Below are 57465 nucleotides of genomic sequence, written 5' to 3' on the forward strand. Positions count from 1 at the left end.
CCGCGACGCCGACGACCTCACCGAGCACCGGGTTGTACGCGTAACCGATCATGACCAGCTCGTCCACGAACCGGTCGCCGGCCACCTGGACCGCGATGAACAGCGCCAGGTTGACCGCGATGATGATCTTCGTGACGAGGCGCCCGTCCGTCGCGACCCGGCCGCCCGCGAGGGTCCGCGGCTGGTTGGCGTCCGGGGCGTGACCGGTGCCGGAGCCGTTCCGCACGCAGTCGGGGCACTGGAAGCCGACGGACGCGGAGACCATGCACTCCGGACAGATCGGCTTCTCGCAGCGCGTGCAGCGGATGCCGGTCTCGACGTCCGGGTGGCGATAGCAGTGCGGCAGACCGGACTGCGGGTCCATGGGGTCCTCCCGTGAGCGGGGCGCTGGGGCGTGGCGGCGATCGGCGGACGGGGCGTATCAGCGCGTCGCCCCGCCCTCCTGACGGACGGGCGGGGCGCGAAGGTTCCCGAGGGGTGCGACGGCACCCGGGGGGCGGGTGGGCACCCGGGGGGGGCGGGTGGATGCCCGGGGGCGGGTGGGTGCCCGGGGTCAGCGGCTCTCGATCACGACGGTCTCGATGACGACGTCCTCGACCGGGCGCTCGGTCCGCGGATTGGTCGGGGTGGCGGCGATCGCGTCCACGACCTTCTTGCTCGCCGCGCCCACGACCTCGCCGAAGATCGTGTGCTTGCGGTTCAGCCAGGTCGCCGGACCGACCGTGACGAAGAACTGCGAGCCGTTCGTGCCCGGGCCGGCGTTGGCCATCGCGAGCAGGTACGGCTTGTCGAAGAAGAGCTCGGGGTGGAACTCGTCGGCGAACTCGTAGCCCGGCCCGCCCGTGCCGTTCCCCAGCGGGTCGCCGCCCTGGATCATGAAGCCCTCGATCACCCGGTGGAAGACCGTGCCGTCGTAGAGCGGGGCGGTGGAGACCACGCCGGTCTCCGGGTGGGTCCACTCGCGCTCGCCGCGGGCGAGTTCGACGAAGTTCCGGACCGTCTTGGGGGCGTGGAACGGCAGCAGCCGAATCTCGATGTCACCCTGGCTGGTCTTCAGAGTCGCGTACAGCTGCTCGGCCACGATCCGCCTTCCTCCACACCTCGGCACAGGGGCGTCCGTGCCCGCGCGTGCTCCACGCCCGCATCCTCGCATGCCCCGGATGCCCGCCCCGCATGCCGGAGCGCGGTCCGGCAGGCATGATTCCGAAAAGGATGGAAAGGTGAAAAACCGACATCGCCACCGAGGAGGAGGATCCCGTGACCCGCATGGAAAGCGTGCGCGCCGCGACAGATTCGGCGAAGGAGAGCGTCCTGCACGCCGCGGAAGTGGTGGCGCCGTACGCCGGGACGGCCAGGGACCAGGCCGTTCACTACGCGCACGAAGCGCGCGTCAGGATCGCCCCGACAGTCTCGAAGGCCGCGTCCGCGGCCCGTGTTCAGGCCCGTCAGCAATACGACTGCTATGTCGCACCGCACGTGCCGCCGCGGGTCGACGAGGCCGCGCAACGCGCTGCGGCCGTGACCCGCAAGGCCGCCCGTCAGGCGACCGACTACACCGTTCCGCGTGTCGAGCACGCGGTCGCCGCGACCGGTCCCGTCCTGGAGGAGGCCGGGTCGCGTTCGACTGCCGCCTGGGCCGCGCTGCGCGGTCAGGTGACGCCGAGGGACATCGAGAAGATCATGAAGAGGCACCAGCGTCGGCACCGGGCCGGACACGTCGCCAAGGTTCTGGTGATCCTCGGCGTGGTGGCGTGCGGTGCGTTCTGGGCCTGGAAGTGGTGGGACAAGCAGGCCAACCCCGACTGGCTGGTCGAGCCGCCCGCTCCCACCGAGGTGGACGAGGAGACCGAGCTGTCGTCCGTCGACGACGGCGGTTCGTCCCTCGATCCCGAGGTGGCGGCCAAGGAGGCCGAGACGGAGGCTTCGGACCGCGGCGAGGAACGCCGCTGATCATCTGCCGGTCGCAGTACGGCATCGGAGCAGATCGGAACAGATCGAAGAGACACGGAACAGCGCGGGCGAGGGGCGCGGCGGAGAATCCCGCCGCGCCCTACGCCGCGTACGCGGCCTGCGCGGTGGCGGGGATCCGCTCGTCCTGCGCCGCCTGCTCGTCCTGCGCCGCCTGCGCGGCGGACCCCGTCTGCGTGGCGGACGCCGCGGACCCCGTCTGCGTGGCGGACGCGGCGGACGCGGACTGCGCGGTGGCCACGGACCGCGCGGCGCCGTTCGGCGCGGCCGGGGTGCCGGTCGGACCGGCCAGGCCGGACCAGTCGAAGGTGTCCAGGTCACCCGCGTCGGCGCGCAGGTGCCGGACCGACGGGGACGAGCCGTGCGCCTCGGCGCGGATCCGCTGCTTGATGGTGGGCGGCAGGGCACGGCCCTGCGCGGTGTGCCAGTCAGAGGCTGTCCGCTGTGCCGGGACGGGGACGGCGGGACGGGCCGCACCGGCCGCGGTGCCACCGGCGAGGGACGGCTCCTCACCCTGCTGGAGAGCGGGCTGCCGGGCGGCGGTGGCGGGGCTCGCGAGGCCGAGGGAGGCGAGCAGGGCGAAGAGGACGGAGACGAAGGCGGTCCAGAACTGCTTGACCGTGGCGGTGGCCATGACCCCTCACTTTCGTGGTGACGAGATGGGCGTTCTCGGATGGTTCATTTCGGATTGCACGTTTTTAGTACGTTCCTCATGATGAGGAAGCGCACGCCGAATCCACGGAACGACGCCGTCGCCGTGCAGTTCTTCCGATGAACACCACCCGTCCGGCTCAGTTCGCCTTGACGAGCTCCCCCGCCGCCGGGGCCGCCGCCCGGCTCCGGACGTGCTCCGCCCAGCGCACCGCCGGCCCCGTGACCAGGCCCGCGACCAGGAAGACCGCACCCAGGACGAGCCAGCCCGGCACGCCCCAGCCGATCAGCAGCGTGGTGACGAGCAGCGGCCCCAGAGTCCTGGCGAGGGGCACGCCGGTGCCGTAGAAGCCCTGGTACTGGCCGATCCGGTCGGCGGGGGCGAGCGCAAAGCCGATCTGCCACGAGCCCGCGGAGTGCCGCATCTCGGCGACCACCTGGAGGACGGCGCCGAGGACGAGGACCGCCACCGTGGGCCAGGGCCCGAGCCCGACCGCCGTGAGCGCGAAGACCGCGCACGAGGCGAGCATCACCAGACCGGAGCGGCCGACCGCCCGGGTGGCCTCGGGCAGTCCGGTCACCGAGCGCGCGGCCCGCACCTGAAAGAGCATCACCGCACCGGTGTTGAGGACGAACAGCGCCGAGACGGTCCAGCCGGGTGCCGAGGTGCGCTGCACGATCCACAGCGGCAGGGCCAGGCTGAGCAGTGGCAGCCGGAGCAGCAGCAGCGCGTTGAGCAGGGTGAGCACGGCGTACGGGCGGTCCCGGAGGACCACGAGCCGCGGCTCGTCGCCGGACGCGGCGGGGGCGCCGGGCAGCGGCGGGAGGCCGCGCAGCAGCAGGGCGCAGACGAGGAAGCCCAGGGCGTCGAGGGCGAACACGGCGAGGTAGGCGCGGCGGGTGCCGAGGCTCAGGGCGAGGCCGCCGAGCGCGGCTCCGACGGCGAGGCCCGCGTTGAGCGTGGCCTGGAGCCTGGCCAGCATCCCGACCCGGGCGCCGGGCTCGACGAGGCCGGCGAGCAGGGCCTGGCGGGCCGCGGCCAGCCCGCTCTGGGCGGTGGCGTACAGGGCGGCGGCGAGCAGGAAGGGGACGAACGAGCGGATGAGGAGGAAGGAGGCGACGGCCGCGGAGGTCGCCAGGGCCAGCAGAACGGCGCTGCCGCGCGGCCCGCGCCGGTCGGCGAGGTGCCCGAGCGGCACCCCGGCGAGCGATCCGATCCCCCAGGCGACGGCGAGGCCGGCGCCGATCTGGGGGGCGGAGAGACCGACGATCCGGGAGAAGTAGAGCGCCGAGGTCACGTAGAAGGCCCCGTCGCCGACGGAGTTGCTGAGCTGGGCCGCGAGCAGGGCCCGGTGAGTCCTCGTACGCGTGTGCGGCGCGGGCGTCGCCGTCTGCGTCTTCGTCTTCGCCATGGACACGACGGTACGAGCCTTTGGCCCACCACACCCGGTCCATTTCGACACCGTTCCACTGGGCCACTTCACGGGGCCACGAAAAAGCTCCCTGCCTGCGTTTCCGCAGGTCAGGGAGCTTCATCCGGAGTGGAGCCTAGGGGAGTCGAACCCCTGACATCTGCCATGCAAAGACAGCGCTCTACCAACTGAGCTAAGGCCCCGGAACGACAACAGAGTACCGGGTCACCCCCCGTATCCCGCAAAAGGATTGGGACTCCCCGTGGGCGACCACGCTCCGTAAGATGCTGATCGGGGTTCGCAGTGGCGAACCCAAGGGATGGGGAGAAGTAGTAATGGATACAGCGCAGCAGGAAGCCACGGCCAGAGCCCGCGAGCTTCAGCGCAGTTGGTACGGGGAGCCGTTGGGGGCGCTCTTCCGTCGACTGATCGACGATCTCGGGCTGAACCAGGCCAGGCTGGCGGCGGTGCTCGGGCTCTCGGCACCCATGCTCTCCCAGCTGATGAGCGGCCAGCGGGCCAAGATCGGCAATCCCGCCGTCGTCCAGCGTGTCCAGGCCCTTCAGGAGCTCGCCGGCCAGGTCGCCGACGGCAGCGTCAGCGCCGTCGAGGCCACCGACCGGATGGACGAGATCAAGAAGTCGCAGGGCGGCTCCGTCCTGACCGCGAGCAGCCAGTCCACCACCAGCGGCGCGCCCACCGTGCGCCGGGTGGTCCGCGAGATCCAGTCCCTGCTGCGCTCCGTGGCGGCGGCCGGCGACATCATCGACGCGGCGGACTCCCTCGCGCCCGCCCACCCCGAACTGGCAGAGTTCCTCCGGGTATACGGCGCGGGGCGCACGGCGGACGCCGTCGCCCACTACGAGGCGCATCAGAACTGACGCCGGGACGGCGGCATCCGAGACGGCACGGGGAGCGGGCGCAGCACGATGGGTGAGGTCTTCGCTGGTCGGTACGAGCTGATCGATCCGATCGGCCGTGGTGGGGTCGGCGCGGTGTGGCGCGCCTGGGACCACCGGCGCCGCCGCTACGTGGCGGCCAAGGTGCTCCAGCAGAGCGACGCCCACACCCTGCTGCGCTTCGTCCGCGAGCAGGCGCTCAGGATCGACCACCCGCACGTCCTCGCCCCGGCCAGCTGGGCCGCGGACGACGACAAGGTCCTCTTCACGATGGACCTCGTGGCGGGTGGTTCCCTGGCCCACGTCATCGGGGACTACGGCGCACTGCCGCCCCGCTTCGTGTGCGCCCTGCTCGACCAGCTGCTGTCCGGGCTCGCCGCGGTGCACGCGGAGGGGGTCGTGCACCGCGACATCAAGCCGGCGAACATCCTGATGGAGGTCACCGGCACCGGACGGCCGCACCTGCGGCTGTCCGACTTCGGCATCTCGATGCGCAAGGGCGAGCCGCGGCTCACCGAGACCAACTACGTGGTGGGAACGCCCGGCTACTTCGCGCCCGAGCAACTCATGGGCGCCGAGCCGGACTTCACCGCCGACCTGTTCGCGGTCGGCCTGGTCGCGCTCTACCTGCTCCAGGGCCGCAGGCCGGACTCCCAGGCCCTGGTGGAGTATTTCCGGACGCACGGCACCCCGGGCGCCCCGCAGGGCATCGCCGAGCCGCTGTGGCAGGTCCTCGCCGGCCTGCTGCAGCCGGACCCGCAGGCCCGCTTCAAGACCGCCACGGGTGCCCGGAAGGCGCTGAACGCCGCGGCCGAGCTGCTGCCGGAGCCCGCGGCCGGCGAGGAGCCGGTCGAGATCTTCGACCAGATCGGCCCGCTGCCGGCCGGCTTCGGCCCGAACGGCCCCGAGGGTCCCGCCGCCGGCCCCGAGGGCGCTCACGCCCCCGCGGCGGCCGCCGTGCCCGTACCGCGCGAGGACCAGCGGCCACAGCCGCAGCCCGCGCAGCAGCCGGGCGCGTCCGAGACGGGCAGCTTCCACCTGCCGCCTCCGCCGCAGACTCCCGCGCAGGCCCCCGTGCAGACGCCCGTGCAGACGCCCACGCAGCCAGTGGCCGTCCCGCCGTCCCCGGCATACGTACCGGCTCCGGCCCCTGTGCAGGCTCCGACGCACTCCCCCGCCTCCTTCGCCCAGGCCGCCACGGCCGCGGTGCCGCACGAGCAGGCTTCCACTCGTCCATACACCGCTCAGGCCGGATGGGTTCCCGCGCGCCGGCCGGGACCGCCCGCGAAGGTGGCGATCCCGGTGCTGTTCACCGCGTTCGTGTGCTTCGCCGTGGGGATCTGGGCGCTCATCCAGGCGTAGGGCCCGAGCCCGCCGCCCGGCGGGCCAGCAGCCACCAGGCGCCCAGGCCCAGGACCAGCACGGTCCCGACGCCGATCCCGGCCACGCCGACGACCCTCAGGGTGCCGCTCTCGGCCGCCTGCGGGCCGCTCTGCCCGCTGGCGGCCGCGTCCCGGTCGTCATCGGTCACCACGAAGGGCTCGGCGCCCCCGTCGTACCCCGGCCCGGCCTTGGGCTGCCCGGTGAGGTTCACCCGCAGGGTCAGTGGCAGCGCCTTGTCCCCGTACGTCCTGGCGATCTCGGGGCTGAGCGTGGCCGACAGGTAGTACCAGCCGGCGAACCGCAGCCCGCTGGTGGCCTCGTCCGACGAGAAGCGGTTCTCGTAGGCGACCGGCCGCTGCGGGTCCAGCGCCATCGTCACCTGGTCGCCGTGGTACGTGAGGGATTCCCGCTCGACGTGACCGCCGGCGGGGTTCGCCAGGGAGAGCACGAGCGCGTTGGTGACGTAGGTGTCCGCGGCGGGGCTGCTGCCCAGCTCGGCGCTGGCGAAGAGCTGTTGGCCCCAGTCCACCGGCACCCGGTAGAAGAGGGTCTGCCCCGGTTTGATGTCGGTCCGCCACTCGCCCTGCCGCAGCGAGGTCGCGTCGTGGACGCCGGCGCCGCCGTCGCGCCGCTGCGGGCCGCCCGCGGGCGGCTGGGGCGTGGCCGAGGCCCAGTTCTCCGGGAGGGCGGTCGGGCCGGCCTTCCGGACGCCCGGCTCGGTCAGGAAGCGGATCTCCAACTGCCAGTCGGCGGGGTCGGACTCCGGCTTCGAGTTCCGCTCGACGAGCACGTAGTACGCCCCGGCCTGGGCGCAGGACGTCGACTGCGGGGTGAGCGTGCGGTGGGCGTACGCGGCGACGGGCCGGGGGAACTCCGAGGAGCCGAAGTTCGTGTCCTGATAGCTGCACTGGGTGCTGGAGCCGTCCTGCAGGCTCACCTTGATGCCGTCGCCGTACGCGACCTTCCCGCCCGCCTTGGGGACGGCCACGACCGAGACGTAGGCGTTCTGCTTCGCGTCGAGGTCGACGCGGTAGTAGAGCTTGCCGTCCTTCTTGATCGTGTCCCGGTACGTCTGCCCGGCCTTCAACTGCTCGGCGTCCAGGTTGGACACGGCACCCTTCACCTGCCGGGCGCCGCTGTCGAAGGCGTACCCGGCGCCGTCACCGGCGGCCCACGCCGCGCCCGGCAGCAGAGCGGCCCCGCACACCGTCGCGGCCAGCAAGCCCGCCGCACGCCCTCCCGCCGTACGGCCGGCAGCCCGTTGCCTCTTCACGCTCATCCCCTCGTCGAGTCCGTGCCGGCCCATCCTGCCCGCCCGTCCGACCGAGACCCTACAAATTTGCTAGAGCAAGCAATTTGTTCGCGAACGAGAATGCCGCACGGACGGGCGTGCGGATGTCCGGGCAGCCGGGCGCCCGTGCCCCGCGTCCGGGCGGAAAGAGAACGAGGCCCCGGCCGCTCACAGCGGCCGGGGCCTCGCCCTCAGACGGTTTCGTCTCACACACCCGAACCTGCGGGCACGGAGTCGGTCGCCTCCGTCCACAGATCCTGCTCGGCGCGATCCGCCTGGATCTGGCGGTACACGAGGAGCCCGCCGATGGCGGCCAGTGCGACCAGGAGAAGCTTCTTCACCGCGCGACCTCGTCTTTCGTTGACGTAGGAGACTTCTGACGCCCACTCTACACACCGGCCGATACCGATCGGTGACCTAGGCCGCCAACGCGTCCCACAAAGCAATCGGCCCGGACGGGTGAACCGTCCGGGCCGATCTCTTCTGTGGGGCTAACAGGATTTGAACCTGTGGCCTCATCCTTATCAGGGATGCGCTCTAACCAACTGAGCTATAGCCCCGCCGCGCTTTGCGGTGTGTGTCCCGCGCGCTGACTCCTGAAGATTAGCGCACGTGGGGGCCAGTCCCAAAATCCGATCCCGGGACCGGCCCCTCGCGGGTCATCCGCAGGTCATCCGCAGGTCACTCGTCCTCGGCCAGCGTGAGCTCGACACCGCCCACGAAACCGGCGGACAGGTTGTAGATGAACGCGCCCAGCGTCGCCAGGGCGGTCATCAGGACGACGTCGATCACCGCGATCACCGAGGTGAACATCAGCACGCGCGGCAGCGACAGGAAGGACTGCAGGTCGAAGCCGTTCGACTCGTTGGAGCCGGTCGCCTCGCTGATCGTGCCGCCGACGGTCGAGAAGACGCCCATGGCGTCCATGACCATCCACAGCACCGCCGCGGCCACGACCGTGCAGATGCCGAGCGCGATGGAGAGCAGGAAGCTCACCTTCATCACCGACCACGGATCGGCCTTGGCGACCCGCAGCCGCGCCTTGCGCGTCCGCGGCGTCGTGCGCGCCCCCGTACGGGCCTTGCGCTGCGCGGCGGCGGTCTGGCCGCCGGACGTGTGGCCGCCCGTCGGCACGCCCTGGGCGGGCGTGCCCTGCGCCGGGGCGCCGTAGGCCTGCGGCGGGTGGTACGGGCCCTGCGGCTGCGTCCCCCCGCGCTCGCCGGGCAGCGGCCCGTTGTACGTGTCGTACGAGGGCCCCTGCCCCCGAGTGTCCGTCACCGTAACCCCCTGGGAGTCCGTGGCGGAGCCACGGGCACCGCTCGATCCTGCGGACCGGCCGTCGGCCGAACCGGCGCCCGTGGCTCCACTCACGCTCTACTCCTCGTGCTCCCCGGTCGCGGGCTCCGTGCCCGCGACCGCCTCGGCCGTCTCCACGCCCTCGGCAGCTTCCCCCGCCTCGGCGGCTTCCACCACCTCGTCGGCCTCATCGTCCTCGCCGCCGGCCTCGGCGTTGCGAGCGATGCCGACGACGGCGTCACGCTTGCCCAGGTTGATCAGCTGGACGCCCATGGTGTCACGGCCGGTCTCCCTGACTTCGTTGACTCGCGTACGAATCACACCACCGGACAGCGTGATGGCGAGGATCTCGTCGGTCTCCTCGACCACCAGCGCGCCCACGAGCGAACCGCGGTCCTCCACGATCTTGGCGGCCTTGATACCGAGGCCGCCGCGGCCCTGGACGCGGTACTCGTCGACCGCGGTGCGCTTGGCGTAGCCACCGTCGGTCGCGGTGAAGACGAACGTACCCGGCCGGACGACATTCATCGAGAGCAGCTCGTCGTCCTCGCGGAAACTCATGCCCTTGACGCCGGACGTGGCGCGCCCCATCGGGCGCAGGGCCTCGTCCGTGGCGGTGAAGCGGATCGACTGCGCCTTCTTGGAGATGAGCAGCAGATCGTCCTCGGCGGACACCAGCTCGGCGCCGATCAGCTCGTCGTCGCCGCCGTTCTCCCGCTCGCGCAGGTTGATCGCGATGACGCCGCCGGAGCGCGGGGAGTCGTAGTCCTTCAGGGCGGTCTTCTTCACCAGACCGGCCTTGGTCGCGAGCACCAGGTACGGCGCGGCCTCGTAGTCGCGGATCGCCAGGATCTGGGCGATCTGCTCGTCCGGCTGGAAGGCCAGCAGGTTGGCCACGTGCTGGCCGCGGGCGTCCCGGCCGGCGTCCGGCAGCTCGTACGCCTTGGCCCGGTAGACCCGGCCCTTGTTCGTGAAGAACAGCAGCCAGTGGTGCGTGGTGGAGACGAAGAAGTGGTCGACGATGTCGTCCTGCTTCAGCTTCGTGCCGCGCACGCCCTTGCCGCCGCGCTTCTGCGAGCGGTAGTCCTCGGTCTTCGTCCGCTTCACGTAGCCGCCACGCGTGATGGTGACGACGATGTCCTCCTCGGCGATCAGGTCCTCGATGGACATGTCGCCGTCGAAGGGCACGAGCTGGCTGCGGCGGTCGTCGCCGTACTTCTCGACCAGCGCCGCGAGCTCCTCGCTGACGATCGCCCGCTGCTTCTCGGGCGAGGCCAGGATCGCGTTGTACTCGTTGATCTTCGCCTGGAGCTCGTCGTGCTCCGCGACGATCTTCTGGCGCTCCAGGGCGGCGAGCCGGCGCAGCTGCATCTCGAGGATGGCGTTGGCCTGGATCTCGTCGATCTGCAGCAGGTCCATCAGGCCCGCGCGGGCGATCTCGACGGTCTCGCTGCGCCGGATGAGCGCGATGACCTCGTCGATCGCGTCGAGGGCCTTCAGCAGACCGCGCAGGATGTGGGCGCGCTCCTCGGCCTTGCGCAGCCGGAACTTCGTCCGGCGGACGATGACCTCGATCTGGTGCGTCACCCAGTGGCGGATGAACGCGTCCAGGGAGAGGGTGCGCGGCACGCCGTCGACGAGCGCCAGCATGTTCGCGCCGAAGTTCGTCTGCAGGTCGGTGTGCTTGTAGAGGTTGTTGAGGACGACCTTGGCGACGGCGTCCCGCTTGAGCACGATGACCAGGCGCTGGCCGGTGCGCGAGGAGGTCTCGTCGCGGACGTCGGCGATGCCGCCGATCTTCCCGTCCTTGACCAGGTCGGCGATCTTCTGCGCGAGGTTGTCCGGGTTGACCTGGTAGGGCAGCTCGGTGACCACCAGGCACTGGCGGTTCTGGATCTCCTCGACCTCGACGACCGCGCGCATGGTGATGGAGCCGCGCCCGGTGCGGTACGCCTCCTCGATGCCCTTGCGGCCGACGACGAGCGCGCCGGTGGGGAAGTCGGGGCCCTTGATGCGCTCGATGAGCGCGTCGAGCAGCTCCTCGTGGCTGGCCTCGGGGTGCTCCAGGTACCACTGGGCGCCGGCGGCGACCTCGCGCAGGTTGTGCGGCGGGATGTTGGTCGCCATGCCGACCGCGATACCGGCGGAGCCGTTGATCAGCAGGTTCGGGAAGCGGGCCGGAAGGACGGTCGGCTCCTGGGAGCGGCCGTCGTAGTTGTCCGTGAAGTCGACGGTCTCCTCGTCGATGTCGCGGACCATCTCCATCGACAGCGGCGCCATCTTGCACTCGGTGTAGCGCATGGCGGCGGCCGGGTCGTTGCCCGGTGAGCCGAAGTTGCCGTTGGAGTCGACGAGCGGCATCCGCATGGCCCAGGGCTGGGCGAGGCGGACGAGGGCGTCGTAGATCGAGGAGTCGCCGTGCGGGTGGTAGTTGCCCATCACGTCGCCGACGACGCGGGCGCACTTGTAGAAGCCCTTCTCGGGCCGGTATCCGCCGTCGTACATGGCGTACAGGACGCGGCGGTGCACCGGCTTGAGGCCGTCGCGGACGTCGGGCAGCGCACGCGACACGATGACGGACATCGCGTAGTCGAGGTACGAGCGCTGCATCTCGGTCTCGAGCCCGACGGGCTCGATCCGCAGCTCCGGACCCTCTTCTTCGTCGGTGGTCACAGGAGTGTTTTCGTCGGCCATTGCTGGTCGTCAGTCCTTTCGTACGGTCAGCTGAGACCGACTCAGATGTCGAGGAAGCGAACGTCCTTGGCGTTGCGCTGGATGAACGAGCGCCGCGCCTCGACGTCCTCGCCCATCAGCACCGAGAACAGGTCGTCGGCCTGGGCGGCGTCGTCCAGGGTGACCTGGCCGAGCACGCGGTGCTCGACGTCCATGGTGGTGACGCGCAGCTCCTCGGCGTTCATCTCGCCGAGACCCTTGAAGCGCTGGATCGAGTCTTCCTTGATCCGCTTGCCGTTCTGCTTGCCCAGCTCGACGAGGGCGTCGCGCTCACGGTCCGAGTACGCGTACTCGAAGTCGTCGCGGCCCCACTTGATCTTGTAGAGCGGCGGGCGGGACAGGTAGACGTGACCGGCCTCGACCAGCGGGCGCATGAAGCGGAAGAGGAAGGTCAGCAGCAGGGTGTTGATGTGCTGGCCGTCGACGTCGGCGTCCGCCATCAGGATGATCTTGTGATAGCGGAGCTTCTCGATGTCGAAGTCCTCGTGCACACCGGTGCCGAAGGCGGAGATCAGCGCCTGGACCTCGGTGTTCTGCAGGATCTTGTCGATCCGGGCCTTCTCGACGTTCAGGATCTTGCCGCGGATCGGCAGGATGGCCTGGTACATCGGGTTGCGGCCGGACTTGGCCGAGCCGCCGGCGGAGTCACCCTCGACGATGAAGATCTCGCACTTGGTGGGGTCGTTCGACTGGCAGTCGGAGAGCTTGCCCGGCAGGGACGCCGACTCCAGGAGACCCTTGCGGCGGGTCAGGTCGCGGGCCTTGCGGGCGGCCACGCGCGCGGTGGCGGCGGTGATGCCCTTGCGGATGATGTCCGCGGCCTCGTTGGGGTTGCGGTCGAACCAGTCCGTCAGGTGCTCGTGGACGACCTTCTGGACGAAGGTCTTCGCCTCGGTGTTGCCCAGCTTGGTCTTGGTCTGGCCCTCGAACTGCGGCTCGCCGAGCTTGACCGAGATGATCGCGGTCAGGCCCTCGCGGATGTCGTCACCGGTGAGGTTGTCGTCCTTCTCCCGGAGCAGCTTCTTGTCGCGCGCGTACTTGTTGACGAGGGTCGTCAGCGCGGCGCGGAAGCCCTCCTCGTGCGTACCGCCCTCATGGGTGTGGATCGTGTTCGCGAACGAGTACACGCCCTCGCTGTACGAGGAGTTCCACTGCATCGCGATCTCGACCGAGAGCGTGCGCTCCTTGTCCTCGGCCTCGACGTCGATGACGGTGGGGTGGATCAGCTCGCCCTTGCGCGAGTTGAGGTACTTCACGAAGTCGACGATGCCGCCCTCGTAGTGGTACTTCACCGTGCGGGCGGCGGCCTCGGGGGTCGCCTCGGCGTCCGGGTCGTCGGCGCCGACCGTGGCCTTGGCGGACTCGCGCTCGTCCGTGAGCGTGATCGTCAGGCCCTTGTTGAGGAAGGCCATCTCCTGGAAGCGGCGCGAGAGCGTCTCGAAGGAGTACTCGGTCGTCTCGAAGATGTCCGGGTCGGACCAGAACGTCACCGAGGTGCCGTGCTCGTCGGTCGCCTCGTGCTTCGCGAGGGGCGCCGTCGGGGCGCCCATCTTGTAGTCCTGCGTCCAGCGATGGCCGTCGGTCTTGACCTCGACGGCGACCTTGGTGGACAGGGCGTTCACGACGGAGACGCCGACACCGTGCAGACCGCCGGAGACCGCGTAGCCGCCGCCGCCGAACTTGCCGCCCGCGTGCAGCACGGTCAGCACGACCTCGAGGGCCGGCTTGCCCTCGGACTCGACGATGCCCACCGGGATGCCACGGCCGTTGTCGACGACACGGACACCGCCGTCGGCGAGGATCGTCACGTCGATGGTGTCCGCGTGCCCGGCCAGGGCCTCGTCGACGGAGTTGTCGACGACCTCCTGCACCATGTGGTGCAGGCCGCGCTCTCCGGTCGAGCCGATGTACATGCCGGGGCGCTTGCGCACCGCATCCAGACCCTCGAGGACCTGGATGTTGCTGGCGGTGTACTGCTTGTTCTCGTTGGGGTTGCCGGAATCGGCCACGAAGCGCCCTTTCTGGCACAGCACAGGCCGTTCTCCGGGCATACGGGAGCGGCTGCGTCGTTCGACTTGTTCCGCAGGGTGGCGGGATTGTCTTCCAGTCTACCGGTACCACTGACACTCATGGGGGTTTGCCGGTACCTGAATGCTCATGTGCCGCCCTCAACGGCATCGAGACGACTCCCCATATCCGGGAAGGGGCTCCAGAGGCCTCTGACGGCCACCTAGCGCTTCGGGTCGTAGCGCGCAGTGGCGACCGGAAGGGGGGAGCGTGATTCATGGGCATTCGTCCCGCCGAGAGCAGGACGGACGGACCCAAACCACCCACAGCGGGAACCGCGCTTCCGCGCTGCGCCACGGCCGTGCGCGCGCCCGGCTCAGCCGTAGGTCTTCCCGGGCCGGCTCGGCCCAGCCGTGGGTGTCCCCGGGCCGGCTCGGGGACAGCTAGCCGTGCTTCCCGAGCCCGGTCGACCCGGGTGTGGGTGTCCCCGGGCGTCTCGGCTCGGCTACGGGCCTCCGGTCGACCCGGGCGTGGGGGTCCCCGGGCGTCTCGGCTCGGCTACAGGCGCCCGCTCGACCCGGGCGTGGGGGTCCCCGGGCGCCTCGGCTCGGCTACAGGCGCCCGCCCGAGCCGGTCGACCCGTGCGTAGGTGTCCCGGGCCGGCTCGGCTCAGCCGTAGGTGTCCCCGGGCCCGGTCGACCCGGGCGCCCGCAGCGGCCCGTAACCGCGGCGGGGACCGCCGGGCCCGAGCACCTTGATCATCCGCACGGTCCCGTGCCCGAGGTCCTCGTTCAGCCGCGCGACGAGCCGCGGCGCCAGCAGGCGCAGCTGCGTGGCCCAGGCCGTCGAGTCGCACTGCACGGTGAGCACCCGCTCCTCGGGGTCCTCGTCGTACTTCAGCGGCACGCAGTGCTTCGCCAGGTCCTCGCCCACGATCTGCGGCCACCGGCCCATGACCCCGCCGACCGCCGCCGGCGTCTCCCAGCCCCGCTCGGTGATGAGCCGGTTGATCGCGGCGCCGAGCGCCATCGGGTCGCGCCCGTCGGCGCGCGCGCCGGAGCGCAGGCCGCCACCGCGCCGGGCCTGCTTCTTCTGCTGCGCCGCCGCGCCCCGTGCCCGCGCCTGCTCCTTGGCGGCGCGCAGCGCGACCCGGGCGAGATCCACACCCGAGGGCTCGGGGGCCGCGGCGGCCGCCGGTTTGTCCACAGGCTGTGGGGAAGTTTCGCCGTTCATCGCCGTCCCGCCTTTCAGACCCGTTCCACCGCGCCGCCGGACACCTCGTACCGGGTGCCCGTGAGCACGCCCGGCACGTCGTCGTCGACCGCCGCCGTGACCAGCACCTGCTCGCCGGGCGCCACCAGTTCCGCGAGCCGCTCGCGCCGGCGCGCGTCGAGCTCGGCGAAGACGTCGTCGAGGACGAGCACCGGCTCGTTGCCCTCGGCACGCAGCAGGTCGTACGAGGCCAGGCGGAGCGCCAGCGCGTACGACCAGGACTCGCCGTGGCTCGCGTACCCCTTGGCCGGCAGGTCGCCGAGCTTGAGCAGCAGGTCGTCGCGGTGCGGCCCGACGAGCGTGACGCCCCGCTCGATCTCCTGCTTGCGTACGTCGGCGAGCGCGGCGATCAGCTGCCCGTACAGCTCCTCGCGGGTGTGCCCGGAGCCCGGCGCGGAGGGCTTGTACTCCAGCTGGACCGGCCCACCGCCGGGCGCCAGCTGCTCGTACGCCTTGTCGGCGAGCGGCTGGAGCATGCCGATGAGGTCGAGCCGCTGGGCGAGCAGCTCGGCGCCGGCCCGGGCCAGGTGCTGGTCCCAGACGTCCAGGGTGGACATGTCCATGGAGCGGCCGCCGTGCCGCCGGGCCATGGCGGCGGACTTCAGGAGCGTGTTGCGCTGCTTGAGCACCCGCTCGTAGTCGGACCGCACGCCCGCCATGCGCGGCGCGCGCGCCGTGATGAGCTCGTCGAGGAAGCGCCGGCGCTCACCGGGGTCGCCCTTGATCAGCGCCAGATCCTCCGGCGCGAACAGCACCGTGCGGATGATGCCGAGTACGTCACGGGGCCTGACCTGAGAGGACCTGTTGATACGGGCGCGGTTGGCGCGGCCCGGGTTGAGCTCGAGCTCGACCAGCTGGGAGCGCTCGCCCTGGGTGACGGCGGCGCGGATGATCGCCCGCTCCGCGCCCATGCGCACCAGCGGGGCGTCGGAGGCGACGCGGTGACTGCCGAGGGTGGCGAGATAGCCGACGGCCTCGACGAGATTGGTCTTGCCCTGTCCGTTCGCGCCCACGAACGCGGTGACGCCCGGGTCGAGCGGGACCTCGACCCGGGCGTACGAGCGGAAGTCGGCCAGCGACAGATGCGTGACGTGCATGGTGGGCGCCGACCTTCTTCCCCCGGCGGCTGTGCACCGCGGGGTGCACAGCCTGTGGATTACTTCTTCGTCTCGACCGCGTGGCCGCCGAACTGGTTGCGCAGCGCGGCGATCATCTTCATCTGCGGCGAGTCGTCCTGACGCGAGGCGAACCGCGCGAACAGCGACGCGGTGATCGCGGGCAGCGGTACGGCGTTGTCGATGGCGGCCTCGACGGTCCACCGGCCCTCGCCGGAGTCCGACGCGTAGCCGCGCAGCTGGTCCAGGTGCTCGTCCTCGTCGAGGGCGTTGACCGCGAGGTCGAGCAGCCACGAGCGGATGACGGTGCCCTCCTGCCAGGAGCGGAAGACCTCGCGCACGTCGGTGACGGAGTCGACCTTCTCCAGGAGCTCCCAGCCCTCGGCGTAGGCCTGCATCATCGCGTACTCGATGCCGTTGTGGACCATCTTCGCGAAGTGGCCGGCGCCGACCTTGCCCGCGTGGACCGAACCGAACTCGCCCTCGGGCTTCAGCGCGTCGAAGATCGGCTGGACGCGGGCCACGTGCTCGGCGTCGCCGCCGTACATCAGCGCGTAGCCGTTCTCCAGGCCCCAGACACCGCCGGAGACGCCGCAGTCGACGAACCCGATGCCCTTGGCGGCGAGCTCCTCGGCGTGCTTCTCGTCGTCGGTCCAGCGGGAGTTCCCGCCGTCCACGACGATGTCGCCGGGGGAGAGCAGGCCGGCCAGCTCGTCGATGGTCGACTGGGTGGCCGCACCGGCGGGGACCATGACCCACACGACGCGCGGACCCTTGAGCTTGCCCACAAGCTCTTCGAGGCTGTGGACATCGGCGAGGTCCGGGTTGCGGTCGTATCCGATGACGGTGTGGCCGGCGCGGCGAATGCGCTCGCGCATGTTGCCGCCCATCTTGCCGAGACCGACGAGACCGAGCTCCATCAGAGATTCCTTAAGCGTCGTGTGCGGTTCGTACCCGGGTCCGAGCCTACGCCCGGACCCCGGTGCACACCTGTGGGGTCAGCCGCTCAGTCGACGGCCCTCGTCCCCGATGTCAGCCGCTCAGCCGGACCGGCATGATCAGGTACTTGTAGGCCTCGTCCGCCTCCGCGTCGACCGCCGGCTTGCCGCTCAGGAGCGCGGGCTTCGTGGAGGTCGTGAAGGAGAGCTGGGCGACCGGCGAGTCGATCGCGCTCAGGCCGTCCAGGAGGAAGGTCGGGTTGAAGGCGATCGAGATGTCGTCGCCCTCCAGCTGCGCGTCCACACGCTCCACAGCCTGTGCGTCGTCGCTGGAGCCGGCCTCCAGGATGAGCACGCCCTGCTCGAAGCTGAGCCGGACCGGGGTGTTGCGCTCGGCCACCAGGGCCACACGCTTGACGGCCTCGACGAAGGGGGCGGTCTCGATCACCGCGACCGAGTTGAACTCGGTGGGGAACAGCGTCCGGTACTTCGGCAGGTCGCCTTCGAGCAGACGGGTGGTGGTGCGGCGGCCCGCGCCCTCGAAACCGATCAGCCCCTCGCCCTTGCCGGAGCCGGAGAGCGCGAGGGTGACCGTGTCACCGCTGGTCAGCGCCTTCGCGGTGTCCAGGAGGGTCTTCGCCGGCACCAGGGCGACGGCGGAGGCGTCCGGGGACTCCGGCTTCCACAGGAACTCGCGGACGGCGAAGCGGTAGCGGTCGGTGGAGGCCAGGGTGACCGTGTCGCCCTCGATCTCGATGCGCACACCGGTGAGGACGGGCAGCGTGTCGTCACGGCCGGCGGCGATGGCCACCTGGGCGGCGGCGGAGGCGAAGACCTCGCCGGGGACGGTGCCGGTCGCGGTGGGCATCTCCGGCAGCGCCGGGTACTCCTCCACAGGCAGGGTGTGGAGGGTGAAGCGGGAGGAGCCGCAGACCACCGTCGCCCGTACACCGTCTGTGGAGATCTCCACCGGGCGGTTGGGGAGGGCGCGGCAGATGTCGGCGAGCAGGCGGCCGGAGACGAGGACGGTGCCGTCCTCCTCGACCTCCGCCTCGACGGAGACCCGCGCCGAGACCTCGTAGTCGAAGCTGGAGAAGCTCAGCGCACCGTCCTCGGCCTTCAGCAGAAGGCCCGCGAGTACGGGCGCCGGCGGACGGGCCGGAAGGCTGCGGGCCACCCACGCCACCGCCTCCGCGAGTACATCGCGCTCCACCCGGATCTTCACCGGAACCGCCTCCTGCTTGTTGCTGGCTCTTCGTCGACTGCGGGATCCAGTCTGACGTACGCCACCGACACTCGGTGCGGCTCGGGGTCAAGTCGCGACAAGAGGTCGCCGAGGCTCCGGGCTCAAGTTGTGCACAGGCCCCACTTCGAAGCGGATTCCGGGCTAACTATGAGTGGGAGTAGTAGTAGGGCCTGTGGAAACCGTGGATAACGCCATTGGCGCAGGTCAGGCCCAGTTTTTTGTCCACTGCCCCTGTGGGTGGCACCAGTGGACAACCGGGGTGTTCTGTGGACACACGAAAGTTCTGCACACCCGATTCACAGGGCATGGGGAGTTCTCCCCAGTGCTGTCCCCAGCTTTCCCCAGGTTCCCCACAGCCCAAACGTCTCCCTTGGTGTGACCGCTTTCACTCGCCCCAGTGAGCCCGGGTGTTTCGTTGCCGAACAGTGGACAGCGGTGTGGAGAAGCTGTGGGCAACCGCTCGCCCCCTGTGGGCGGGCAGTGGACAACCGCTCGCGGCCCCTGTGGACGGATCTTTCATCCACAGCCTGTGGAGATCGTTTGCCAACAATTCCACAGCCCTCTGACCTGGAGTGATGGGTTGTCACCAGGGCTGCCTGTGGACGCAATCCGGATAACTCGACGGTCCCCACCCTGTGGACGGGAGATCATCCCGCAATCTGTGGAGAACCCGCCACCGGAACGGCGTAATCGAACACCAGGGTCCGCGTCCCCGGCCGTCCACCGCTCTCCCCGGCCCGCCCGGGAACGCCGAAGGGCGCCCCGGGAGGTGTCCCGGAGCGCCCTTCAGAGCCCTGCGAGGGGCCGTGACGGCCCGCTCAGCCGTTCTTGATGCGGTTGGTCAGCTCGGTGACCTGGTTGTAGATGGAGCGCCGCTCGGCCATCAGCGCGCGGATCTTGCGGTCCGCGTGCATGACCGTCGTGTGGTCGCGGCCGCCGAACTGCGCGCCGATCTTCGGCAGCGACAGGTCCGTGAGCTCACGGCACAGGTACATGGCGATCTGCCGGGCCGTCACCAGGACGCGGCTGCGCGAGGAGCCGCACAGGTCCTCCACCGTGAGACCGAAGTAGTCGGCCGTCGCCGCCATGATGGCGCCGGCCGTGATCTCCGGAGCGGAGTCCTCGCCGCCCGGGATCAGGTCCTTGAGGACGATCTCGGTGAGCCCGAGGTCCACCGGCTGCCGGTTGAGGCTCGCGAACGCGGTCACACGGATCAGCGCGCCCTCCAGCTCACGGATGTTCCGCGAGATCCGGGAGGCGATGAACTCCAGCACCTCCGGCGGGGCGTTCAGCTGCTCCTGCACCGCCTTCTTGCGCAGGATCGCGATGCGCGTCTCCAGCTCCGGCGGCTGCACATCGGTGGTGAGACCCCACTCGAAGCGGTTGCGCAGCCGGTCCTCCAGGGTCACCAGCTGCTTGGGCGGCCGGTCCGAGGAGAGCACGATCTGCTTGTTCGCGTTGTGGAGCGTGTTGAAGGTGTGGAAGAACTCCTCCTGCGTCGACTCCTTGCTCGCGAGGAACTGGATGTCGTCGACCAGCAGGATGTCCACGTCCCGGTAGCGCTTGCGGAACGCGTCGCCCTTGCCGTCGCGGATCGAGTTGATGAACTCGTTGGTGAACTCCTCCGAGCTCACGTACCGCACCCGGGTGCCCGGGTAGAGGCTGCGCGCGTAGTGCCCGATCGCGTGGAGCAGATGGGTCTTGCCGAGCCCCGACTCCCCGTAGATGAAGAGGGGGTTGTACGCCTTCGCCGGGGCCTCGGCCACGGCGACCGCCGCCGCGTGCGCGAAGCGGTTCGAGGACCCGATGACGAACGTGTCGAAGAGGTACTTGGGATTCAGCCGCGCGTGCTGCTCGCCGGGCGCTCCGGCCCCGGCGCCCTGACCGGACGAGGAGCCGCCCATGCCCGGGCCGCCGCCCGCGGTGCCCGCGCCCATCCCGCCGGGGCCCGGACCGCCGGGCCGGGGGCCCTGCGGCTCGGGCACCTCTCCGCGCTCGGGGCGCTGCGGCTGCTCGTACGGGGGGCGCTCGTCGTAGCGCGGCTGCGGGGACTGCGGCCGCGCCGTCGCGTAAGGATCGCGCTCCTGGAAGCCCCCGAGCCGCTGCTGCTGCCAGGACAGGTCCTCCTGGGCGCGCGGCCAGGAGCCGGGCTCGTGGCGTTGCTGCTGGTACTCGCCGGGGTAGGCGGGCCGGGCGGTCGGCAGACCGTCGTCCGGCATCGGCCGCCCGTAGTCGTCGTACTTCTCGTACTTCTCGTACGAGCCGTAGGGCTCCGTCGGCGGGCGCTCGTCGTAGCGCGGCTGCTGCGGCTGGGGCTGCTGCCGGGCCGGCGGCGCGGACGGCGCCGGCTCGCCGACGGAGTCGTCGACGGTGATCGCGATCCGGATCGGCCGGCCGCAGGCGCGGCTGAGCGCCTCGCTGATCAGCGGGGCGAGGCGGCCCTCGAGGACCTGCTTGCCGTATTCGTTGGGGACGGCGAGCAGCGCCGTGTCGGCCACCAGTGCGAGCGGCTGGCAGCGCTCGATCCACTGCTTGTCCTTGGGCTCGATGCCCTGGCCTTCGCCGAGGAGCTGTTCCAGCACGCGCGGCCACACTGCGGCAAGATCGGCAGGTACGTCAGCCACGGGGCACGCTTCCTCGCAGGTCCCACGAATGTGTGGTTCTCGGGACGGTGGGTCGAAGTCCGTAAGGACAGGTAAGGACAGAACGGAAAAGATTGCGGAGTCCAGCCACGGTAGTCGGGGCGGCTGACGTGGTTCAAGTTGTTGTCCACAGCCTGTGCACAGAGGGGCCCCACGACCGGTCGGTTTGACCGGATGGCGTAGCCGCGCGTACCGTAACCAGGTCGAGTTGTCGATGGCTGCTGCCGCCTGCCTCCGATGGGCGAAGATCACCATATGTGATCGCGAAGCGGTGCACTCGGGCGTATGCGAGCTACTCGTGGGCGCACGGTGACAGCCAGGCGATGTCCCGCCACCAACGAATCATTTCTGGAGCCCCCGAGTGAGCAAGCGCACCTTCCAGCCGAACAACCGTCGTCGCGCCAAGACCCACGGCTTCCGCCTGCGCATGCGTACCCGTGCCGGCCGCGCCATCCTGGCGAACCGCCGTGCCAAGGGTCGCGCGAGCCTGTCCGCCTGATCTGTCTAAACAGGTCATGACGTGCTGCCTACCGAGAATCGGCTGAGGCGGCGCGAGGACTTCGCGACCGCGGTACGCAGAGGACGCCGGGCCGGACGCCCGCTCCTCGTCGTCCATCTACGAAGCGGTGCCACGGACCCGCACGCGCCTGGGGAGAGCGCTCCCCCGACGCGTGCGGGTTTCGTCGTGAGCAAGGCCGTAGGCGGCGCGGTCGTCCGCAACCAGGTGAAGCGTCGTCTGCGCCATCTCATGCGCGATCGGCTCACCGAGCTGCCCCCCGGTAGCCTGGTGGTCGTACGGGCGTTGCCCGGAGCCGGTGACGCCGACCACGCACACCTGGCCCGAGACCTGGATGCCGCTCTCCAGCGGTTGCTGGGAGGGGGCGCGCGATGAAGTACCCGCTGCTGGCTCTCATCAAGCTGTACCAGTGGACGATCAGCCCGCTCCTGGGTCCCGTCTGCCGGTACTACCCGTCGTGTTCCCACTACGGATTCACGGCCATCGACCGGCATGGCGCGATCAAGGGCACTGCCCTGACCGCCTGGCGCATCCTGCGGTGCAACCCCTGGTCGCCCGGCGGCGTGGACCATGTTCCCCCGCGCAAGCGACCGCGCTGGCACGAGATGCTGCGCAACGCCCTGCGCGGAGACAAGGGCGGGTCCCCCGCCGAGACGAGCCCGGCCGCAGAGACCTCGCCCAATGCTCAAGGAGCCTGATTAGTGGACACGATTGCCAATTTTTTCAGCTTCATCACCACACCTGTCTCATGGGTGATCGTCCAGTTCCACAAGTTGTACGGGGCGATCTTCGGTCCTGACACGGGCTGGGCCTGGGGCCTGTCGATCGTGTCCCTCGTGGTGCTGATCCGCATCTGTCTGATTCCGCTCTTCGTCAAGCAGATCAAGTCGACGCGGAACATGCAGGCGCTCCAGCCGAAGATGAAGGCGATCCAGGAGCGCTACAAGAGCGACAAGCAGCGTCAGTCCGAAGAGATGATGAAGCTGTACAAGGAGACGGGCACCAACCCGCTCTCCTCGTGCCTTCCCATCCTGGCGCAGTCGCCGTTCTTCTTCGCCCTGTACTCGGTGCTCTCGCACATCGCCGAGGGCAAGACGATCGGCGTCATCAACCAGTCGCTGCTCGACAGCGCCCGTCAGGCCCACATCTTCGGCGCGCCGCTGGCCGCCAAGTTCACGGACAGCGCGGAGAAGGTCGAGGCCCTCGGTGCCTCCATCACCGACGTGCGCATCGTCACCGCGGTCATGATCGTCCTGATGTCGGCCTCGCAGTTCTTCACCCAGCGCCAGCTGATGATGAAGAACGTCGACCTCTCGGTGAAGACCCCGTACATGCAGCAGCAGAAGATGCTGATGTACATCTTCCCGCTGATCTTCGCCGGCATGGGCATCAACTTCCCCGTCGGTGTTCTCGTCTACTGGCTGACCACCAACGTGTGGACCATGGGCCAGCAGATGTACGTGATCAACCAGAACCCGACCCCGGGCAGCAAGGCCCAGGACGCCTACCTGCAGCGCCTGCTCAAGAACGTCAGCCACCACGGTGAGGTTCGCGGCCGCCGCCGGAAGAACATCGTCAAGGCCATCGTCGCCAAGGGCGCCGACCGCAACGAGAACGAGCGCCGCTTCTTCGTGGGCCTGTCCAAGGCGGGCTTCACGGCCCAGGCCGACGGCACCGTGATCAAGGGCGCCGCCGTGGCCGCCGAGGCGGAGGGCGGCGCCACCACCCGCCGCCAGCAGCCCAAGCGACAGACCAAGGCCCAGCGCCAGGCGGCGGGCGGCCAGCAGGCCGCTGACGCCCAGGCCTCGGACGAGAAGTCCGAGGACAAGGCCGACACGGCCGAGGCGAAGGCGGCTCCCTCGCTGGAGAAGAAGCCGCAGTCTCCGGCGAAGGGCGCCAAGGCCGGTGCCCAGGGCACGGACGAGCAGCCGGCGCGGCCGAGCCGAGCGAACTCCGGCGGCTCTCGCCAGGGCAAGTCCGGCCAGCGCAAGGGCCAGCAGCGGCCCAAGCACCCCTCCTCCAAGAAGTAAGCCTCCACGAAGCAAGAAGGAGTCCATCCGTGACGGAAGGCACCACCTCCGCCGCCGAGGGTGGCGACACCCTGACCCGCCTGGAGCAGGAGGGTGAGATCGCGGCCGACTACCTCGAGGGCCTGCTCGACATCGCCGACCTCGACGGTGACATCGACATGGACGTCGAGGCGGACCGGGCCTCGGTCTCGATCATCAGCGACGCCAGCAGCCGTGACCTGCAGAAGCTCGTGGGCCGCGACGGAGAGGTGCTGGAGGCACTTCAGGAGCTGACGCGGCTCGCCGTGCACCGGGAGACCGGTGACCGCAGCCGTCTGATGCTCGACATCGCGGGCTTCCGTGCCAAGAAGCGGTCCGAGCTCGCCGAGCTGGGTGCCAAGGCCGCGGACGAGGTCAAGGCCTCCGGCGAGCCGGTCAAGCTGGACCCGATGACGCCGTTCGAGCGCAAGGTCGTGCACGACGCGGTCGCCGCCGCCGGTCTGCGCAGCGAGTCCGAGGGCGAGGAGCCGCAGCGCTTCGTCGTCGTGCTCCCTGCTTGAGCCCTCTCGGCATGTCGGCCCCGTCTGTTCGCAGGCGGGGCCGAACTTTGTCAGCCTGATAGTCAGCCGGTCCGTGCGCTCGCACGGAACGCGTACGGTACGGAAGGACGGTTCCCCGTGACGGAGGCAGCGGAGCTTCCCCAGGCGCCGGAGCAGGCGCGGACAGTATTCGGCGAGTACTTTCCGGAGGCGGTCCGGTACGCGGAGCTTCTGGCGGACGCCGGGGTGAAGCGAGGTCTCATCGGCCCGCGTGAGGTCCCCCGGCTGTGGGAGCGGCACCTGCTGAACTGTGCCGTTCTCTCCGAGGTGGTTCCCGAGGGCGTCACGGTGTGCGACGTCGGCTCCGGTGCCGGACTGCCGGGTATCCCGCTGGCCCTGGTGCGCCGGGATCTGAAGATCACCCTGCTGGAGCCGTTGCTCCGCCGGACGAACTTCCTCCAGGAGGTCGTGGAGCTGCTCGGCCTCGATCATGTGACCGTGGTGCGCGGTCGTGCCGAGGAGATGCTGGGCAAGCTCCCGCCGGTGCACGTCGTGACCGCTCGGGCCGTGGCACCGCTCGACCGCCTGGCCGGCTGGGGCGTTCCTTTGCTCCGTCCCTACGGTGAGATGCTCGCGCTGAAGGGTGACACCGCGGAGGAGGAGATCGACGGTGCCCGCGCTGCGCTCTCGAAGCTCGGCGTGGTGGAGGCCTCCGTGCTGCATGTGGGCGAGGGGATCGTCGACCCGATGACCACGGTGGTCCGGGTCGAGTGCGGGGAGAGCCCGGGTGGTGTGAGGTTCGCCGCCAAGCGCGCCAAGGCGGCCCGCACCAGTCGGCCCCGCCGTCGCCGCTGAATCCCAGCCGATCCGTACCCGCTGATCCGTACAAGCTGCGATACGTACAGATTTCGGAGTGTCGAGCAGCCGCGGCCCTGCAGCGCGTGCATCGTGTTTCACGTGAAACGTCGCTCACTGCTGCAGGGGATCATCAGCCGCGGCCGCGCGGCCGCCACGCCCTGGGACCGCAAGACCCCGACGAAACCCCCCGTGAGGGTTAAAGGGTTGTCCACAGAGGTGGATTCATCCACAGAACCACGGGCCTCGCTGGTTCACGAGCCCGAAGGCATGGCAGGCTCTATCCATCGCGAGCCTGAAGCCGAGGAGAGTGAATCCTTGCGGTCCGACGCCAACATCGCGGGACCGATGACCGATCCGGTCCCCGGTCCCCGAACCGAATCGGTAGGGGCGGATGTTTCACGTGAAACACCGCCTCCGATGGACGACACCCCCATCGGCCGTGCCGCCCAGCTGGCCGTGGAGGCTCTGGGGCGTGCCGGTGAGGGACTCCCTCGGCCTGCCCAGACCCGTGTGATGGTGGTCGCCAACCAGAAGGGCGGCGTGGGCAAGACGACCACGACGGTCAATCTGGCTGCCTCTCTCGCCCTGCACGGCGCCCGCGTCCTGGTCATCGACCTCGACCCGCAGGGCAACGCCTCCACGGCGCTGGGCATCGACCATCACGCCGAGGTCCCTTCGATCTACGACGTGCTGGTCGAGAGCAAGCCGCTCGCCGAGGTCGTCCAGCCCGTCCGGGACGTCGAAGGTCTCTTCTGCGCTCCCGCCACGATCGATCTCGCCGGTGCGGAGATCGAGCTGGTGTCGCTGGTGGCACGCGAGAGCCGGCTTCAGCGGGCGATCCAGGCCTACGAGCAGCCGCTCGACTACATCCTGATCGACTGCCCGCCCTCGCTCGGCCTGCTGACGGTCAACGCCATGGTGGCGGGAGCCGAGGTGCTGATCCCCATCCAGTGCGAGTACTACGCGCTGGAAGGCCTCGGTCAGCTCCTGCGGAACGTCGACCTGGTACGCGGGCACCTCAATCCCACGCTGCACGTCTCGACGATCCTCCTCACCATGTACGACGGCCGCACGAGGCTCGCCTCGCAGGTCGCCGACGAGGTGCGAAGCCACTTCGGCGAGGAGGTCCTGAGGACCAGCATCCCGCGCTCCGTGCGCATCTCGGAGGCACCGAGCTACGGGCAGACCGTCCTCACCTACGACCCGGGCTCCAGCGGTGCCCTGTCGTATCTTGAGGCGGCGCGTGAGATCGCCCTGCGTGGTGTCGATCTCAGCTATGACGCCACTCAGGCCCACGGGATCCACCCGCACATGGGTCACCAGAACAGCCAGCGAATGTCGGAGGGGATCCAGTGAGCGAGCGACGTAGGGGGCTGGGGCGTGGGCTCGGTGCGCTGATCCCCGCTGCTCCCCAGGAGCGACAGGTGCCGGCGGTCGGCGTGGGGTCCGCCCCCGCCCCGAGCTCTCCCGGGGCCGCATCGGCGTTCGCCGCGGACCGGGGGGTGGCCGCCGCGAAGCTGGCGACCCTGCCGTCCAGCCCGCAGTCCCCGGATTCCGTGGTACCGGTCATTGAGCCGGAGCCGCTTCCGGAGTCGCCCGCCGGTGCGCACTTCGCCGAGCTGCCGCTGGACTCCATCACGCCCAACCCGCGCCAGCCGCGTGAGGTGTTCGACGAGGACGCCCTGGCCGAGCTGATCACCTCCATCAAGGAGGTCGGTCTGCTCCAGCCGGTCGTCGTGCGCCAGCTGGCCCCGGAGCGCTACGAGCTCATCATGGGCGAGCGCCGCTGGCGGGCTTGCCGTGAAGCCGGCCTGGAGCGGATTCCGGCGATCGTTCGGGCCACCGAGGACGAGAAGCTGCTGCTCGACGCCCTCCTGGAGAACCTGCACCGGGCCCAGCTGAACCCGCTGGAAGAGGCCGCTGCCTACGACCAGCTCCTCAAGGACTTCAACTGCACCCACGACCAGCTGGCCGACCGCATCGGACGTTCGCGTCCGCAGGTCTCCAACACGCTGCGTCTGCTGCGCCTCTCGCCGCCCGTGCAGCGCCGGGTCGCCGCTGGTGTTCTCTCGGCGGGTCACGCTCGCGCCCTGCTCTCCGTGGATGACCCGGAGACACAGGACAAGCTCGCCTACCGGATCGTCGCCGAGGGCCTCTCGGTGCGCGCGGTGGAAGAGATCGTCACCCTCATGGGCTCGGAGCCCTCGTCTCCGGTCAAGCCCAAGGGACCGCGGGCGGGCGCACGGGTCTCCCCGGCCCTGCGTGATCTCGCGACCCGGCTCTCGGACCGCTTCGAGACGCGGGTGAAGGTCGACCTGGGCCAGAAGAAGGGCAAGATCACCGTCGAGTTCGCCTCGATGGAGGACCTCGATCGGATCCTCTCGACGCTGGCCCCCGGTGAGGGACGCGTGATGGACCACGGGCACGCCGAGCAGGGCGGCCAGGACTCCGCCGCCGACGAGGGCGGGCAGGGCTCCGAGGGCTGAGTTCCCTCTCGTTCGACCCCCGGGCGGGGCGTTTTCCGGCATTCACCGGAACGCGCTCCGCCCTTTGCCTGTCCGCGGTATCGCCCTGATCGAGCCCTCGTTACGATTCTGAGAGGCGAATTCGTACAGCGATGGCCGAGGGAAGTGAGGAGCAGCCGTGGGGCGTCGGCTCGTACCGCTCACGCTGGACAACCTTCCGGATCTCCCCAAGCGGTGTCGTTCCTGTGTGTTCTGGGAGCTCGATCCGGTCAGCGGCGAGGCCGCCGTGAAGGCCGGCCGCCCGGAGTTGGAGAAGGAGGCATGGATCTCCGCCGTGCTCCTCGAATGGGGATCCTGCGGCCGGGTGGTCTACGTCGACGAGGTGCCCGTGGGCTTCGTCCTGTACGCGCCTCCGGCGTACGTGCCCCGCTCCACCGCTTTCCCCACCAGCCCGGTCGCCGCGGACGCGGTGCAGCTGATGACGGCCTGGATCATGCCGGGCTACCAGGGGCAGGGGTTGGGCCGGGTCGTGGTGCAGACGGTGGCGAAGGATCTGCTGCGGCGGGGGTTCAAGGCGATCGAGGCCTTCGGCGACGCCCGCTGGAAGGAGCCGGCCTGCGTGCTGCCCGCCGAGCACCTGCTCGCGGTGGGCTTCAAGACCGTACGCCCCCATCCGACCTTCCCGCGTCTACGGCTGGAGCTGAGGACGACGCTCTCGTGGAAGGAGGACGTCGAGCTGGCTCTCGATCGGCTCCTGGGTGCCGTGCAGAAGGAGCCCGTTCTGCGGCCCCTGTGAGGCCTTCGGACAGACGACAGCGGCCCGCCCCCTCGGAAGGGGGCGGGCCGCTGCTGTTTCACGTGAAACAGCGGGAGAGTGTCAGGCCTTGGCCTCGACGAAGCCCTCCAGGTCACGCAGGAGCGCGGCCTTCGGCTTGGCGCCGACGATCGTCTTCACGACCTCGCCACCCTGGTAGACGTTCAGCGTCGGGATGGACATGACGCCGTACTTCGCGGCCGTGCCCGGGTTCTCGTCGATGTTGAGCTTCACGATGGTGATCTCGGGGTGCTCGGAGGCGATGGCCTCCAGCGACGGGGCGATCTGGCGGCACGGGCCGCACCACTCGGCCCAGAAGTCCACGAGAACGGGCTTGTCGCTCTTGAGGACCTTCTCCTCGAAGTCAGCGTCAGTAGCGGTAACAGTGGCGCCGGCCACGGCGGCCTCCTTGATTCGCGGGGTGTGGGGTGGGGGAAGGCGTAGGGGTCAGACCGCGGGGGTCTCGGCGAGCTTCTCGCTGTCGGAGAGGGCGGCCAGGAAGCGCTCGGCGTCGAGCGCTGCGGAGCAGCCGGTGCCGGCAGCGGTGATCGCCTGGCGGTAGGTGTGGTCGACGACGTCGCCGGCGCCGAAGACACCCGAGAGGTTGGTGCGCGTGGACGGAGCGTCGACCTTGAGGTAGCCCTCCGCGTCCAGCTCCAGCTGCCCCTTGAAGAGCTCGGTCCGCGGGTCGTGGCCCACGGCGATGAAGAGACCGGTCGCCGGGAGCTCGCTGGTCTCGCCGGTCTTGGTGTTGCGCAGGGTCAGACCCGTGAGCTTCTGCTCGCCGTGGATCTCGGCGACCTCGCTGTCCCAGGCGAACTTGATCTTCGGGTCGGCGAAGGCGCGCTCCTGCATCGCCTTGGAGGCGCGGAGCGAGTCACGGCGGTGGACGATGGTGACCGACTTGGCGAAGCGCGAGAGGAAGGTCGCCTCCTCCATCGCGGTGTCGCCGCCGCCGACCACGGCGATGTCCTGGTCCCGGAAGAAGAAGCCGTCGCAGGTGGCGCACCAGGAGACACCGCGGCCGGAGAGGGTGTCCTCGTTCGGCAGGCCGAGCTTGCGGTGCTGCGAGCCGGTCGTGACGATGACGGCCTTGGCGCGGAACACGTTGCCGGCGGTGTCCGTGACGGTCTTGATCTCGCCCGTGAGGTCCACGGCGACGACGTCGTCCGGCACGAGCTCGGCCCCGAAGCGCTCGGCCTGGGCCCGCATGTTGTCCATGAGGTCCGGGCCCATGATGCCGTCACGGAAGCCGGGGAAGTTCTCCACCTCGGTCGTGTTCATCAGGGCGCCACCGGCGGTGACGGCGCCCTCGAAAACGAGCGGCTTCAGCGACGCGCGGGCCGTGTAGAGCGCAGCGGTGTAACCCGCGGGCCCGGAGCCGATGATGATCACGTTACGGACGTCGCTCACGGGTTTCTTCCTCGTCTCTGCAGACTGCCTACTGCCTACGGGGGGCGATCGAATCGGTCACTCTCACCCCACCCAACCGATCCTACGGGGCAAGCATTCCCGAGACCGCCGCCGTCCGCGTGGCGAGTCAGGAGCGCGGGACAGACTCCTGGAGGAGGACCTCGGCCTTGGCGTTCCCTCCGCCGGAGGCGCAGGAGGCGTCGAGCACATAGGCCTGCACCCGGGTGCCGTCCTTCGTGTCGGGAAGGACGAGGAGATAGGCGGGTGTTCCCTGGTAGTCGCCCTGCTGGAAGGCGATCACGGTGTCGGTGCGTCCGGTGCCGGCTTTGACGCACGGCGGGACGACCGGTCCCAAGGACCGTTCCCGCCCGTCCCCGCCGCTCTCGGCGGTGAGGGGCGCGGGGGTGCTGCTCCCGTCCTGGGGCACCTGGAAGGTGTGGTCCTGGCTCAGGAGAGCCTGCACGGTGGAGTCGACCGGTCGGCCGTCGAACTGGGCACCCGCCTTCGCGGCGGCGACGTCGGACTTCGTGTCGCCGCTCTCGCCGCCACCGAGGTTCAGGCCGCCCGACTGGACGAGGAACAGGCCGAGCCCCAGGGCTGCGGCTCCGAAGGCGGCGCCGACGGCCGCGATCCGCCGGCGGGACCGACGGGGCCGTCCCGGGCCCGTCGCGGCGGCCGGGCGCCCGGCGGGCCGGTCCGGCGCGGGCGCGACAGAAGGTGCCGGGCGGTCGGGCGATGTTTCACGTGAAACACGCGCGTCGGCATCCGGCGCGGTGGCGCTCAGAAGTGCTTCGGCGGCGAGGGCCGCGTCGATCCGTCCGGCGATCTCGGCGGGCATCCGGGGCGGCCCCGGGAGGGTGCCCAGCAGCCCCCGGATCTCTTCCAGGGAAGTCCGTACGTCCGCGCAGAGAGGACAGGCTTCGAGGTGCTGCCGTACGGCCGTGCTCCGGGACGGCGAGAGCAGCCCTTCGGTGAGGTCGGAGATCTCCGAGACGTCCGGGTGCTGAGTCGTGTCGGCCGTGGAAGTCACGCGCGCCCACCTCCGCCCTTCACAGCAGCTGGATTACTCGGTCCGGTATCCGTCGGTCCCGGCACCGGTGGGACGGATGCCCCCGGCGTCCGGTTCCTTCCCCGGTCGGGGCCTTCGTTACCCACCGTGTCATCGCGCAGATGAGTGAGCAGCGGGAGGAGTCTGGCGCGCCCGCGCGCACAGCGGCTCTTCACGGTTCCGGTGGGGACATCGAGGATACGAGCGGCCTCGGCGACCGGATATCCCTGCATGTCGACGAGGACCAGTGCCGCGCGCTGCTCCGCGGGGAGCGTGGCGAGCGCGGTCAGCAGCTGACGGTGGAGGTCCTGGCGCTCGGCTGGGGCCTCGGCGGACTCGTGCGGTTCGAGGAGCTGCTCGAAGCGTGCGGTGTCGTCCACGGGCGAGGTCCTGCGCGAGGCGGCCTTACGGGCACGGTCGAGGCAGGCGTTCACCGTGATGCGGTGCAGCCACGTCGTGACGGCCGACTGGCCCCGGAAGGTGTGGGCGGCCCGGAACGCCGACACGAGGGCGTCCTGGACCGCGTCAGCGGCCTCCTCGCGGTCTCCCAGAGTCCGCAGGGCCACCGCCCACAGCCGGTCCCGGTGGCGCCGTACGAGCTCACCGAAGGCGTCCGGGTCGCCGGCCACATGGCAGGCCAGCAGTTCCTGGTCACTGCGCTTGTCGCGGATGGCGTCGTCCAACGGTGAGCCCCTCCCCCCGGGTGTGGCGTCAGCTGGTGATCTTGATGTCCGAGATCTCGCCCCGGTAGCCGTCTCCGCCCGCCGGCAGATCCGTCAACCAGACGAGAACGTAGCGCGTCTTCACCGGCTTACCGGGGACGAGACTCACCTGCTGTCCCGCACTCGCGGCCTGCTTGGTGAACTCGCCCAGGTCGTTCGGCTGGGACGAGAAGTTCTCGGGGGTCGCCCGCAGCTCGACCGACGTCGAGCCGTGGAAGGTGACCTCGACCTTGGCGACCTGCTGGACCTTGCCGAGGTCGAGGATGATGCCCACCCCGTCCTTCAGGTTGCCGAACTTCGAGTACCCCTTGTAGCTGCTGGTCGTCCACGCGGTGCTCGGGTCACCGTCGTAGGCGTTCTTTATCTCCCGCGGGTTCTCGCCGCCGTCGGAGCCCTGCGGGTCGAAGTCGCGCGCGTCCTCGATCGCGACCGGCTTCCCGTTCGCCTCGGGCTCCTTGTTGTCCTCGTCCGGCGGCAGCTGCTGTGTCGGCGGGGTCTCGGTCGACTGGTTCTGGTGCAGGAGCCGGTCGGCGATCTGCCAGCTACCGAGGCCCAGGGCGGCGATGAGCAGAGCCGAGACGGCCCACTTCAGCGCCTTGCCCGTACGGCTCTGCAGCGGCGGCGGCGGGGTCACGAGCTGCTGGGTCACCGCGGGATGCGGCTGAGGGCGCCCGTACGTGCCCTGCTGGTACGTGGTGCGCTGGTACTCGGGCGGCGTGGGGAGCGGGAACTCCGGCTCCGGCGGGCGGATGCGCGGCATCGCCGCGACGGCCTTGGCCAGTTCGTCCGGGGTGGTGCAGGGCGGTTCCTGGCGCGAGGCCGTGGCACCGTCGTTCGCCAGGGCACGCATGGCGATCTCCGAGAGGCCGCGGTGGACTCCCGCGCGCACCTGGTCGGGCGGGAGCAGCCCGACGTCCTTCGGGAGGCCGGAGAGGCCGTAGGCGTCGTTGTCGTAGGGCCAGCGCTGGGTGAGCGCCGCGTAGAGCAGGGCGCCGATCGCCTCGGTGTCCGTGCGCTGCGGGCGCTCGGCGCTGATGCCGCGCAGGGCGGCGTTCACGGCGAGTCCGCGAATGCGGTACTGACCGGTGGAGCTGCGCAGCACCGCGCTCGGTGTGAGCCGGAGATGCGAGAGCCCCTCGCGGTGGGCGGCGGCCATGGCCTGGGAGACCTGGCTGACGAGCTGGTACGCGTCGTGCGGCTCCATGGGGCCGGCCGCGAGCAGCGCGGTCAGCTCGGTGGAGTCGGGCAGCCATTCGTGCACGACGTAGACGAGGTCGTTCTCCTCGACGGCGTCCAGGACCTGCACGAACCGGGGATCACCGAGGAGCGCCGCGGAGCGTGCGGCGGCGAGCACGGAGCGGGCGCGCGCGTGGTCGGCCGGCAGGATGTGCACCCCGACGGCCCGGCGCAGCTTCTCGTCCACGGCACGCCAGCTGCTGAATCCGTCCAGACGGGTGACGCACTCCTCCAGCCGGTACCGTCTGGCCAGCTTGTGGCCGCTGTGCAGCTCCGGTGCGGTGATGGAGGGTTGTTCGCCGTTCTGTCGTTCGACCGCCTTGTTCTCCGTGGGCTCGGCGGCCGGTGCCGCCTTCTTCTGCGCTTCCGCCACCCCGTCGGTCGCGGCCGTGTCCGCCTTGGCGGTCAGCGGGTCGTCACCGCTGTTGTCGGCCACGTCGACGGCAGCCGTGCTACGTTCCGCCACCGTCGTTCCTGCCTCCCCATCCGTTGCGCCACATCCAACAGCCATGCCAATTGTGCCCACAGTCCGGCGCTATGCACGACACGCGTCGGCAGGCGATGGTTGTGCGAACCCCGCGCGCCGGTGTTCCGACTAGCGTCCCAGACGCCCGCGGACCATACCGACCATGGAGTTGAGCTCCGCGATCCGCATCCGCTTGGCCGCGACGAAGAAGACTCCGAGCAGCACCGCGCCGCCGACGACGAGGGCGACGAGCGAGCCCAGGGCGCCCTCGCCGAGCACCCTCAGGAGGGCGAAGCCCACCCCACCGGCGACGATCGCGGCCGGCAGCGAGGCCAGGCACAAGCGGGCGTAGGTGCGCAGCACATGGCCGCCGTCGAGGTCGCCGCCGAGGCGGTTGCGCAGGCGCCGCCAGGCGACGCCGACGCCGACCGCGTAGGCCAGACCGTAGGAGGCGGCCATGCCGACGACGGCCCACTGGGCCGGCAGCAGCACGTAACAGACCGCGGAGGCGGCCGCGTTGACCGCCGCGACGATGACGGTGTTGTAGAAGGGCGTCCGGGTGTCCTCGTAGGCGTAGAAGCCGCGGAGGACGACGTACTGCACGGAGTAGGGGATCAGGCCGAGGCCGAAGGCCATCAGGATGAAGCCCATGCTCCGGGCGGCCTCGACGCCGCTGGAGGCGTAGAGCAGGGTGCACATCGGGACGCCGAGCGCCAGGAACGTGAACGCGACGGGGACGATCGCCACGGCCGAGTTGCGCAGGCCCTGCGAGATGTCGTCGCGGACGGCGCCCGGGTCGTCGTCGGAGGCGGCGCGGGAGATGCGCGGCAGCAGGGCGGCCATGACGGAGACGGTGATGATGGCCTGCGGCATGCCCCAGATCAACTGCGCGTTGGAGTAGGCGAGGAAGCCGGCGCCGTCCTTGCCGGAGGCCTCACCGGCCGCGGTGGCGAGCTGGGTGACGACCAGGACACCGGCCTGGTTGGCGAGCACGAACAGCACCGTCCACTTGGCCAGCTTGACCGTCTTGCCGAGACCGTGGCCCTTCCAGTCGAAGCGGGGCCGGAAGCGGAAGCCGGTCTCGCGCAGGTAGGGGATCATCGCCAGGGCCTGGACGGCCAGGCCGAGCAAGGTGCCGATACCGAGCAGTCGGATGCCCTCGTCGGGGATGGTCGTGACGCCCATGCGCGACTCGGCGGAGGTGCCGTAGACCCAGATGAACAGGCCGAAGGTGGCGATCATGACGATGTTGTTGAGGACCGGGGTCCACATCATCGCGCCGAACTTGCCGCGGGCGTTGAGGATCTGACCCATCACCACGTGCACACCCATGAAGAAGATGGTGGGCAGGCAGTAGCGGGCGAAGGTGACGGCGACGCTGTTGGCGGCCGCGTCGTCGGCGATGGTGTTCGACATCAGCCGGATCAGCAGCGGGGCCGCGAAGACGGCGATGGCGACGATCGCGCCGAGCGCGACCATGACGAGGGTCAGCAGCCGGTTGGCGTAGGCCTCGCCGCCGTCCTCGTCGTTCTTCATCGAGCGGACCAGCTGCGGCACGAAGACCGAGTTGAGGCCGCCGCCGACGGTGAGGATGTAGATCATCGTCGGCAGGGTGTAGGCGACCGTGAAGGTGTCACCGAGCAGGGCGGCGCCGAGGGCGCCGGTGATCACGAGGCTCCGGACGAAGCCGGTGAGGCGGGAGACGAGGGTGCCGGCCGCCATCACGGCGCTCGACTTGAGCAGCCCGGAGGCACGGCCGGCCTTCTTCGGGGCGGGCGCGGGCATGGGGTTCGGCTCCGGGGACGGCGGGGGCACCTGGCCGGACGCCTGCTGGTCCCGGTAGAGGTGCGCGAACGCGTCGGGCTCCGGCTCCTCCTCCCCCGCGTGGGTCACCAGGTCGTCGACACCGGTGAACTGGACCGTGCGGGCGTCGTCACCGTACGGCAGGTGGCGGGAGGGGCCGTCGGGCTCGGGAGCGGGGGTCTGGGCCCAGACGCGGGGGTCCGGGGCGTGCGGGGGCACGGTGGGCTGCTGGTAGAGCGGCTGCGGCTCCGCGTAGGTGCCGGGCGGGGGTGGCGGGTGCGCGGCGCGGTCGTAGAGCGCCTCGGTCACCGGGTCCTGGGCGGACAGGTCCCGCGCCTGGTAGGGGTCGTGGGCGTAGGCGTCCTGGACGTACGGGTCCTGGGCGTACGGGTTCTGCGGATCCGGCGCGTACGGGTCAGGGGCGGCCTGCTGATGCGGCGGCACCGGCGCGGGGCCGGGTGCCGGGGCCGCGGGCGTGCCACCGGACGGCGGGTTGCCGCCCGGGCCCTGGCCGCGGTCACCGTCATACGGCGCGTTCATGGTTACCCCACCTCATCGTCCCCGGCCGACCGGCCACGACATCGCTCAACGGTCCACTTTCTCACCCGGGCCCGACGGGTCGCCGCTTTCGGCCCCGGTGTCCGGTGTCGGGTCACTCGGCTGCTCGGATTCCGTCCGGGGCTCGTCCCCGGCCGCGGTCTCCGGGTCGGTCTCCGCCTCGGGCTCGGCGTCGGTGGCGCCCTCGGCCGCGGTCGCGGCGTCGGCTTCGCCTTCCGCTGCCTCGGCCTCGTCCGCGGCCTTCGCCTCCGCGTCCGCCTCCGCCTCGGCGCTCCGGGCGGCGGCGCGCTTGCGCTGGCTGTACATCCGGATGCCGGCCAGGACGAGCAGGAGCACACCGCCGGCGATCACGAGCATCACCGTGGGGGTGATCTCGGAGACCTTCACGGTGAACTTCATCGGCGCACCATACGGCGTGCCGTCCTCGGTGTAGAGCTGGGCCGTCATCGTGACCGGTCCGTTGGCGTTGGCCGAGGCGGGGAACTTCACCGACTGGCTGTGGCCGCCGTCGATCTTCACCGGCAGCTCGGCGAAGGGCGCGCCGTTGACCTCCAGGCGCGTCTTGTTGCTCGAGGACAGCCGGAGCACCAGGTGGTCCACGCCCTGGAGCAGCTTGTTCTGCACGGTCACGGGGATGGTGGCGCTGCGGCCGGACAGCGTGAGGTCCGACTTCTCGATCAGCTGCACCTCCTTCGTGAGGCTGCGCAGGTAGGCCAGGACCTCCTCGCGGTACAGCGCGGCCGACGGGGCCTCGCCGCGCCAGGAGGTCGACATCTCGCGGCTGATCGCGTTGGTGAAGGGCGGCACCACGCGGTCCGGGGCGGTCAGGATCACCTCGAAGTCGTCGAGCTCGTCCCGGGTGACCTTCATCTGGCGGAAGGCGTCGGTCGACAGCTCCTGAGCCCGCAACTTCTTCGGGTACGAGCCACTGCCCGGTACCCGCTGCGACGCGTCCGGGTCCGGTGCCGCCGCGGCCGCGGCCAGCAGGTCCTGCGGCTGCGTCCAGCGGCCCGGGGCCAGGCCCTTCAGTGCCGCCGCCATGGTGTGCGCCTGCGCCGCGGTCGGCATGCGCTGCGGTGCGACGACGATGCTGCGCTCCTTCTCGGGCATCTCCAGGGTGGCCGCGAGCGACTGGGCGAGGAAGGCCTGGACGGCCAGGGTGGAGTTCTCGGCCCGGACCAGGTCGCCCTGGAAGGCCTTGGAGAGGGTGGCGTCGCTGACGATCGCGGTGGTGCCGCCGGCGATGGGACGGGCCGAGGTCGGCGTGTACGAGAGGTCGTCTCGGAAGCTGTCGCTACGGGCGATCACGTTGCGCGCGCCGGCGGAGGTGGCGACGGCCATGACGGACGGGTCCACGGCGCCGTCGACGGGCCAGGAGAAGTCGGTGGACGGCTTCACGTGGAGGACGGTCTCGACGGTGGACCCGGCCAGGGCGGTCGCCTGCTGGAGGTGGCTGAGGGAACCGGGGACGTCCTTGCCGTGGTGGGCGAGGGAGGCCAGGTCGGGGTCGGCGAACGGCAGCGCGACCACCTTGCGGCCCTGCACGGCCTTTTCCAGGGCGTCCAGCCAGCGCTCGGCGACGGCCTGGTTCCTTCCGGGGACCTCGGTCGCCCCGTGCTTGACCATGTACGGCCCGGTCATGGCGTCGACGCTGGCCAGCAGGTCAGGGTCGATCACCCAGGTCACCGGCAGGTCCCTGCCGAGCGCGACCATCTCGTGGAGCCGGCCCCCGGGGGCGAGCTCCGCGGCCAGGTCGTCGTTCTCGAAGACCGGGGTCTGCTGCAGGTTCGCGCCCGTCTCGGCGGAGACGTGGGCCGTGGAGATCAGCGGCCAGAGGTAGGCGAGCTGGGTCTTCTTCTCGACGGCCTCGGGCTCGTACGGCAGGAAGGTCCGCTCGATGCCGAGTACCCGCTCGTAGGACTGACTCGCGGCCCGGCCGGTGAGGGACACCCCGAGCTGATAGACGCCGGCGTCGTCCAGACCCAGCTTGGAGACGGGAACGGTGAGCGTGAAGTCCTTGCTGAGCCCCGCTCCCAGCTGGGGGATGGCGACGCTGTAGGGCTTGCCGAGCGGGGCGGGGTCGCGGCCGTCGCGGTAGGCGCCGCGATCGGCGATGTCCTCGATCTCGCTGCGGCTGGTCATCCGGGGGCCGACGCGGAGGTCGACCGTGGCGTTGGTCACCGCCTGCTTGCTCTCGTTGGTGACCGTTCCCGTGATGGTGAGCGTGTCGCTCTCCACCGGGGCAATCGGCGTCAGTGTGTCGAGCGACACCTCCACGGACCCGGAGCCGCTCGCCTTCTCGGCGGCCACGGCAGGGGGGGCGGTCACACCCTGGAGGAGCCCCGCCAGCAGCGGGACGGCCACGGCGAAGGAGGCCGTGCGCCGCAGCCAGCGGCGGGCAGGTGAGGGAACGGTCCCCTGGATAGCTGCCGCCTCGGCCACGCGTCGCCCGTCCTCGTCGTTGTCTGTGGTGTCAGTGGTGTCGGTGGTTCCCGGTTGCTGTGTCCAGGCATGGTAACGAGGCACGCGGCAGCCAAGTGCCGGGGACTGCTCCAGCTGATGGCGGTCGGGGTCGCCGAGGTGGACGGGATCCGACCGGGGCCGCGGGCGGGCAGCGGGGAAAACCGGGGCGTCGCGGTGAGCCGGGGCACGTACCCTTTTCTGTTGTGCCGAACGCCAACGAAGACACCCCGACTGCACTGAGCCAGGTGCAACGCCGCGCGGTCAGCGAGCTGCTGCGTGTGTCCCCTGTCGCCGACGACCTCGCCCGCCGCTTCCAGCAGGCCGGGTTCAGCCTCGCGCTGGTCGGCGGCTCGGTACGCGACGCCCTCCTTGGCCGTCTCGGCAACGACCTGGACTTCACCACCGACGCCCGCCCCGAGGACGTACTGAAGATCGTCCGTCCGTGGGCCGAGGCCGTGTGGGAGGTCGGGATCGCCTTCGGCACCGTCGGCTGCCAGAAGGACGGCTACCAGGTGGAGGTCACCACGTACCGCTCGGAGGCGTACGACCGCACCTCGCGCAAGCCCGAGGTCTCCTACGGCGATTCCATCGAGGAGGACCTGGTCCGGCGTGACTTCACCGTCAACGCCATGGCCGTGGCGCTCCCGGAGAAGGAGTTCATCGACCCGCACGGCGGTCTCGAGGACCTGGCCGAGCGGGTCCTGCGGACCCCGGGCACCCCGGAGGAGTCCTTCTCCGACGACCCGCTGCGCATGATGCGTGCCGCGCGCTTCGCGGCCCAGCTGGACTTCGAGGTGGCCCCCGAGGTCGTCACGGCGATGACGGAGATGTGCGACCGGCTGGAGATCGTCTCTGCCGAGCGCATTCGTGAGGAGTTCAACAAGCTCCTGCTCTCCGCGCACCCCCGCAAGGGCCTCGGGCTGCTCGTCGAGACGGGCCTCGCCGCCTACGTGGTGCCCGAGCTGCCGGGACTGCGTCTGGAGAGTGACGAGCACCACCGGCACAAGGACGTCTACGAGCACTCGCTCACCGTTCTCGACCAGGCCATCGACCTGGAGGAGGACGGCCCGGACCTGGTGCTGCGCCTCGCGGCCCTGCTCCACGACATCGGCAAGCCGCGGACCCGTCGCTTCGAGAAGGACGGTCGGGTCTCGTTCCACCACCACGAGGTGGTCGGCGCGAAGATGACGAAGAAGCGCATGACGGCGCTCAAGTACTCGAACGAGATGATCAGGGATGTCTCGCGGCTGGTGGAGCTGCACCTTCGCTTCCACGGCTACGGCACGGGCGAGTGGACCGACTCGGCCGTCCGTCGCTATGTGCGGGATGCGGGACCGCTGCTCTCCCGGCTCCACAAGCTGACGCGTTCCGACTGCACCACGCGCAACAAGCGCAAGGCCGCCGCTCTCTCCCGCGCCTACGACGGCCTGGAGGAGCGCATCGCGCAGCTGCAGGAGCAGGAGGAGCTGGACTCGATCCGTCCCGACCTCGACGGCAACGAGATCCAGGAGATCCTCGGTATCCGTCCCGGGCCGGCCGTCGGCCGCGCCTACAAGTTCCTGCTGGAGCTGCGGCTGGAGAACGGGCCGATGGGGCACGACGCCGCCGTCGCCGCGCTCAAGGAGTGGTGGGCGACCCAGAGCGACTGACACCGTCGACGGTGTTCCACGGTCGATGTTTCACGTGAAACATCGACCGTGGAACACGACTGCCGTACCTGGCGGGCAGGGGTGATGTTTCACGTGAAACGTCACCCCTGCCCGTCGGCGGCTCCGACCCTGTCGGCGCGGACCGTGCGGAACAGGAAGGCCGCGAGGACGGCGTACAGCGCGGACACGAGCACCACGAGTGCGGGGGAGCGTCCGTTCGGCGGGAGCATCAGGGCCGCGACCCCGGCCGCCCCCACGAACCCGACGTTGAAGAGCACGTCGTAGAGGGAGAAGACCCGGCCGCGATAGGCGTCGTCCACCGAGGTCTGCACGATGGTGTCCGTGGCGATCTTCGCGCCCTGGGTGATCAGGCCGAGCATGAAGGCGGCCACGAGGAAGGGCGTCCGGGCGAAGGTGAGTCCCAGGGCGGGGGTGAGGACGGCGGCGGAGCCCGTACACAAGGTCATCCAGCCGAACGGCCCCAGCTTCCCGACCGCCCAGGGGGAGAGCACCGCCGCCGCGAAGAATCCGGCACCGGAGGCGGCGACCGCGAGCCCGAGCACGGCGAGACCGTCCGCCTGCGTGGTGCCCCAGGCGTAGCGCGAGAGCATGAGCACGGTCACGAACAGGGCGCCGTAGCAGAAGCGCATCAGGGTGACCGCGGCCAGCGCCCGGGCGGCGGGCCGACGCTGGGAGAGGTGCCGTAGCCCGTCCACCAGCCCCCGGGCGGTGGAGGCCAGTGCTGCCGAGAGCCGGGGCTGGATCCGCTCGGGGTCGGGGCCCAGGAGCTCACGGGACATCCGGAGCGAGGCGAGCGCGGAGCAGAGGTAGAGCACGGCGCCCAGCAGGACGACGACGGCATCGGAGTCGTCGGCGATCAGGCGCACCCCGAAGGCCAGCCCGCCGCCGAGCGTCGCCGCGAGGGTGCCGGCGGTCGGCGAGAGGGAGTTGGCGATGACCAGCCGTTCGTCGTCGACCACGCGTGGGAGTGCGGCCGAGAGGCCGGCCAGGACGAAGCGGTTGACGGCGGTGACGGAGAGGGCGGAGGCGTAGAAGAGCCAGTCGGGCACGGAGGCCAGGATGAGCGCCGCGGTCCCGGCGGCGAGGAGGGCGCGCAGCAGGTTTCCGTAGAGGAAGACCTGGCGGCGGCGCCAGCGGTCCAGGAGGACGCCGGCGAAGGGCCCGACGAGGGAGTACGGGAGCAGCAGGACCGCCATGGCTGAGGCGATGGCGGCGGGACTGGTCTCCTTCTCGGGAGAGAAGACGACGTACGTGGCCAGCGCCACCTGGTAGACGCCGTCGGCGCACTGGGAGAGCAGGCGTACGGCGAGCAGGCGGCGGAAGTTGCGCAGGCGCAGGAGGACGCGCAGATCACGCACGACGGACATGGCAGCAAGACTCACATACGAGGAGGGTCCCCGGGCAGTGCCACGGGGACCCTCGTCATCGAGCCGCTGGACCGTCAGGTCAGCGCTCGACCTCGCCCTTGATGAACTTCTCGACGTTGGCCAGGGCCTCGTCGTCGAAGTACTGAACCGGCGGGGACTTCATGAAGTACGAGGAGGCGGAGAGGATCGGGCCGCCGATGCCGCGGTCCTTGGCGATCTTCGCGGCACGCAGGGCGTCGATGATGACACCCGCGGAGTTCGGGGAGTCCCACACCTCGAGCTTGTACTCCAGGTTCAGCGGAACGTCACCGAAGGCACGGCCCTCGAGGCGGACGTACGCCCACTTGCGGTCGTCCAGCCAGGCCACGTAGTCCGAGGGGCCGATGTGGACGTTCTTCTCACCGAGGTCCCGGTCGGGGATCTGGGAGGTGACGGCCTGCGTCTTCGAGATCTTCTTGGACTCCAGGCGCTCGCGCTCGAGCATGTTCTTGAAGTCCATGTTGCCGCCGACGTTCAGCTGCATCGTGCGCTCGAGGCGGACACCGCGGTCCTCGAACAGCTTCGCCATGACGCGGTGCGTGATGGTGGCGCCGACCTGGGACTTGATGTCGTCACCGACGATCGGGACACCGGCCTCGGTGAACTTGTCCGCCCACTCCTTGGTGCCGGCGATGAAGACCGGGAGGGCGTTGACGAAGGCGACCTTGGCGTCGATGGCGCACTGGGCGTAGAACTTCGCCGCGTCCTCGGAGCCCACGGGCAGGTAGCAGACGAGCACGTCGACCTGCTTGTCCTTGAGGACCTGGACGACGTCGACCGGGGTCTCGGCGGACTCCTCGATGGTCTGGCGGTAGTACTTGCCGAGGCCGTCGAGGGTGTGACCACGCTGGACCGTGACGCCCTTGTTGGGGACGTCGCAGATCTTGATGGTGTTGTTCTCGCTGGCGCCGATGGCGTCCGACAGGTCGAGGCCGACCTTCTTCGCGTCGACGTCGAACGCGGCCACGAACTCCACGTCACCGACGTGGTAGTCGCCGAACTGGACGTGCATCAGGCCGGGCACCTTGGTCGCCGGGTCGGCGTCCTTGTAGTACTCGACGCCCTGCACCAGCGAGGCGGCGCAGTTGCCCACGCCGACGATGGCTACGCGAACCGAACCCATTCCGGTTGCTCCCTGTGTGATCGTGGAAGCCCTGCGAGGCAGGGTTTCACTTGGCGGTGTCGTCGGACGGATCCGGCCGGGTACTGCCCCCGTGCCGGGGCAGGCCGCCCGTTTCTCCAGATTCCTTGTGCTGCTGAGCGGCGCCCTCGGGGGCGTCGGGGCCGGATCGCTGATCCCGCCCCGCCCGCTCACTCTCGATGAGCTCGTTCAGCCAGCGCACTTCGCGCTCCACGGACTCCATACCGTGGCGCTGCAGCTCGAGCGTGTAGTCGTCGAGGCGCTCGCGCGTGCGGGCCAGAGAGGCGCGCATCTTCTCCAGGCGCTCCTCCAGCCGGCTGCGGCGGCCCTCGAGCACCCGCATCCGCACCTCGCGCTCGGTCTGGCCGAAGAAGGCGAAGCGGGCGGCGAAGTGCTCGTCCTCCCAGGCGTCGGGGCCGGTGTGGGAGAGGAGCTCCTCGAAGTGCTCCTTACCTTCGGCCGTCAACCGGTAGACGATCTTGGCGCGGCGTCCTGCGAGTGAAGCCGCCACGGCTTCTTCGGGGGCGCTGCCCGGCTCCTCGATCAACCAGCCGTTGGCGACCAGCGTCTTGAGGCACGGATAGAGCGTCCCGTAGCTGAAGGCCCGGAAGATCCCCAGGGAGGTGTTGAGCCGCTTGCGCAGCTCGTACCCGTGCATGGGGGCTTCGCGGAGCAGACCGAGAACGGCGAACTCGAGAATTCCTGAGCGCCTGCTCATGCGTCGCCTCCTCCGCTCTCGGGACTCGTCTCTCGGACTGTGGAAAACCCATATGCCGAGTCGATGTGCCGCGCTGATGTATCGACTCGATACATCCCGACGATAGAACGGCCCCACGGATGCGACAAGTGGGGCTCGGGTGACCGGCGTCACATCGTCAATTCACAGCAATCGACTTGCCGGATTTGGGGTGATGTTCGGCCCTAGGCAGGTTTTGACCGTGCGTAGTCTGTGCGGCATGCAGACCACCGGGAACCGAGCGATGCCGCAGGGCGTCAGTGAAGCGGGTGACCGGCTGCGGCACGGTGGGGTCTTGTCCGAGGTCCGGCCGTGTGCATTTCGGGGGGACCGGAACTCAACTGCCGCTTCCAGGCCTGTGGGCCTGCCCGAGGAGTAGTCGTTCGATGAGCGAGCATCGTCGCAAAATGCCGCAGCAGCAGCCGCCGAGTGGCGGTCGCGCTGCGGCCCGGCGCGCCGCCCAGCAGCCGATGGGCCGCGGGCCGGCCCAGGGCCGAGAGGTCAGCACGGGGTCTCCTTCGGCCTCGTACGGACCGCCTTCCTCTTATGGAGAGGAGCAGCGCCCGTACGGCGGGCGCGCCGAGGCCCGGCGCGCCGCCCAGCGCGGCGGGCGCAGGCGTGCGCCCGAGGGCGCCGGGGGCCCGGGCGGCCCCGGGGGCCCCGGTGGCCCTGGTGGCCGGCGTGGTGGGGGCGGCGGCGGCCGGAGTGGCGGTCCCGGGCGGGGCCGCAACGACGGCGGACGCCCGCCCGGCAAGAAGCGGATCATCGACTACCCGCGGTACGGGAAGTACGGCTGGCGCCGCTGGATGCCCTCGTGGAAGCTCACGACGGGCCTCTTCCTGACGTTCTTCGGCGGCCTCATGGGCGCGGCGACGATCGCGTACGCCATGGTGGGCATCCCCGACGAGGCCATCAGCGCCAAGCAGCAGAACAACGTCTTCTACTGGTCCGACGGCACGCAGATGGCCGCGACCGGCGGTGAGGTCAACCGTCAGATCGTCGCGTACGCGCAGATCCCCCGGGCCATGCAGGACGCCGTGGTCTCGGCGGAGAACAAGACCTTCTGGACCGACTCCGGTATCGACCCCATGGGCATCGGCCGCGCGGTGTGGAACATGGCCAAGGGCGGCGAGACCCAGGGTGGCTCGACCATCACCCAGCAGTACGTGAAGAACAACCGCCTCGACGACCAGTCGCAGACGGTGACCCGCAAGGTGAAGGAACTCTTCATCTCGATGCGCGTCGGTAACGAGAAGGACAAGTCCGAGATCATGGCGGGCTACCTCAACACCTCGTACTACGGCCGGGGCGCCTACGGCATCCAGGCCGCGGCCCGCACCTACTTCGGCAAGAACGCCAGCCAGCTCAACCCCAGTGAGTGCGCCTTCCTCGCCTCGCTGCTCAAGGGCGCGACCTACTACGACCCGGCCGGCAGCGTCGACATCGACCCGGCGGCCACCGCGCAGGCGAACACCGACCGTGCCCAGAAGCGCTGGACGTGGATCCTCGACGAGATGGTCAAGGACGGCAGCCTGCCCGCCACCGAGCGCGCGAAGTACCCCGAGTTCCCCAAGGTGAAGCCGCGCACCCAGGGCGCCCAGCTGGGCGGCCAGATCGGCTATCTGGTGCGGACGGCGCAGAAGAGCGTCCTCAACAACAGCGAGCTGGGCATCAGCGAGCAGGACCTCGCCCGCGGCGGCTACGAGATCTACACGACCTTCGACAAGAAGAAGGTCAACGCGCTCGAGAAGGCCGTGAAGTCGGTCTACGACGAGTACATCGACCCGAAGAAGCGCCCCGACAAGGACAGCCACGTCCAGTTCGGCGGTGCCTCGGTCAACCCCGAGACGGGCGCGATCGTGGCGATCTACGGCGGTGCCAACGCCACCACGCACTTCACCAACAACGCCGACGAGACCGGTGCCCAGGTCGGCTCGACCTTCAAGCCCTTCGTGCTGGCCGCGGCGATGCGTGACGGTGTACGGAACCCGAAGATGGGTGCGGAGCAGGACGCCTCCACCCGCACGCTCGTCGACCCGGACAAGAGCTACTACAACGCCCAGAACAAGCTGAAGATCAAGAACTACGACGGCTCGATCTGGCACGACGAGAACGGCCGGGAGTGGCTCCAGGTCAACGACGACGACGCGAGCTACAAGAACATCAACCTGCGCACGGCCATGATGAAGTCGGCGAACTCGCCGTACGTGCAGCTCGGCATGGACGTCGGCATCGACAAGGTCCGCCAGGCCGCCATCGACGCCGGTCTGCGTGAGGGCTCGCTGGTCAAGGCCAACGTGCCGTCGTTCTCCCTGGGTATCTCCAACCCCAGCGCGATCCGCATGGCGGGCGCCTATGCGACCTTCGCCAACAACGGCGAGCGCAACGACGTGTACTCGGTGGAGAAGGTCCTCAAGCAGGGCCAGGTCAAGTACAAGCACGAGGCCCGGCCCAAGAGGGTGTTCTCCACGGCCGTCGCCAGCAACGTGACCGACGTCCTCAAGAGCGTGGTCAAGGGCGGCACCGGCCGGAAGGCCGCGCTCGACGACCGCGAGGCGGCCGGCAAGACGGGTACGACCGACGGCAACAACTCGGCCTGGTTCGTGGGGTACACCCCGCAGCTGTCGACCGCGATCGACATGTACCGCTTCGCGGACGACGAGACGCTCAAGGACCGCAAGTTCCTGTCCATGTACGGCACCGGTGACCAGCCGAAGATCCACGGTAATTCGTTCCCCTCGCGGATCTGGCACGACTACATGACCGAGGCGCTCAAGGGCACCGAGGCGAAGAGCTTCCCGGCGCCCGAGCCCCTGGGCGACGCCGAGGGCGTCTACGGCGGCGGCATGGTCAGCCCGACCCCGACGCCGACGGAGACGCCGTCCTCGACGCCGTCCTCGACCCCGTCGACGCAGGCGCCCACGGGCAAGCCGAGCAAGACGCCCGACCCGGGCAAGACCTGCAGCGTCTGGGACTGGCCGTGCGACCCGAACGGCGGCACCAGCTCGGGCCAGGACGGCGGCGGATCCAGCGGCGGCGCGACCACGACGCCGCCCACGGATCCGACGGCCACCGCCACCAGCACGGCCGGTGGCGGAAAACCGAACGGCGGTACCTGGGGCCTGGGCGGCTGAGCCTCCCCCGGCATCCTTCGAGGGCCGCCGCGCCCGGTCCGTACCTCGTGTACGGCACCGGGCGCGGCGGCCCTCACCGTTTGCCAGGGGCGTACGGCAGGATGTCCCCCATGCCGAGCCTCCAGAAGCCGAGCCTGCAGAAGCCGAGCCCTCCGCAGGATCCGGTGGTCAGCCCCACCCGCACCGACGAGGTCGCGGCCGCCGGCAGCGAGCTGCTCGGCGGGCCGATCGGACGCCGCGCGCTGCTCGGTGCCGGGCAGCTCACGCCGGTGCGGGTGATCGCGCTCGTGGCCATCGGCATGTTCGCGCTCGGCATGGTGCAGAAGCTGCCCTGCTACAACTGGGCCTGGTTCCGGGGGTCCACCTCCCAGTACACCCACGCCTGCTACTCCGACATCCCGCACCTGTTCTCCGGGCGGGGCTTCGCCGAGGGACTGGTCCCGTACTTCGACCGGATCGGCGGCGACATACCGTTCCTGGAGTACCCGGTCCTGACGGGTCTGTTCATGCAGGTCGCGGCCTGGCTGACGCCCGGCGACGGCGATCTGACGCAGCGCGAGCAGGCGTTCTGGATGGCCAACGCGGGCCTGCTCCTGGTGTGCACGGCCGTCCTGGCGGTCTGTGTGGCCCGGACGCACCGCAGGCGCCCCTGGGACGGCCTGCTCGTGGCCCTGGCCCCCGCGTTCGCGCTCACGGCGACCATCAACTGGGACCTGCTGGCGGTCGCCCTGACGGCGGCCGCGCTGCTGATGTGGTCGCGCAGCCGGCCGTTGGGCTTCGGCGTGCTGCTGGGGCTCGCGACGGCCGCCAAGTTCTACCCGATACTGCTGCTCGTTCCCGTCTTCCTGCTGTGCTGGCGGGCCGGCAAGTGGCGTGCGTTCGCCATGGCGGTGCTGGGCGCGGCCGGGGCCTGGCTGGTGGTGAACCTGCCGGTGGCGCTCCTGGCGCCGGAGGGCTGGAAGCAGTTCTACCTGTTCAGCACGGAGCGGAACATCGACTTCGGTTCGTTCTGGCTGCTCATCAGCCAGATCACGGGCCAGTCGATCCGCCCGGAGACGGCCAACTACTACGCGCTGTTCCTGATGATGCTGGTGGTCGCGGGGCTCGCCTATCTGGCGTTCAACGCGCCCCGCAGGCCGCGTCTCGTGCAGCTGGCCTTCCTGATCGTTGCCGCGTTCGTGCTCACCAACAAGGTCTACTCGCCGCAGTACGTGCTGTGGCTCATCCCGCTCGCCGCGCTCGCCCGGCCGCGTTGGCGGGACTTCCTGATCTGGCAGGCCTGCGAGGTCATGTACTTCCTCGGCATCTGGCTGTACCTCGCCTACACCACGAGCGGCAACAAGCAGGGGCTGCCGACCGACGGCTACCAGTTCGCGATCGTCCTGCACCTGCTCGGCACGCTCTACCTGTGCGCCCTGGTCGTGCGCGACATCCTGGCGCCCGACCGGGACGGGGTGCGGCGGGACGGCTCGGACGACCCCTCGGGCGGCGTCCTGGACGGAGCCGAGGACGTCTTCGTCCTGGGCAGGGCGGCGCATCCGGCGCGGCACGCGGCGCCGGCCGTGGAGGGGCCGCGGGTGGACTGGGGCGTGCCGCCGGCGTGATCCGGCGGCGGCCCGGCCGACGACGCGGAGCGGCCCCCGGGGATTCCCCCGGGGGCCGCTCCGCGTCCGTGGCTCAGCGCTCGACGATCCGGTCGTACTGGGTCGTGGTGTGGCGCAGGTGGGCGACCAGCTCGTCCCCGACCTGCGGCTCCTGGGCGTCGGCCGGCACGAACAGGATCGACACCTGCATGTGCGGCGGCTCGGCGAACCAGCGCTGCTTGCCGGCCCAGACGAACGGAGAAAGGTTCCGGTTGACCGTCGCGAGGCCGGCCCGCGCGACGCCCTTGGCGCGCGGCATCACGCCGTGCATCGCCTTGGGGGCCTCCAGGCCGACGCCGTGCGAGGTGCCGCCGGCGACCACCACGAGCCAGCCGTCGGAGGCGGCCTTCTGCTGCCGGTAGCCGAACCGGTCCCCCTTGGCGACCCGGGTGACGTCGAGGACCGCGCCGCGGTACTCGGTCGCCTCGTGGTCGCCCAGCCACAGCCGGGTGCCGATCCGGGCGCGGAACCGGGTCTGCGGGAACTGCTGCTGCAGCCGGGCCTGCTCGTCGGCGCGCAGATGGCTGACGAACATGGTGTGCAGGGGCAGCCGGGCGGCCCGCAGCCGGTCCATCCAGGTGATGACCTCCTCGACGGCGTCGGTGCCGTCGGTGCGGTCGAGCGGCAGGTGCAGGGCGAAGCCCTCCAGGCGCACGTCCTCGATGGCGGCGTGCAGTCGGCCGAGGTCCTCCTCGTGGACGCCGTGGCGCTTCATCGAGCTCATGCACTCGATGACGACGCGGGCGCCCACCAGGGCGTGCACGCCGTCCACGGAGGACACCGAGCGGATCACCCGGTCCGGCAGCGGCACCGGCTCCTCGCCCCGCCGGAACGGGGTGAGGACCAGCAGATCGCCGCTGAACCAGTCCTTGATCCGGGCGGCCTCGTAGGTGGTGCCCACCGCGAGCATGTCGGCGCCGAACCGGGCGGCCTCGTCCGCCAGGCGCTCGTGGCCGAAGCCGTAGCCGTTGCCCTTGCAGACCGGGATCAGACCGGGGAACTGGTCGATCACGGTCTTCTGGTGCGCCCGCCAGCGAGCGGTGTCGACGTACAGGGAGAGCGCCATGGCCGGCCCGGAACCTTTCTGGTGGCTGCGGTGTATCAAAGGTGTGTACGAGACTACAAAAGCCTCGGTCGCGTCGTCAGCGACGCGACATGTAGATGTCCAGGGCCTTGTGCAGGAGCTTGTTGAGCGGGAAGTCCCACTCGCCCACGTACTCCACGGCCTCGCCGCCCGTGCCGACCTTGAACTGGATCAGACCGAAGAGGTGGTCGGTCTCGTCCAGCGAGTCCGAGATGCCCCGCAGGTCGTAGACGGTCGCGCCCATCGCGTACGCGTCGCGCAGCATCCGCCACTGCATCGCGTTCGAGGGCCGGACCTCGCGGCCGATGTTGTCGGAGGCGCCGTAGGAGTACCAGACGTGACCGCCCACGACGAGCATGGTGGCGGCGGAGAGGTTCACGCCGTTGTGGCGGGCGAAGTAGAGGCGCATGCGGTTGGGGTCCTCGTTGTTGAGGACGGTCCACATGCGCTGGAAGTACGAGAGCGGGCGCGGCCGGAAGTGGTCGCGGACGGCCGTGATCTCGTAGAGGCGCTGCCACTCGGCGAGGTCCTCGTAGCCGCCCTGGACGACCTCGACGCCGGCCTTCTCGGCCTTCTTGATGTTGCGGCGCCACAGCTGGTTGAAGCCCTTGAGGACGTCGTCGAGGGAGCGGCCCGCGAGCGGGACCTGGAAGACGTAGCGCGGCTGGACGTCGCCGAAGCCGGCGCCGCCGTCCTCGCCCTGCTGCCAGCCCATCTTCCGCAGCCGGTCGGCGACCTCGAAGGCGCGCGGCTCGATGTGGGTGGCCTCGACGTCCTTCAGACGCTTGACGTCCGGATCCTGGATGCCGGACTTGATGGCGGCGGAGTCCCAGCGGCGGATGACGACCGGCGGGCCCATCTTCACCGAGAAGGCGCCCTGCTGCTTGAGGTGAGCCAGCATCGGCTGCAGCCAGTCGTCGAGATTGGGGGCGTACCAGTTGATGACCGGGCCCTCGGGCAGATAGGCCAGGTAGCGCTTGATCTTCGGGAGCTGGCGGTAGAGGACCAGGCCCACACCGACGAGCTCGCCGGACTTGTCGAACCAGCCGAGGTTCTCCGAGCGCCACTCGGTCTTCACATCAGCCCACGCCGGGACCTGGCAGTGGCTCGCCGCGGGCTGGCTCTGGATGAATGCCAGATGCTGCTCACGGCTGATGGTCCTCAGGGTCAGGCTCATGCGGGGCGCTCCTCGGCAGGTGTGTCCCCATCGGTTCAGGGGCTCCGGCTCTCGCGCCGAAGCCTACTGCGACCGGGGAGCGCCCCGATGGGACGTGTGTCCCCAGGCGGCCGACCGGCCCGTGCCTCAGGCGAGGCCCCCGTAGAACATGCCGAGATAGAAGCCGACCCCTGAGGCGCCGAGGCCGACGATCAGGAGGAAGCGCTCCCGGGTGGTCACGGAGATGAACTGTCCGTAGGCACCGGTCAGGATGCCGATGAGTCCGGTCCAGGACGCGAGCACGTGCAGGCTGTGGAACTGGGCCGTGATGAAGGACAGGATCCCGAGGAAGAGCGTCACTCCCATCAGGGCGTCCTGGAGCGGGTGGGGCTTGCCGTCCGTGGCGAAGAGGGAATGTCCGGGGTCGGGTCGCATTGCCTGTGCCATGGGGCACCTCCTGGCGTGCCGTCCGGAGGGCGGCGCCATTGTGACGCCGCCCACATCCGTTGTGTACAGATTGCGTCCCCTCCCCGTCGGATTTCAACCGCAGGGTGATGTGCGGGTACTCTGTACGGTCTGCACCGGTGTCTGCCCTGGTCCGTCCAGGACCTCGACAGCACCTCCTCGCTCGTCGAGGGGGGCTGTCAGTGGCGGCGGATACCGTTGCTCACGCATCACGACCCTCCTGCCACGGAACGACCGTGGCCGCTGAGTCCAAAGGAGGTGGGTTCCACATGCGTCACTACGAGGTGATGGTCATCCTCGACCCCGATCTGGAGGAGCGCGCTGTCGCCCCCCTGATCGAGAACTTCCTCTCCGTCGTCCGTGAGGGCAACGGAAAGGTCGAGAAGGTCGACACCTGGGGCCGTCGTCGTCTCTCGTACGAGATCAAGAAGAAGCCCGAGGGCATCTACTCGGTCATCGACCTGCAGGCCGAGCCTGCGGTCGTCAAGGAGCTCGACCGCCAGATGAACCTGAACGAGTCGGTCCTCCGGACCAAGGTCCTCCGCCCCGAGACCCACTGAGCTTTCGCTCACAGGTACTCGGGCCCGAGTAGCAGTTAGCAGCCAGCAGCAATCCCGCCGAGAGGTTCACCCATGGCAGGCGAGACCGTCATCACGGTCGTCGGCAATCTTGTCGAAGACCCCGAGCTGCGCTTCACCCCGTCCGGTGCGGCGGTCGCGAAGTTCCGCATCGCGTCCACTCCCCGCACCTTCGACCGTCAGACCAACGAGTGGAAGGACGGCGAGAGCCTGTTCCTGACCTGCTCGGTCTGGCGTCAGGCGGCGGAGAACGTCGCCGAGTCGCTTCAGAAGGGCATGCGCGTCGTCGTGCAGGGCCGGCTGAAGCAGCGGTCCTACGAGGACCGCGAGGGCGTCAAGCGCACGGTCTACGAGCTGGATGTCGAGGAAGTCGGCCCCAGCCTGCGTAACGCCACGGCCAAGGTCACCCGCACCACCGGTCGCGGTGGCCAGGGCGGCTACGGCGGCGGCGGCCAGCAGGGCGGCGGCGGTGGCGGCTGGGGTGGCAACTCCGGCGGCGGCCAGCAGGGCGGCGGAGCTCCCTCCGACGACCCCTGGGCCTCCAGTGCCCCCTCCGGCGGCCAGCAGGGCGGCGGCGGTGGCGGCTGGGGTGGCAACTCCGGCGGCGGCTACTCGGACGAGCCTCCCTTCTAGGGCCTGCGCCCCGGAAGCAGCTCGTACCCCCACTTCTTGATCACACAGGAGAAACACCATGGCGAAGCCGCCTGTGCGCAAGCCTAAGAAGAAGGTCTGCGCGTTCTGCAAGGACAAGGTCGCGTACGTCGACTACAAGGACACGAACATGCTGCGGAAGTTCATTTCCGACCGCGGCAAGATCCGTGCCCGTCGCGTGACCGGCAACTGCACGCAGCACCAGCGTGACGTCGCCACGGCCGTCAAGAACAGCCGTGAGATGGCGCTGCTGCCCTACACGTCCACCGCGCGATAAGGGAAGGGTGACCGAAAAATGAAGATCATCCTCACCCACGAGGTTTCCGGCCTCGGTGCCGCTGGCGACGTCGTCGACGTCAAGGACGGCTACGCTCGCAACTACCTGGTCCCGCGCGGTTTCGCGATCCGCTGGACCAAGGGTGGCGAGAAGGACGTGGCGCAGATCCGCCGCGCCCGCAAGATCCACGAGATCGCGACCATCGAGCAGGCCAACGAGATCAAGGCCCAGCTCGAGGGCACGAAGGTGCGCCTGGCCGTTCGCTCCGGCGACGCCGGCCGTCTCTTCGGCTCCGTGACCCCGGCCGACATCGCTGCCGCGATCAAGACCGCGGGTGGCCCGGACGTCGACAAGCGTCGCGTCGAGCTCGGTTCGCCGATCAAGACCCTGGGCTCGCACCAGGTGTCCGTGCGTCTGCACCCCGAGGTTGCCGCGAAGCTCGGCGTCGAGGTCGTCGCCGCGTAACGCTGCCATCGAGCAGACTGCGCTCAGCAGTACGGAAGGGCCGCACCCCTCGGGGTGCGGCCCTTCCGCCGTTTCACGTGAAACACCGCTCAGCGTGTGGCGCCCGTGACGAGCCAGCGGCCGGAGCGTTCACGGAGCCAGAGCGTCGCCATGCGAACGCTCATCATCAGGGTCATCGCTCCCCATAGCGCCGTAAGGCCGCCGCCCAGCGTCGGCACCAGCAGGGCGACCGGCGCGAAGACGGCCAGGGTCAGCAGCATGGCCCAGGCCAGATAGGGGCCGTCGCCCGCACCCATGAGCACCCCGTCGAGGACGAAGACCACCCCGGAGACGGGCTGTGAGAGCGCCACGACGAGGAGGGCGGGGAGCAGTGCGTCCTGGACCGCGGGGTCGCTGGTGAAGAGCGGCACGAAGAGCGGCCGTGTGACGACCAGCAGCGCTCCGAGCACGACGCCGGAGACCACTCCCCACTGGATCATTCGCCGGCAGACCTGACGGGCGCCGTCCGCGTCATCGGCGCCGAGATAGCGTCCGATGATGGCCTGTCCGGCGATGGCGATCGCGTCGAGCGCGAAGGCCATCAGGCTCCACAGGGACAGGATGATCTGGTGGGCGGCGACATCGGCGTCGCCGAGGCGGGCGGCCACGATGGTGGCGATCATGAGCACGGCCCGCAGTGAGAGCGTACGGATCAGGAGCGGGGCGCCGGCCTGGGCGCAGGCGCGGATGCCTGCGGCATCCGGGCGGAGCGAGGCGCCGTGCCGCCGGGCACCGCGGACGACCACGAAGAGATAGGCGCCGGCCATGCCGAGCTGGGCGATGACCGTGCCCCAGGCGGAGCCCGCGATGCCGAGCCCGGCGCCGTAGACCAGGCCGAGGTTGAGGGCAGCGTTGGCGGTGAAGCCGCCGATGGCGACGTACAGCGGGGTGCGGGTGTCCTGGAGACCGCGCAGGACGCCGGTGGCGGCGAGGACCATCAGCATGGCGGGGATGCCGAGACTGGAGATGCGCAGGTAGGTGACCGCGTAGGGGGCGGCCGTGTCGGAGGCGCCGAAGAGGTCCACGAGCCAGGGCGCGGTGGGCAGCAGGACGGCGACCACGGCGGCGCCGAGGAGGAGGGCGAGCCAGATGCCGTCGACGCCCTGGCGGATGGCGGCCTGGAGATCGCCGGCGCCGACGCGTCGGGCGACGGCTGCGGTGGTCGCGTAGGCGAGGAAGACGAAGACGCTCACGGCCGTGGACAGGAGGGCCGAGGCGATGGCGAGTCCGGCGAGCTGGGGCGTGCCGAGGTGGCCGACAATGGCGCTGTCGACCATGAGGAAGAGGGGCTCGGCGACGAGTGCGCCGAAGGCCGGGACGGCCAACGAGACGATCTCGCGGTCGTGTTGCCGTCGAACGGCCTTGGGGGTCGCGTGAGCCTGGTGCATGCGCTCAATCTAATCTTCCACAGGTAAGAGACGCAATCGGTTAGTGATCCTTACTTTGTGTGGGAGGGAGCCTTCGGCTGTGCGCCGTTTGTTCTGATCTTGATCCGGGTGGCGAAGTTTTTCTCCCCCACAGCCGGTGGATGGAAGAACTGCAGGTCAGAGGTGTTTGGTGGAGGCGGTTATGAGTTTGTCCACATGGCTGTCCCCCGGTCCGTGCACAGGTTCTGGGGAGTTCTCCACAGCATCTGGACCTTCACCCACAGGCCCTGTGGATAACCAGATTGGCTGACGGTGCCCGCGGGCCTACCGTGGTCCGGCGCACGACGCGCCAGAAGCGGAGTCAAAGCCTCTTTTTTGTCCGAGCCGTGGCGTAAGAAAGAGTGGCACGGCGAGGTCCGCGGAGCGGACGGGAGGAGGTGGCTTGGTGAGCATTCCCGAGCCCATGGACGATCCCTGGGCCGACAGCGGACCCAGCGACCGGCTGCCCACCCGTACCCGCGAGCCCCGTGGCCGCGGACGCGGGCGGGAGGACCAGCACGAGCGCGGCAGCGAGGGCGGCTGGGACTCCGGGCTGTCCGGCTTCGAGCGCGTCCCCCCGCAGGACTTGGACGCCGAGCAGTCCGTCCTCGGCGGCATGCTCCTCTCCAAGGACGCCATCGCCGACGTCGTCGAGATCATCAAGGGCCACGACTTCTACAAGCCGGCCCACGAGACCGTCTACGCGGCGATCCTCGACCTGTACGCGAAGGGCGAGCCCGCCGACCCCATCACGGTCGGCGCCGAGCTCACCAAGCGCGGTGAGATCACCCGTGTCGGCGGTGCCTCGTACCTGCACACGCTCGTCCAGTCGGTGCCGACCGCCGCCAACGCCTCGTACTACGCGGAGATCGTCCACGAGCGGGCCGTGCTGCGCCGCCTCGTGGAGGCCGGCACCAAGATCACGCAGATGGGATACGCAGCCGACGGCGACGTCGACGAGATCGTCAACCGGGCCCAGTCCGAGATCTACCAGGTCACCGAGCAGCGCACCACCGAGGACTATCTGCCCCTCGGCGACATCATGGAGGGCGCGCTCGACGAGATCGAGGCGATCGGCTCCCGCAGCGGCGAGATGACCGGTGTGCCCACCGGCTTCACCGACCTCGACGCGCTCACCAACGGTCTGCACCCCGGGCAGATGATCATCATCGCCGCCCGTCCCGCCATGGGTAAGTCGACGCTCGCCCTGGACTTCGCCCGTGCCGCGTCCATCAAGAACAACCTGCCCAGCGTCATCTTCTCCCTCGAAATGGGCCGCAACGAGATCGCGATGCGACTGCTCTCGGCCGAGGCCCGGGTGGCGCTGCACCACATGCGCTCCGGCACCATGACCGACGAGGACTGGACGCGGCTGGCCCGCCGGATGCCGGACGTCTCGCAGGCCCCGCTCTACATCGACGACTCGCCGAACCTGTCGATGATGGAGATCCGCGCCAAATGCCGCCGCCTCAAGCAGCGCAACGGCCTCAAGCTCGTCGTCATCGACTACCTCCAGCTGATGCAGTCCGGTGGCAAGCGCTCCGAGAGCCGCCAGCAGGAGGTCTCGGACATGTCGCGAAACCTGAAGCTCCTCGCCAAGGAGCTGGAGCTCCCGGTCATCGCGCTCTCCCAGCTGAACCGTGGACCGGAACAGCGCACGGACAAGAAGCCGATGGTCTCCGACCTGCGTGAGTCCGGCTCGATCGAGCAGGACGCGGACATGGTCATCCTGCTCCACCGCGAGGATGCCTACGAGAAGGAGTCCCCGCGCGCGGGCGAGGCCGACATCATCGTCGGCAAGCACCGTAACGGTCCGACGGCGACCATCACGGTGGCCTTCCAGGGTCACTACTCGCGCTTCGTGGACATGGCGCAGACCTGATCCGTCGCGCCTGTAGGGTCTCAAATTTCGTGTCGGAATCTCACGGTCGGTGTCGGATAGTCGGATCCGGCACGAGCTGAGATTCGCAGGTCGCTGTCGCAGCTCGGAGGCTCTGGCAACGGGTACCGATACCTCGCAACGAATCCTGTCGTACTGGCAAGGCACAATCGGCGCATGCCTGAGACCTTCGTCGACCTCGGAACCGTCACCGTGCCGTCCGGAGTGCTGGTGCTCGGCATGGCCGGGTGGATCGACTACTGGCGGGAATTGGGCCAGCCCCTGTCCGAGCGCGCCAGGACGGCCGCATCCTCGGGAGGAGGCCATCTTCGTGAGTGGTTGTGCGAGGCGGCTGCCGTCCCGGCCGCCGACGACCGACCGTTGAGGGTGAGGGCGAGCACCTCGCCATCTCCGTTCGACGAAGAGCCGACGATTGCGACCCTGGAGATTGGCCTCGGCCTTCCGTGGCCCGGGGCTGCGGACCGATCAGTGCCGGTCCGGCTCGGGGACCTGCCCGTTGACCGGTGCGGCATGGTCATCGGCGACGCCGCAGGGCTGGACACGTGGACGGGAACGGACAGTGAGCCAGCCGATGGGCTCGCTGACGTCTTCTACTGGGGCCGGTACGCGGACGACGCGCACGCCGAGTTCGGCGGTGAGCGGATCGCGCAGTACGGTGTCGAAGGACCGCATGGGTGGCTCGATCTCCCGCTGGCCGAGGCGGCAGCCCTCGCGGCCGAACTCACCGCCTGGTGTGACCGCCTCCACGGCAAGGGCCTTGTGGTCTCGATCGACAAGCACACCGACTACCACCGTTTCCGGCGAGCCGGGTGGCACCATCCGCTACGCGCCGGAGCGATCGGGGTTGGCGGCTGTCAGGTGCTTGGCATCGAATGGGATCAGGGCGACCACTCGATGAGGCACCGCGGTGAGCGGGACGCCGGCCAGGTATACCCGGTCACGCTTGAAGCCGACGAGGCGGGCGGGATGGTGATGCGATGGACCATCCCGCCCTACGACTTCGACGACGAAGACGAGTGACGTTTTCGGCCCTGGGGATCCGGCACCCGTGGTGAGACTGATCAACCCCGACACATCGTGAGGCGGCTCCGGGAGCCGCAGGTCACAGCGGTGGTGTCTGACACGAGCCGCGAGATCCTACAGCGCCGTGGTGACTCAGCGCCGCGTCTCGTACCTGGTCAGAAGCACGCCGCCGGGAAGCGTCCGCGTCTCCACCAGGTTCAGGTTCACCCGGCTGTCCAGCGCGGTGAAGAACGGCGTGCCGCCGCCCACCAGGACCGGCGCGGTGGCCAGCAGGTACTCGTCGATCAGCCCGGCCCGCATGGCCGCCCCGGCGAGCGTCGCGCCGCCGATGGCCATCGGGCCGCCGTCCTCGGCCTTGAGCCGGCTGATCTCGGCGACCGCGTCGCCGGTGACCAGGCGGGTGTTCCCTTCGACCTCGTCGATGGTCGAGGAGAACACCACCTTCGACATGTCCCGCCAGCGGCGAGCGAACTCGATCTCCGCAGGGGTGGCGTCGGGCTGCTGGTCGGCCGTCGGCCAGTGGGAGCTCATCGTCTGCCACAGCTTGCGCCCGTACAGCGACAGGTCGGTCGCCTGCAACTGGACGGACCAGAACTGGAACAGCTCGTCGCTCGGCACGCTCCAGCCGATGTCGTCGCCAGGGGCGGCGATGTAGCCGTCCAGGGAGAGGTTCATGCCGTAGATCAGTTTCCGCATGGCGCCCAGCCTTTCGTGAGTCGGCCTCATGAGGACGGACCGGCGCGGCGAGGGAAACTCATCGGTGCGCGATCTGCGCCCGCCCGCAGCATTTCAGAGAAGACCGGCAGTCATCGGCGGCGAGACCCTGCAGCAGGGCGCCGGGCGAAAAGGACAGCGCGAACGAGGTCGTGCCGGGTGAAGATGACCGCATGACCTCAACCTTCGAAGACCTGCTGCCCAGTACCGAGC

General features: G+C 69.9%; 51 protein-coding genes and 2 tRNA genes (2 of these 53 only partly in view). 22 read left to right on the forward strand and 31 right to left on the reverse strand.

What is annotated here, in order from left to right:
- Together AB0M16_RS18115 and AB0M16_RS18120 are read right to left on the reverse strand one after the other, a co-directional pair.
- Window positions 1–364 carry the 5' portion of a rhomboid family intramembrane serine protease gene (locus tag AB0M16_RS18115; protein WP_365343912.1) on the reverse strand. 503 nt of this gene lie to the left of the window's left edge, so 364 of the gene's 867 nt are visible here — the first part of the coding sequence; it begins with the start codon at window positions 362–364; its stop codon lies off the left edge, out of view.
- Between the two features lie 189 nt (window positions 365–553).
- The gene (locus tag AB0M16_RS18120) at window positions 554–1081 is read right to left on the reverse strand and encodes a peptidylprolyl isomerase (RefSeq protein ID WP_365343914.1); all 528 of its coding nucleotides are present in this window, start codon (window positions 1079–1081) and stop codon (window positions 554–556) included.
- Window positions 1082–1257: 176 nt separating this feature from the next.
- Between AB0M16_RS18120 and AB0M16_RS18125 the strand changes: the two genes are divergently transcribed.
- Entirely contained in the window at window positions 1258–1950 is a 693-nt protein-coding gene (locus AB0M16_RS18125) for a DUF5324 family protein (RefSeq protein ID WP_365343916.1), read from the forward strand.
- 100 nt (window positions 1951–2050) lie between these two features.
- Here the strand turns inward: AB0M16_RS18125 and AB0M16_RS18130 are convergent, their stop codons facing one another.
- From AB0M16_RS18130 to AB0M16_RS18140, 3 genes are all read right to left on the reverse strand, one after another.
- Window positions 2051–2602 (reverse strand): DUF6344 domain-containing protein, encoded by a 552-nt coding sequence (locus tag AB0M16_RS18130; RefSeq protein ID WP_365343918.1) that lies wholly within the window; start codon window positions 2600–2602, stop codon window positions 2051–2053.
- A gap of 157 nt (window positions 2603–2759) precedes the next feature.
- Window positions 2760–4031 (reverse strand): MFS transporter, encoded by a 1272-nt coding sequence (locus AB0M16_RS18135; protein ID WP_365343920.1) that lies wholly within the window; start codon window positions 4029–4031, stop codon window positions 2760–2762.
- A 130-nt stretch (window positions 4032–4161) separates the two neighbouring features.
- A tRNA-Ala gene (locus tag AB0M16_RS18140) sits at window positions 4162–4234 on the reverse strand.
- Window positions 4235–4366: 132 nt separating this feature from the next.
- On the opposite strand from AB0M16_RS18140, the gene AB0M16_RS18145 reads away from it, so the two are divergent.
- Window positions 4367–4912 (forward strand): DNA-binding protein, encoded by a 546-nt coding sequence (locus tag AB0M16_RS18145; RefSeq protein ID WP_365343922.1) that lies wholly within the window; start codon window positions 4367–4369, stop codon window positions 4910–4912.
- 48 nt (window positions 4913–4960) lie between these two features.
- Window positions 4961–6292 carry a protein kinase gene (locus AB0M16_RS18150; protein ID WP_365343924.1) on the forward strand — a complete coding sequence of 444 codons (1332 nt, stop codon included), beginning with the start codon at window positions 4961–4963 and terminating at the stop codon, window positions 6290–6292.
- Here AB0M16_RS18150 and AB0M16_RS18155 read toward each other — a convergent pair.
- The 11 genes from AB0M16_RS18155 to dnaA all read right to left on the reverse strand — a co-directional run bounded on the left by AB0M16_RS18155 (window position 6279) and on the right by dnaA (window position 20835).
- A complete protein-coding gene (locus AB0M16_RS18155) occupies window positions 6279–7592 on the reverse strand; it encodes a hypothetical protein (RefSeq protein WP_365343926.1) in 1314 nt (437 codons plus the stop codon). The two genes, AB0M16_RS18150 and AB0M16_RS18155, sit on opposite strands and share 14 nt — an antisense overlap.
- 218 nt (window positions 7593–7810) lie before the next feature.
- Window positions 7811–7945, reverse strand: a complete 135-nt coding sequence (locus tag AB0M16_RS18160) for a DLW-39 family protein (protein WP_003958712.1) — start codon at window positions 7943–7945, stop codon at window positions 7811–7813.
- 145 nt (window positions 7946–8090) lie between these two features.
- A tRNA-Ile gene (locus AB0M16_RS18165) sits at window positions 8091–8164 on the reverse strand.
- A gap of 121 nt (window positions 8165–8285) precedes the next feature.
- Complete coding sequence (locus AB0M16_RS18170; protein ID WP_365343928.1) at window positions 8286–8882, reverse strand: DUF3566 domain-containing protein; 597 nt, start codon at window positions 8880–8882, stop codon at window positions 8286–8288.
- Window positions 8883–8978: 96 nt separating this feature from the next.
- Complete coding sequence (gene gyrA / locus AB0M16_RS18175; protein WP_365343930.1) at window positions 8979–11594, reverse strand: DNA gyrase subunit A; 2616 nt, start codon at window positions 11592–11594, stop codon at window positions 8979–8981.
- Window positions 11595–11635: 41 nt separating this feature from the next.
- A complete protein-coding gene (gene gyrB, locus AB0M16_RS18180) occupies window positions 11636–13666 on the reverse strand; it encodes a DNA topoisomerase (ATP-hydrolyzing) subunit B (protein ID WP_365343932.1) in 2031 nt (676 codons plus the stop codon).
- A gap of 643 nt (window positions 13667–14309) precedes the next feature.
- The gene (locus AB0M16_RS18185) at window positions 14310–14873 is read right to left on the reverse strand and encodes a DciA family protein (protein ID WP_365343934.1); all 564 of its coding nucleotides are present in this window, start codon (window positions 14871–14873) and stop codon (window positions 14310–14312) included.
- Window positions 14874–14887: 14 nt separating this feature from the next.
- Window positions 14888–16009 (reverse strand): DNA replication/repair protein RecF, encoded by a 1122-nt coding sequence (gene recF / locus AB0M16_RS18190; protein WP_365343936.1) that lies wholly within the window; start codon window positions 16007–16009, stop codon window positions 14888–14890.
- A gap of 59 nt (window positions 16010–16068) precedes the next feature.
- On the reverse strand, window positions 16069–16947 hold the full coding sequence (gene gnd, locus AB0M16_RS18195; RefSeq protein WP_365343938.1) for a phosphogluconate dehydrogenase (NAD(+)-dependent, decarboxylating): 879 nt from the start codon (window positions 16945–16947) through the stop codon (window positions 16069–16071).
- A 112-nt stretch (window positions 16948–17059) separates the two neighbouring features.
- A complete protein-coding gene (gene dnaN, locus AB0M16_RS18200; RefSeq protein ID WP_030205035.1) occupies window positions 17060–18190 on the reverse strand; it encodes a DNA polymerase III subunit beta in 1131 nt (376 codons plus the stop codon).
- Window positions 18191–19029: 839 nt separating this feature from the next.
- A complete protein-coding gene (dnaA, locus tag AB0M16_RS18205; protein WP_365343940.1) occupies window positions 19030–20835 on the reverse strand; it encodes a chromosomal replication initiator protein DnaA in 1806 nt (601 codons plus the stop codon).
- Between the two features lie 379 nt (window positions 20836–21214).
- Here dnaA and rpmH point away from each other — a divergent pair, with 379 nt between their 5' ends.
- The 9 genes from rpmH to AB0M16_RS18250 all read left to right on the forward strand — a co-directional run bounded on the left by rpmH (window position 21215) and on the right by AB0M16_RS18250 (window position 28037).
- Complete coding sequence (gene rpmH / locus AB0M16_RS18210; RefSeq protein WP_015659252.1) at window positions 21215–21352, forward strand: 50S ribosomal protein L34; 138 nt, start codon at window positions 21215–21217, stop codon at window positions 21350–21352.
- 21 nt (window positions 21353–21373) lie between these two features.
- A complete protein-coding gene (gene rnpA, locus AB0M16_RS18215; RefSeq protein ID WP_365343942.1) occupies window positions 21374–21745 on the forward strand; it encodes a ribonuclease P protein component in 372 nt (123 codons plus the stop codon).
- A complete protein-coding gene (yidD, locus tag AB0M16_RS18220; RefSeq protein WP_352018112.1) occupies window positions 21742–22068 on the forward strand; it encodes a membrane protein insertion efficiency factor YidD in 327 nt (108 codons plus the stop codon). The genes rnpA and yidD overlap by 4 nt, the downstream gene beginning before the upstream one ends.
- Window positions 22069–22071: 3 nt before the next feature.
- Entirely contained in the window at window positions 22072–23400 is a 1329-nt protein-coding gene (gene yidC / locus AB0M16_RS18225; RefSeq protein WP_365343944.1) for a membrane protein insertase YidC, read from the forward strand.
- 29 nt (window positions 23401–23429) lie between these two features.
- Window positions 23430–23939 carry a R3H domain-containing nucleic acid-binding protein gene (locus tag AB0M16_RS18230; protein WP_365343946.1) on the forward strand — a complete coding sequence of 170 codons (510 nt, stop codon included), beginning with the start codon at window positions 23430–23432 and terminating at the stop codon, window positions 23937–23939.
- Between the two features lie 117 nt (window positions 23940–24056).
- A complete protein-coding gene (rsmG, locus tag AB0M16_RS18235; RefSeq protein WP_365343948.1) occupies window positions 24057–24773 on the forward strand; it encodes a 16S rRNA (guanine(527)-N(7))-methyltransferase RsmG in 717 nt (238 codons plus the stop codon).
- Window positions 24774–25043: 270 nt separating this feature from the next.
- Window positions 25044–26132, forward strand: a complete 1089-nt coding sequence (locus AB0M16_RS18240; protein ID WP_365344018.1) for an AAA family ATPase — start codon at window positions 25044–25046, stop codon at window positions 26130–26132.
- On the forward strand, window positions 26129–27262 hold the full coding sequence (locus AB0M16_RS18245; RefSeq protein WP_365343950.1) for a ParB/RepB/Spo0J family partition protein: 1134 nt from the start codon (window positions 26129–26131) through the stop codon (window positions 27260–27262). Before AB0M16_RS18240 ends, AB0M16_RS18245 begins: the two co-directional genes overlap by 4 nt.
- Window positions 27263–27419: 157 nt before the next feature.
- Complete coding sequence (locus AB0M16_RS18250) at window positions 27420–28037, forward strand: GNAT family N-acetyltransferase (RefSeq protein ID WP_365343952.1); 618 nt, start codon at window positions 27420–27422, stop codon at window positions 28035–28037.
- 81 nt (window positions 28038–28118) lie between these two features.
- Here the strand turns inward: AB0M16_RS18250 and trxA are convergent, their stop codons facing one another.
- The 7 genes from trxA to AB0M16_RS18285 all read right to left on the reverse strand — a co-directional run bounded on the left by trxA (window position 28119) and on the right by AB0M16_RS18285 (window position 37743).
- Window positions 28119–28454: a thioredoxin gene (gene trxA / locus AB0M16_RS18255; RefSeq protein WP_365343954.1), complete on the reverse strand. Its 336-nt coding sequence runs from the start codon at window positions 28452–28454 to the stop codon at window positions 28119–28121.
- Window positions 28455–28502: 48 nt separating this feature from the next.
- Entirely contained in the window at window positions 28503–29468 is a 966-nt protein-coding gene (trxB, locus tag AB0M16_RS18260) for a thioredoxin-disulfide reductase (RefSeq protein WP_365343956.1), read from the reverse strand.
- Between the two features lie 127 nt (window positions 29469–29595).
- Complete coding sequence (locus AB0M16_RS18265) at window positions 29596–30498, reverse strand: hypothetical protein (protein ID WP_365343959.1); 903 nt, start codon at window positions 30496–30498, stop codon at window positions 29596–29598.
- Window positions 30495–31199: an RNA polymerase sigma factor SigM gene (gene sigM, locus AB0M16_RS18270; RefSeq protein ID WP_365343961.1), complete on the reverse strand. Its 705-nt coding sequence runs from the start codon at window positions 31197–31199 to the stop codon at window positions 30495–30497. The genes AB0M16_RS18265 and sigM overlap by 4 nt, the downstream gene beginning before the upstream one ends.
- Window positions 31200–31227: 28 nt before the next feature.
- The gene (locus AB0M16_RS18275) at window positions 31228–32940 is read right to left on the reverse strand and encodes a serine/threonine protein kinase (RefSeq protein WP_365343962.1); all 1713 of its coding nucleotides are present in this window, start codon (window positions 32938–32940) and stop codon (window positions 31228–31230) included.
- A gap of 129 nt (window positions 32941–33069) precedes the next feature.
- Window positions 33070–35283 (reverse strand): murein biosynthesis integral membrane protein MurJ, encoded by a 2214-nt coding sequence (gene murJ / locus AB0M16_RS18280; RefSeq protein ID WP_365343964.1) that lies wholly within the window; start codon window positions 35281–35283, stop codon window positions 33070–33072.
- Window positions 35284–35328: 45 nt separating this feature from the next.
- Window positions 35329–37743, reverse strand: coding sequence for a DUF6049 family protein (locus tag AB0M16_RS18285; RefSeq protein ID WP_365343966.1), 2415 nt, complete (start codon window positions 37741–37743; stop codon window positions 35329–35331).
- A gap of 224 nt (window positions 37744–37967) precedes the next feature.
- Between AB0M16_RS18285 and AB0M16_RS18290 the strand changes: the two genes are divergently transcribed.
- Complete coding sequence (locus AB0M16_RS18290) at window positions 37968–39413, forward strand: CCA tRNA nucleotidyltransferase (protein ID WP_365343968.1); 1446 nt, start codon at window positions 37968–37970, stop codon at window positions 39411–39413.
- A gap of 101 nt (window positions 39414–39514) precedes the next feature.
- Here the strand turns inward: AB0M16_RS18290 and AB0M16_RS18295 are convergent, their stop codons facing one another.
- The 3 genes from AB0M16_RS18295 to AB0M16_RS18305 all read right to left on the reverse strand — a co-directional run bounded on the left by AB0M16_RS18295 (window position 39515) and on the right by AB0M16_RS18305 (window position 42699).
- Window positions 39515–40801 carry an MFS transporter gene (locus AB0M16_RS18295; protein ID WP_365343970.1) on the reverse strand — a complete coding sequence of 429 codons (1287 nt, stop codon included), beginning with the start codon at window positions 40799–40801 and terminating at the stop codon, window positions 39515–39517.
- A 79-nt stretch (window positions 40802–40880) separates the two neighbouring features.
- The gene (locus tag AB0M16_RS18300) at window positions 40881–41963 is read right to left on the reverse strand and encodes an inositol-3-phosphate synthase (RefSeq protein ID WP_365343972.1); all 1083 of its coding nucleotides are present in this window, start codon (window positions 41961–41963) and stop codon (window positions 40881–40883) included.
- A 46-nt stretch (window positions 41964–42009) separates the two neighbouring features.
- Complete coding sequence (locus AB0M16_RS18305) at window positions 42010–42699, reverse strand: helix-turn-helix transcriptional regulator (RefSeq protein WP_365343974.1); 690 nt, start codon at window positions 42697–42699, stop codon at window positions 42010–42012.
- A 404-nt stretch (window positions 42700–43103) separates the two neighbouring features.
- Between AB0M16_RS18305 and AB0M16_RS18310 the strand changes: the two genes are divergently transcribed.
- Both AB0M16_RS18310 and AB0M16_RS18315 read left to right on the forward strand, forming a co-directional pair.
- Window positions 43104–45851 carry a transglycosylase domain-containing protein gene (locus AB0M16_RS18310; RefSeq protein ID WP_365343976.1) on the forward strand — a complete coding sequence of 916 codons (2748 nt, stop codon included), beginning with the start codon at window positions 43104–43106 and terminating at the stop codon, window positions 45849–45851.
- 110 nt (window positions 45852–45961) lie between these two features.
- Window positions 45962–47455 carry a glycosyltransferase 87 family protein gene (locus AB0M16_RS18315; protein WP_365343978.1) on the forward strand — a complete coding sequence of 498 codons (1494 nt, stop codon included), beginning with the start codon at window positions 45962–45964 and terminating at the stop codon, window positions 47453–47455.
- A 73-nt stretch (window positions 47456–47528) separates the two neighbouring features.
- On the opposite strand, the gene AB0M16_RS18320 is transcribed toward AB0M16_RS18315, so the two are convergent.
- The 3 genes from AB0M16_RS18320 to AB0M16_RS18330 all read right to left on the reverse strand — a co-directional run bounded on the left by AB0M16_RS18320 (window position 47529) and on the right by AB0M16_RS18330 (window position 50181).
- Complete coding sequence (locus tag AB0M16_RS18320) at window positions 47529–48560, reverse strand: alanine racemase (protein WP_365343980.1); 1032 nt, start codon at window positions 48558–48560, stop codon at window positions 47529–47531.
- Window positions 48561–48636: 76 nt separating this feature from the next.
- Window positions 48637–49755 (reverse strand): peptidoglycan bridge formation glycyltransferase FemA/FemB family protein, encoded by a 1119-nt coding sequence (locus tag AB0M16_RS18325; protein ID WP_365343982.1) that lies wholly within the window; start codon window positions 49753–49755, stop codon window positions 48637–48639.
- A gap of 126 nt (window positions 49756–49881) precedes the next feature.
- On the reverse strand, window positions 49882–50181 hold the full coding sequence (locus AB0M16_RS18330) for a hypothetical protein (protein ID WP_365343984.1): 300 nt from the start codon (window positions 50179–50181) through the stop codon (window positions 49882–49884).
- A gap of 287 nt (window positions 50182–50468) precedes the next feature.
- Here AB0M16_RS18330 and rpsF point away from each other — a divergent pair, with 287 nt between their 5' ends.
- From rpsF to rplI, 4 genes are all read left to right on the forward strand, one after another.
- On the forward strand, window positions 50469–50759 hold the full coding sequence (rpsF, locus tag AB0M16_RS18335) for a 30S ribosomal protein S6 (protein ID WP_005482942.1): 291 nt from the start codon (window positions 50469–50471) through the stop codon (window positions 50757–50759).
- Between the two features lie 72 nt (window positions 50760–50831).
- A complete protein-coding gene (locus AB0M16_RS18340) occupies window positions 50832–51410 on the forward strand; it encodes a single-stranded DNA-binding protein (protein WP_365343986.1) in 579 nt (192 codons plus the stop codon).
- Between the two features lie 58 nt (window positions 51411–51468).
- Window positions 51469–51705, forward strand: a complete 237-nt coding sequence (gene rpsR / locus AB0M16_RS18345) for a 30S ribosomal protein S18 (RefSeq protein ID WP_128983236.1) — start codon at window positions 51469–51471, stop codon at window positions 51703–51705.
- Between the two features lie 18 nt (window positions 51706–51723).
- Window positions 51724–52170: a 50S ribosomal protein L9 gene (gene rplI / locus AB0M16_RS18350; protein WP_365343988.1), complete on the forward strand. Its 447-nt coding sequence runs from the start codon at window positions 51724–51726 to the stop codon at window positions 52168–52170.
- A gap of 89 nt (window positions 52171–52259) precedes the next feature.
- On the opposite strand, the gene AB0M16_RS18355 is transcribed toward rplI, so the two are convergent.
- On the reverse strand, window positions 52260–53597 hold the full coding sequence (locus tag AB0M16_RS18355) for an MATE family efflux transporter (RefSeq protein WP_365343990.1): 1338 nt from the start codon (window positions 53595–53597) through the stop codon (window positions 52260–52262).
- A gap of 442 nt (window positions 53598–54039) precedes the next feature.
- Here AB0M16_RS18355 and dnaB point away from each other — a divergent pair, with 442 nt between their 5' ends.
- Both dnaB and AB0M16_RS18365 read left to right on the forward strand, forming a co-directional pair.
- Window positions 54040–55497 (forward strand): replicative DNA helicase, encoded by a 1458-nt coding sequence (gene dnaB, locus AB0M16_RS18360; RefSeq protein WP_365344020.1) that lies wholly within the window; start codon window positions 54040–54042, stop codon window positions 55495–55497.
- 174 nt (window positions 55498–55671) lie between these two features.
- Window positions 55672–56535, forward strand: coding sequence for a hypothetical protein (locus AB0M16_RS18365; protein ID WP_365343992.1), 864 nt, complete (start codon window positions 55672–55674; stop codon window positions 56533–56535).
- A gap of 135 nt (window positions 56536–56670) precedes the next feature.
- On the opposite strand, the gene AB0M16_RS18370 is transcribed toward AB0M16_RS18365, so the two are convergent.
- Complete coding sequence (locus tag AB0M16_RS18370) at window positions 56671–57234, reverse strand: dihydrofolate reductase family protein (RefSeq protein WP_365343994.1); 564 nt, start codon at window positions 57232–57234, stop codon at window positions 56671–56673.
- A gap of 191 nt (window positions 57235–57425) precedes the next feature.
- On the opposite strand from AB0M16_RS18370, the gene AB0M16_RS18375 reads away from it, so the two are divergent.
- Window positions 57426–57465, forward strand: the 5' portion of a protein-coding gene (locus tag AB0M16_RS18375) for a serine hydrolase domain-containing protein (RefSeq protein WP_365343997.1). It continues 1343 nt past the right edge of the window; the window shows 40 of its 1383 coding nt (coding positions 1–40); it begins with the start codon at window positions 57426–57428; its stop codon lies beyond the right edge, outside the window.

The organism is Streptomyces sp. NPDC051921 (assembly GCF_040680975.1).
Taxonomy (GTDB): domain Bacteria; phylum Actinomycetota; class Actinomycetes; order Streptomycetales; family Streptomycetaceae; genus Streptomyces.

Bases quoted from the DNA above. Each gene is read 5' to 3' on its own strand.
- AB0M16_RS18185 (WP_365343934.1), bottom strand. From the start codon at position 14,873: ATGAACGGCGAAACTTCCCCACAGCCTGTGGACAAACCGGCGGCCGCC.
- AB0M16_RS18365 (WP_365343992.1), top strand. From the start codon at position 55,672: ATGCCTGAGACCTTCGTCGACCTCGGAACCGTCACCGTGCCGTCCGGA.
- rpsF (WP_005482942.1), top strand. From the start codon at position 50,469: ATGCGTCACTACGAGGTGATGGTCATCCTCGACCCCGATCTGGAGGAG.
- yidD (WP_352018112.1), top strand. From the start codon at position 21,742: ATGAAGTACCCGCTGCTGGCTCTCATCAAGCTGTACCAGTGGACGATC.
- AB0M16_RS18355 (WP_365343990.1), bottom strand. From the start codon at position 53,597: ATGCACCAGGCTCACGCGACCCCCAAGGCCGTTCGACGGCAACACGAC.
- AB0M16_RS18130 (WP_365343918.1), bottom strand. From the start codon at position 2,602: ATGGCCACCGCCACGGTCAAGCAGTTCTGGACCGCCTTCGTCTCCGTC.
- AB0M16_RS18325 (WP_365343982.1), bottom strand. From the start codon at position 49,755: ATGAGCCTGACCCTGAGGACCATCAGCCGTGAGCAGCATCTGGCATTC.
- AB0M16_RS18310 (WP_365343976.1), top strand. From the start codon at position 43,104: ATGAGCGAGCATCGTCGCAAAATGCCGCAGCAGCAGCCGCCGAGTGGC.
- rplI (WP_365343988.1), top strand. From the start codon at position 51,724: ATGAAGATCATCCTCACCCACGAGGTTTCCGGCCTCGGTGCCGCTGGC.
- AB0M16_RS18300 (WP_365343972.1), bottom strand. From the start codon at position 41,963: ATGGGTTCGGTTCGCGTAGCCATCGTCGGCGTGGGCAACTGCGCCGCC.
- murJ (WP_365343964.1), bottom strand. From the start codon at position 35,283: ATGAACGCGCCGTATGACGGTGACCGCGGCCAGGGCCCGGGCGGCAAC.
- AB0M16_RS18340 (WP_365343986.1), top strand. From the start codon at position 50,832: ATGGCAGGCGAGACCGTCATCACGGTCGTCGGCAATCTTGTCGAAGAC.
- gyrA (WP_365343930.1), bottom strand. From the start codon at position 11,594: ATGGCCGACGAAAACACTCCTGTGACCACCGACGAAGAAGAGGGTCCG.
- AB0M16_RS18315 (WP_365343978.1), top strand. From the start codon at position 45,962: ATGCCGAGCCTCCAGAAGCCGAGCCTGCAGAAGCCGAGCCCTCCGCAG.
- AB0M16_RS18135 (WP_365343920.1), bottom strand. From the start codon at position 4,031: ATGGCGAAGACGAAGACGCAGACGGCGACGCCCGCGCCGCACACGCGT.
- AB0M16_RS18305 (WP_365343974.1), bottom strand. From the start codon at position 42,699: ATGAGCAGGCGCTCAGGAATTCTCGAGTTCGCCGTTCTCGGTCTGCTC.
- rpsR (WP_128983236.1), top strand. From the start codon at position 51,469: ATGGCGAAGCCGCCTGTGCGCAAGCCTAAGAAGAAGGTCTGCGCGTTC.
- AB0M16_RS18295 (WP_365343970.1), bottom strand. From the start codon at position 40,801: ATGTCCGTCGTGCGTGATCTGCGCGTCCTCCTGCGCCTGCGCAACTTC.
- AB0M16_RS18320 (WP_365343980.1), bottom strand. From the start codon at position 48,560: ATGGCGCTCTCCCTGTACGTCGACACCGCTCGCTGGCGGGCGCACCAG.
- gnd (WP_365343938.1), bottom strand. From the start codon at position 16,947: ATGGAGCTCGGTCTCGTCGGTCTCGGCAAGATGGGCGGCAACATGCGC.
- AB0M16_RS18240 (WP_365344018.1), top strand. From the start codon at position 25,044: ATGGCAGGCTCTATCCATCGCGAGCCTGAAGCCGAGGAGAGTGAATCC.
- AB0M16_RS18155 (WP_365343926.1), bottom strand. From the start codon at position 7,592: ATGAGCGTGAAGAGGCAACGGGCTGCCGGCCGTACGGCGGGAGGGCGT.
- dnaB (WP_365344020.1), top strand. From the start codon at position 54,040: ATGGACGATCCCTGGGCCGACAGCGGACCCAGCGACCGGCTGCCCACC.
- AB0M16_RS18150 (WP_365343924.1), top strand. From the start codon at position 4,961: ATGGGTGAGGTCTTCGCTGGTCGGTACGAGCTGATCGATCCGATCGGC.
- recF (WP_365343936.1), bottom strand. From the start codon at position 16,009: ATGCACGTCACGCATCTGTCGCTGGCCGACTTCCGCTCGTACGCCCGG.
- AB0M16_RS18370 (WP_365343994.1), bottom strand. From the start codon at position 57,234: ATGCGGAAACTGATCTACGGCATGAACCTCTCCCTGGACGGCTACATC.
- AB0M16_RS18330 (WP_365343984.1), bottom strand. From the start codon at position 50,181: ATGGCACAGGCAATGCGACCCGACCCCGGACATTCCCTCTTCGCCACG.
- AB0M16_RS18145 (WP_365343922.1), top strand. From the start codon at position 4,367: ATGGATACAGCGCAGCAGGAAGCCACGGCCAGAGCCCGCGAGCTTCAG.